This is a genomic window from Arthrobacter sp. TmtSoilC51 (assembly GCF_055388015.1).
Genome location: NZ_AP035877.1, coordinates 1716885 through 1773249, shown reverse-complemented (window position 1 = coordinate 1773249; position 56365 = coordinate 1716885). Strand labels below are relative to the sequence as shown.

55 protein-coding genes (2 of these 55 only partly in view) are annotated in these 56365 nt (G+C 61.9%); 27 read left to right on the top strand and 28 right to left on the bottom strand.

Annotation, left to right across the window (positions count from 1 at the left end):
- Positions 1 to 907, top strand: the 3' portion of a protein-coding gene (locus ACZ5G6_RS08070) for an aminoglycoside phosphotransferase family protein (protein ID WP_498691810.1). 92 nt of this gene lie to the left of the window's left edge; 907 of the gene's 999 nt are visible here — the last part of the coding sequence; the start codon falls outside the window, past its left edge; the stop codon is at positions 905 to 907.
- Here ACZ5G6_RS08070 and ACZ5G6_RS08065 read toward each other — a convergent pair.
- Both ACZ5G6_RS08065 and ACZ5G6_RS08060 read right to left on the bottom strand, forming a co-directional pair.
- A complete protein-coding gene (locus ACZ5G6_RS08065) occupies positions 900 to 1694 on the bottom strand; it encodes a sulfite exporter TauE/SafE family protein (RefSeq protein WP_498690645.1) in 795 nt (264 codons plus the stop codon). The genes ACZ5G6_RS08070 and ACZ5G6_RS08065 overlap by 8 nt on opposite strands.
- Complete coding sequence (locus tag ACZ5G6_RS08060; protein WP_223936539.1) at positions 1691 to 3502, bottom strand: proline--tRNA ligase; 1812 nt, start codon at positions 3500 to 3502, stop codon at positions 1691 to 1693. Before ACZ5G6_RS08060 ends, ACZ5G6_RS08065 begins: the two co-directional genes overlap by 4 nt.
- 471 nt (positions 3503 to 3973) lie before the next feature.
- On the opposite strand from ACZ5G6_RS08060, the gene ACZ5G6_RS08055 reads away from it, so the two are divergent.
- From ACZ5G6_RS08055 to ACZ5G6_RS08045, 3 genes are read left to right on the top strand one after another with little or no spacing between them, the layout of a single operon-like run.
- Positions 3974 to 4735, top strand: coding sequence for an ABC transporter ATP-binding protein (locus ACZ5G6_RS08055; protein ID WP_223936538.1), 762 nt, complete (start codon positions 3974 to 3976; stop codon positions 4733 to 4735).
- Between the two features lie 8 nt (positions 4736 to 4743).
- Positions 4744 to 5487, top strand: coding sequence for an ABC transporter permease (locus ACZ5G6_RS08050; protein ID WP_223936537.1), 744 nt, complete (start codon positions 4744 to 4746; stop codon positions 5485 to 5487).
- On the top strand, positions 5484 to 6101 hold the full coding sequence (locus ACZ5G6_RS08045) for a TetR/AcrR family transcriptional regulator (protein WP_498690642.1): 618 nt from the start codon (positions 5484 to 5486) through the stop codon (positions 6099 to 6101). The genes ACZ5G6_RS08050 and ACZ5G6_RS08045 overlap by 4 nt, the downstream gene beginning before the upstream one ends.
- A 10-nt stretch (positions 6102 to 6111) precedes the next feature.
- Here the strand turns inward: ACZ5G6_RS08045 and ACZ5G6_RS08040 are convergent, their stop codons facing one another.
- The 5 genes from ACZ5G6_RS08040 to dxr all read right to left on the bottom strand — a co-directional run bounded on the left by ACZ5G6_RS08040 (position 6112) and on the right by dxr (position 11112).
- Positions 6112 to 6990 (bottom strand): GNAT family N-acetyltransferase, encoded by an 879-nt coding sequence (locus ACZ5G6_RS08040; protein ID WP_498691808.1) that lies wholly within the window; start codon positions 6988 to 6990, stop codon positions 6112 to 6114.
- A complete protein-coding gene (ispG, locus tag ACZ5G6_RS08035) occupies positions 6953 to 8119 on the bottom strand; it encodes a flavodoxin-dependent (E)-4-hydroxy-3-methylbut-2-enyl-diphosphate synthase (RefSeq protein ID WP_216925300.1) in 1167 nt (388 codons plus the stop codon). Before ispG ends, ACZ5G6_RS08040 begins: the two co-directional genes overlap by 38 nt.
- 49 nt (positions 8120 to 8168) lie before the next feature.
- The gene (locus ACZ5G6_RS08030) at positions 8169 to 8462 is read right to left on the bottom strand and encodes a YciI family protein (protein ID WP_498690640.1); all 294 of its coding nucleotides are present in this window, start codon (positions 8460 to 8462) and stop codon (positions 8169 to 8171) included.
- 82 nt (positions 8463 to 8544) lie between these two features.
- On the bottom strand, positions 8545 to 9876 hold the full coding sequence (locus ACZ5G6_RS08025) for a M50 family metallopeptidase (protein ID WP_223936534.1): 1332 nt from the start codon (positions 9874 to 9876) through the stop codon (positions 8545 to 8547).
- A 51-nt stretch (positions 9877 to 9927) separates the two neighbouring features.
- Complete coding sequence (dxr, locus tag ACZ5G6_RS08020; protein ID WP_498690638.1) at positions 9928 to 11112, bottom strand: 1-deoxy-D-xylulose-5-phosphate reductoisomerase; 1185 nt, start codon at positions 11110 to 11112, stop codon at positions 9928 to 9930.
- A 92-nt stretch (positions 11113 to 11204) separates the two neighbouring features.
- Between dxr and ACZ5G6_RS08015 the strand changes: the two genes are divergently transcribed.
- Positions 11205 to 12692 carry a lipase maturation factor family protein gene (locus ACZ5G6_RS08015; protein ID WP_498690635.1) on the top strand — a complete coding sequence of 496 codons (1488 nt, stop codon included), beginning with the start codon at positions 11205 to 11207 and terminating at the stop codon, positions 12690 to 12692.
- Here the strand turns inward: ACZ5G6_RS08015 and ACZ5G6_RS08010 are convergent.
- The gene (locus ACZ5G6_RS08010; protein WP_498690633.1) at positions 12664 to 13821 is read right to left on the bottom strand and encodes a LacI family DNA-binding transcriptional regulator; all 1158 of its coding nucleotides are present in this window, start codon (positions 13819 to 13821) and stop codon (positions 12664 to 12666) included. The two genes, ACZ5G6_RS08015 and ACZ5G6_RS08010, sit on opposite strands and share 29 nt — an antisense overlap.
- A 252-nt stretch (positions 13822 to 14073) precedes the next feature.
- Here ACZ5G6_RS08010 and ACZ5G6_RS08005 point away from each other — a divergent pair, with 252 nt between their 5' ends.
- The 8 genes from ACZ5G6_RS08005 (at position 14074) to ACZ5G6_RS07970 (ending at position 22734) form a co-directional block, all read left to right on the top strand.
- On the top strand, positions 14074 to 15399 hold the full coding sequence (locus ACZ5G6_RS08005) for an extracellular solute-binding protein (RefSeq protein WP_223936530.1): 1326 nt from the start codon (positions 14074 to 14076) through the stop codon (positions 15397 to 15399).
- Complete coding sequence (locus ACZ5G6_RS08000) at positions 15396 to 16325, top strand: carbohydrate ABC transporter permease (RefSeq protein WP_498690631.1); 930 nt, start codon at positions 15396 to 15398, stop codon at positions 16323 to 16325. Before ACZ5G6_RS08005 ends, ACZ5G6_RS08000 begins: the two co-directional genes overlap by 4 nt.
- Before the next feature lies 1 nt (position 16326).
- A complete protein-coding gene (locus ACZ5G6_RS07995; protein ID WP_223936528.1) occupies positions 16327 to 17232 on the top strand; it encodes a carbohydrate ABC transporter permease in 906 nt (301 codons plus the stop codon).
- Between the two features lie 33 nt (positions 17233 to 17265).
- Positions 17266 to 18462 carry a Gfo/Idh/MocA family protein gene (locus ACZ5G6_RS07990; protein WP_223936527.1) on the top strand — a complete coding sequence of 399 codons (1197 nt, stop codon included), beginning with the start codon at positions 17266 to 17268 and terminating at the stop codon, positions 18460 to 18462.
- An 11-nt stretch (positions 18463 to 18473) separates the two neighbouring features.
- Complete coding sequence (locus tag ACZ5G6_RS07985) at positions 18474 to 19478, top strand: sugar phosphate isomerase/epimerase family protein (RefSeq protein WP_223936526.1); 1005 nt, start codon at positions 18474 to 18476, stop codon at positions 19476 to 19478.
- A gap of 57 nt (positions 19479 to 19535) precedes the next feature.
- On the top strand, positions 19536 to 20237 hold the full coding sequence (locus ACZ5G6_RS07980) for a ThuA domain-containing protein (protein WP_223936525.1): 702 nt from the start codon (positions 19536 to 19538) through the stop codon (positions 20235 to 20237).
- On the top strand, positions 20222 to 21358 hold the full coding sequence (locus ACZ5G6_RS07975; protein ID WP_498690628.1) for a Gfo/Idh/MocA family protein: 1137 nt from the start codon (positions 20222 to 20224) through the stop codon (positions 21356 to 21358). Before ACZ5G6_RS07980 ends, ACZ5G6_RS07975 begins: the two co-directional genes overlap by 16 nt.
- Before the next feature lie 155 nt (positions 21359 to 21513).
- Positions 21514 to 22734 carry an integrase core domain-containing protein gene (locus ACZ5G6_RS07970; protein WP_223933130.1) on the top strand — a complete coding sequence of 407 codons (1221 nt, stop codon included), beginning with the start codon at positions 21514 to 21516 and terminating at the stop codon, positions 22732 to 22734.
- Between the two features lie 84 nt (positions 22735 to 22818).
- On the opposite strand, the gene ACZ5G6_RS07965 is transcribed toward ACZ5G6_RS07970, so the two are convergent.
- The 7 genes from ACZ5G6_RS07965 to ACZ5G6_RS07935 are packed head-to-tail and all read right to left on the bottom strand — an operon-like array spanning position 22819 to position 30758.
- Positions 22819 to 23694, bottom strand: coding sequence for an HpcH/HpaI aldolase/citrate lyase family protein (locus tag ACZ5G6_RS07965; RefSeq protein ID WP_498690626.1), 876 nt, complete (start codon positions 23692 to 23694; stop codon positions 22819 to 22821).
- Positions 23695 to 23737: 43 nt separating this feature from the next.
- Positions 23738 to 24223, bottom strand: a complete 486-nt coding sequence (locus ACZ5G6_RS07960) for a MaoC family dehydratase (RefSeq protein ID WP_223936522.1) — start codon at positions 24221 to 24223, stop codon at positions 23738 to 23740.
- Positions 24220 to 24972, bottom strand: coding sequence for a CoA transferase subunit B (locus ACZ5G6_RS07955; RefSeq protein WP_498690624.1), 753 nt, complete (start codon positions 24970 to 24972; stop codon positions 24220 to 24222). The genes ACZ5G6_RS07960 and ACZ5G6_RS07955 overlap by 4 nt, the downstream gene beginning before the upstream one ends.
- Positions 24969 to 25757, bottom strand: coding sequence for a CoA transferase subunit A (locus tag ACZ5G6_RS07950; protein WP_498690621.1), 789 nt, complete (start codon positions 25755 to 25757; stop codon positions 24969 to 24971). The genes ACZ5G6_RS07955 and ACZ5G6_RS07950 overlap by 4 nt, the downstream gene beginning before the upstream one ends.
- Before the next feature lie 20 nt (positions 25758 to 25777).
- Positions 25778 to 26941 (bottom strand): acyl-CoA dehydrogenase family protein, encoded by a 1164-nt coding sequence (locus tag ACZ5G6_RS07945; protein ID WP_223936519.1) that lies wholly within the window; start codon positions 26939 to 26941, stop codon positions 25778 to 25780.
- Positions 26938 to 29145 (bottom strand): acetyl/propionyl/methylcrotonyl-CoA carboxylase subunit alpha, encoded by a 2208-nt coding sequence (locus tag ACZ5G6_RS07940; protein WP_498690619.1) that lies wholly within the window; start codon positions 29143 to 29145, stop codon positions 26938 to 26940. Before ACZ5G6_RS07940 ends, ACZ5G6_RS07945 begins: the two co-directional genes overlap by 4 nt.
- A gap of 2 nt (positions 29146 to 29147) precedes the next feature.
- A complete protein-coding gene (locus ACZ5G6_RS07935) occupies positions 29148 to 30758 on the bottom strand; it encodes a carboxyl transferase domain-containing protein (RefSeq protein ID WP_498690618.1) in 1611 nt (536 codons plus the stop codon).
- Between the two features lie 119 nt (positions 30759 to 30877).
- On the opposite strand from ACZ5G6_RS07935, the gene ACZ5G6_RS07930 reads away from it, so the two are divergent.
- Positions 30878 to 31510 carry an SACE_7040 family transcriptional regulator gene (locus ACZ5G6_RS07930; protein ID WP_498690617.1) on the top strand — a complete coding sequence of 211 codons (633 nt, stop codon included), beginning with the start codon at positions 30878 to 30880 and terminating at the stop codon, positions 31508 to 31510.
- A 70-nt stretch (positions 31511 to 31580) separates the two neighbouring features.
- On the opposite strand, the gene ACZ5G6_RS07925 is transcribed toward ACZ5G6_RS07930, so the two are convergent.
- On the bottom strand, positions 31581 to 32789 hold the full coding sequence (locus tag ACZ5G6_RS07925) for an IS110 family RNA-guided transposase (RefSeq protein ID WP_498685934.1): 1209 nt from the start codon (positions 32787 to 32789) through the stop codon (positions 31581 to 31583).
- Between the two features lie 265 nt (positions 32790 to 33054).
- Here ACZ5G6_RS07925 and ACZ5G6_RS07920 point away from each other — a divergent pair, with 265 nt between their 5' ends.
- Both ACZ5G6_RS07920 and ACZ5G6_RS07915 read left to right on the top strand, forming a co-directional pair.
- Positions 33055 to 34884: an HNH endonuclease signature motif containing protein gene (locus ACZ5G6_RS07920; RefSeq protein WP_498690615.1), complete on the top strand. Its 1830-nt coding sequence runs from the start codon at positions 33055 to 33057 to the stop codon at positions 34882 to 34884.
- A 274-nt stretch (positions 34885 to 35158) separates the two neighbouring features.
- Entirely contained in the window at positions 35159 to 36031 is an 873-nt protein-coding gene (locus ACZ5G6_RS07915; RefSeq protein WP_498690613.1) for an NAD-dependent epimerase/dehydratase family protein, read from the top strand.
- Positions 36032 to 36130: 99 nt separating this feature from the next.
- Here ACZ5G6_RS07915 and ACZ5G6_RS07910 read toward each other — a convergent pair whose 3' ends face one another.
- Genes ACZ5G6_RS07910 through pdhA form a run of 3 tightly spaced genes read right to left on the bottom strand, consistent with a single transcriptional unit; the run spans position 36131 to position 39716 of the window.
- Positions 36131 to 37540 carry a dihydrolipoamide acetyltransferase family protein gene (locus ACZ5G6_RS07910; protein WP_498690611.1) on the bottom strand — a complete coding sequence of 470 codons (1410 nt, stop codon included), beginning with the start codon at positions 37538 to 37540 and terminating at the stop codon, positions 36131 to 36133.
- Positions 37537 to 38547 carry an alpha-ketoacid dehydrogenase subunit beta gene (locus ACZ5G6_RS07905; protein ID WP_498690609.1) on the bottom strand — a complete coding sequence of 337 codons (1011 nt, stop codon included), beginning with the start codon at positions 38545 to 38547 and terminating at the stop codon, positions 37537 to 37539. The genes ACZ5G6_RS07910 and ACZ5G6_RS07905 overlap by 4 nt, the downstream gene beginning before the upstream one ends.
- Positions 38547 to 39716, bottom strand: a complete 1170-nt coding sequence (pdhA, locus tag ACZ5G6_RS07900; protein WP_223936511.1) for a pyruvate dehydrogenase (acetyl-transferring) E1 component subunit alpha — start codon at positions 39714 to 39716, stop codon at positions 38547 to 38549. Before pdhA ends, ACZ5G6_RS07905 begins: the two co-directional genes overlap by 1 nt.
- A gap of 194 nt (positions 39717 to 39910) precedes the next feature.
- Between pdhA and ACZ5G6_RS07895 the strand changes: the two genes are divergently transcribed.
- The 5 genes from ACZ5G6_RS07895 (at position 39911) to ACZ5G6_RS07875 (ending at position 43485) form a co-directional block, all read left to right on the top strand.
- Positions 39911 to 40381 (top strand): Lrp/AsnC family transcriptional regulator, encoded by a 471-nt coding sequence (locus ACZ5G6_RS07895; RefSeq protein WP_223937518.1) that lies wholly within the window; start codon positions 39911 to 39913, stop codon positions 40379 to 40381.
- A gap of 73 nt (positions 40382 to 40454) precedes the next feature.
- Positions 40455 to 41228 carry a hypothetical protein gene (locus ACZ5G6_RS07890; RefSeq protein WP_498690606.1) on the top strand — a complete coding sequence of 258 codons (774 nt, stop codon included), beginning with the start codon at positions 40455 to 40457 and terminating at the stop codon, positions 41226 to 41228.
- A gap of 131 nt (positions 41229 to 41359) precedes the next feature.
- Positions 41360 to 41767 (top strand): DUF4383 domain-containing protein, encoded by a 408-nt coding sequence (locus ACZ5G6_RS07885; protein ID WP_223936509.1) that lies wholly within the window; start codon positions 41360 to 41362, stop codon positions 41765 to 41767.
- A gap of 31 nt (positions 41768 to 41798) precedes the next feature.
- Positions 41799 to 42389: a hypothetical protein gene (locus tag ACZ5G6_RS07880; RefSeq protein WP_498690604.1), complete on the top strand. Its 591-nt coding sequence runs from the start codon at positions 41799 to 41801 to the stop codon at positions 42387 to 42389.
- Between the two features lie 76 nt (positions 42390 to 42465).
- Entirely contained in the window at positions 42466 to 43485 is a 1020-nt protein-coding gene (locus ACZ5G6_RS07875; RefSeq protein WP_498690602.1) for a PHP domain-containing protein, read from the top strand.
- A gap of 67 nt (positions 43486 to 43552) precedes the next feature.
- Here ACZ5G6_RS07875 and ACZ5G6_RS07870 read toward each other — a convergent pair whose 3' ends face one another.
- Entirely contained in the window at positions 43553 to 45184 is a 1632-nt protein-coding gene (locus ACZ5G6_RS07870; protein WP_498690600.1) for a monocarboxylic acid transporter, read from the bottom strand.
- On the bottom strand, positions 45181 to 45558 hold the full coding sequence (locus tag ACZ5G6_RS07865) for a DUF485 domain-containing protein (RefSeq protein WP_223936505.1): 378 nt from the start codon (positions 45556 to 45558) through the stop codon (positions 45181 to 45183). The genes ACZ5G6_RS07870 and ACZ5G6_RS07865 overlap by 4 nt, the downstream gene beginning before the upstream one ends.
- 211 nt (positions 45559 to 45769) lie before the next feature.
- Here ACZ5G6_RS07865 and ACZ5G6_RS07860 point away from each other — a divergent pair, with 211 nt between their 5' ends.
- The 5 genes from ACZ5G6_RS07860 to ACZ5G6_RS07840 all read left to right on the top strand — a co-directional run bounded on the left by ACZ5G6_RS07860 (position 45770) and on the right by ACZ5G6_RS07840 (position 50329).
- Entirely contained in the window at positions 45770 to 46972 is a 1203-nt protein-coding gene (locus ACZ5G6_RS07860) for a sensor histidine kinase (RefSeq protein ID WP_223936504.1), read from the top strand.
- Positions 46973 to 46994: 22 nt separating this feature from the next.
- Entirely contained in the window at positions 46995 to 47714 is a 720-nt protein-coding gene (locus tag ACZ5G6_RS07855) for a LytR/AlgR family response regulator transcription factor (protein ID WP_223936503.1), read from the top strand.
- Positions 47711 to 48073: a hypothetical protein gene (locus tag ACZ5G6_RS07850; protein WP_223936502.1), complete on the top strand. Its 363-nt coding sequence runs from the start codon at positions 47711 to 47713 to the stop codon at positions 48071 to 48073. Before ACZ5G6_RS07855 ends, ACZ5G6_RS07850 begins: the two co-directional genes overlap by 4 nt.
- Complete coding sequence (locus ACZ5G6_RS07845) at positions 48070 to 49536, top strand: sodium/solute symporter (protein WP_223936501.1); 1467 nt, start codon at positions 48070 to 48072, stop codon at positions 49534 to 49536. Before ACZ5G6_RS07850 ends, ACZ5G6_RS07845 begins: the two co-directional genes overlap by 4 nt.
- 85 nt (positions 49537 to 49621) lie before the next feature.
- Positions 49622 to 50329 (top strand): hypothetical protein, encoded by a 708-nt coding sequence (locus ACZ5G6_RS07840; protein ID WP_498691806.1) that lies wholly within the window; start codon positions 49622 to 49624, stop codon positions 50327 to 50329.
- A 12-nt stretch (positions 50330 to 50341) separates the two neighbouring features.
- On the opposite strand, the gene ACZ5G6_RS07835 is transcribed toward ACZ5G6_RS07840, so the two are convergent.
- From ACZ5G6_RS07835 to rpsB, 6 genes are all read right to left on the bottom strand, one after another.
- Complete coding sequence (locus ACZ5G6_RS07835; protein WP_223936499.1) at positions 50342 to 50926, bottom strand: DivIVA domain-containing protein; 585 nt, start codon at positions 50924 to 50926, stop codon at positions 50342 to 50344.
- 22 nt (positions 50927 to 50948) lie between these two features.
- Complete coding sequence (locus tag ACZ5G6_RS07830; RefSeq protein WP_223936498.1) at positions 50949 to 51884, bottom strand: phosphatidate cytidylyltransferase; 936 nt, start codon at positions 51882 to 51884, stop codon at positions 50949 to 50951.
- On the bottom strand, positions 51884 to 52441 hold the full coding sequence (gene frr / locus ACZ5G6_RS07825) for a ribosome recycling factor (protein ID WP_216925335.1): 558 nt from the start codon (positions 52439 to 52441) through the stop codon (positions 51884 to 51886). The genes ACZ5G6_RS07830 and frr overlap by 1 nt, the downstream gene beginning before the upstream one ends.
- 117 nt (positions 52442 to 52558) lie before the next feature.
- Positions 52559 to 53296: a UMP kinase gene (pyrH, locus tag ACZ5G6_RS07820; protein WP_223936497.1), complete on the bottom strand. Its 738-nt coding sequence runs from the start codon at positions 53294 to 53296 to the stop codon at positions 52559 to 52561.
- 139 nt (positions 53297 to 53435) lie between these two features.
- Positions 53436 to 54272 carry a translation elongation factor Ts gene (gene tsf, locus ACZ5G6_RS07815; protein WP_223936496.1) on the bottom strand — a complete coding sequence of 279 codons (837 nt, stop codon included), beginning with the start codon at positions 54270 to 54272 and terminating at the stop codon, positions 53436 to 53438.
- Between the two features lie 121 nt (positions 54273 to 54393).
- Positions 54394 to 55242: a 30S ribosomal protein S2 gene (gene rpsB / locus ACZ5G6_RS07810; RefSeq protein ID WP_223936495.1), complete on the bottom strand. Its 849-nt coding sequence runs from the start codon at positions 55240 to 55242 to the stop codon at positions 54394 to 54396.
- Positions 55243 to 55651: 409 nt separating this feature from the next.
- Between rpsB and ACZ5G6_RS07805 the strand changes: the two genes are divergently transcribed.
- Positions 55652 to 56146 (top strand): M23 family metallopeptidase, encoded by a 495-nt coding sequence (locus ACZ5G6_RS07805; protein WP_498690591.1) that lies wholly within the window; start codon positions 55652 to 55654, stop codon positions 56144 to 56146.
- 21 nt (positions 56147 to 56167) lie between these two features.
- Here ACZ5G6_RS07805 and ACZ5G6_RS07800 read toward each other — a convergent pair whose 3' ends face one another.
- Positions 56168 to 56365, bottom strand: the end of a protein-coding gene (locus ACZ5G6_RS07800) for an acyl-CoA dehydrogenase family protein (protein ID WP_498690589.1). 993 nt of this gene lie beyond the right edge of the window; the window shows 198 of its 1191 coding nt (coding positions 994–1191); the start codon falls outside the window, past its right edge; the stop codon is at positions 56168 to 56170.

Here is a 56365-nt window from a genome sequence, read left to right as displayed (position 1 = left end):
GTCCCTGGACCGCTGGCAGTTGTCCGTGGACCTCGCACCCGGCGAGGAGCCGTGGAACGGGCATGGAGCCTTGGTTGTACCCGTTCTCCAGTCCGGCAGGCAGGCTGCCCTGAAGATCGCCTATCCACATGAGGAAGCACTCCTGGAGCGCCACGCTCTGGCCCTGTGGGGTGGCCACGGAGCTGTCCGCCTCCTGGCAGCGGACGCCGCGAGCTGCTCCATGCTGCTGGAACGCCTGGACGCATCGCGTTGGCTGCAGGACGCCCCCATGGATGAAGCTACGGAGGCCTGGGGTGAGATCATGCGCGAACTTTCCATTGCCCCGGATGATCGTCCCGAATGGCGGGGATTCGATCACATCGCTGCAACGGCTGAGCGCTGGAGCGACGAACTGCCTGCGGAGTGGGAACGGCAGGACCACCCCTTCCCGCGATGGTTATTGGAGGCTGCGCTGGAAGTGTGCCAGACCCGGGGCGCCGTTGGCCGCCGATCCGGCAAGGACGTCCTGGTGCACACTGATCTCCACTTCATGAACATCCTCGCCGCATTGGGCGCGGACACCGCCAACTACCGGGCCATCGATCCCCAACCGCAGATCGGTGAGGCAGAATTTGCGGTGGCACCTGTTCTGTGGAACCGGATCAAGGATCTGCCGGGAAGCGATCCTGGCGCTGCCCTACGGGAGCGGTGCCGGGACTTCAGCCTCGCCGCCGGCCTTGATCCGGAGGTCGCACGACAGTGGAGTATTGCCCGCGAAGTGACCAATGCCCTGTGGTCCGCGGGAAAACCAGGGCACGAAGGCGACCTGGCCCGTTCCCTATGGGTGGCCAGCACATTGGCGGGCAGGACACTCGAAGGACTTCCAGCAGCACACGATCTACCAGAGCCCGGGGACGCCGTCAGCTGACGTTATCGTTCCATACGTCCATGCCGAGCTTGATGATCAGTGCCGCGACGACGATCAGGAACACAATCCGCACAAAGCCGCTCCCCCTGGCCACAGCTGTACGGGCACCAAGGTATCCGCCCGCCATGTTCGCCAGCCCGAGCACCAGGCCGACTCCCCACAACAAGGAACCGTGGGGAAGGAAGAAAATCAGGGCACCGGCATTGGTGGCCATGTTGACGATCTTGGCCTTTGCACTGGCTTCAAGGAACGCGTAGCCCATGGCCGAGACCAAGGCGATCACCAGGAAGGATCCCGTACCGGGCCCGATGAGGCCGTCGTAAAACCCGATCACAGCACCGATCAGGCAGGCCACGACGTAGTGCTTGTGTCCATCGTGCCGCAGCGCCGTCAGCTCACCGGCGCTGGGGCGGAGGGCCGTGAAAATCGCGACGGCGACCAGCGCCACGACGATGATCGGCTTGAAGACGCTGGCCGGCAGCGACGCAGCGAGGATGGCCCCGCCAAAGCTGCCCGCCAGGGCAATGACTGCCATGGGAATTGCTGTCTTGAGGTCCGGCCCCACCCGGCGGTAATAGGTGGTGGCACTGGTGGTGGTGCCGAAGATGGAACCCATTTTGTTCGTGGCCAGGGCCTGGACCGGGGTGATGCCAGGAACCAGCAGCAGAGCGGGGAGCTGGATCAGCCCCCCGCCTCCTACTACCGCGTCAACCCACCCTGCTGCGAATCCAGCAACCACAATCAGGATGACCGTGGTGAGCTGGATAGTCTCGAAGCCGGAAATCACCGGTTACGGACAGCGTTGACCACGTAATCCACGGCCTTATCCACCGAGATGTTCTCGGCTTCACCGCTGCGGCGGTCCTTGATCTCCACTACGCCGTCCACGAGTCCACGGCCGACCGCCAGGATCGTGGGCACACCGACGAGCTCGGCATCGCCAAACTTTACGCCGGGAGAAACCTTGGGCCGGTCATCGAAGATGACGTCGAGGCCGGCAGCCTCCAGTTCAGCGGACAGCTTCTCTGCAGCTTCGAAAATTTCGTCGCCGCGGCCCACAGCCACAATGTGAACATCGGCCGGGGCTACCGTGCGTGGCCACACGAGGCCGCGGTCATCGTGATTGGCTTCGGCGAGGGCTGCGACAGCACGGGTTACACCAACGCCGTAGGAGCCCATGGTGACCACAACCTGTTTGCCGTTCTGGTCCAACACCTTCAGGTCCAGTGCCTCGGCGTACTTGCGTCCGAGCTGGAAGATGTGGCCCATTTCGATGCCACGTGCAGTTTCAAGTGGTCCCGAGCCGTCAGGCGCAGGGTCCCCTGCCCGGACGTCGGTGCATTCGATGACGCCGTCCCACGTGAAGTCGCGGCCCGCCACGAGTCCGAAGACGTGCTTGCCGTCAACATTTGCGCCAGTCACCCAGGTTGTGCCGGAGACAACGCGGGGATCCACGAGGAAGAGCAGCTTGGAAGATCCTTCCAGGCCCAGCACCGCTTCATCCAGGGACAAACCAGGGCCGATGTAGCCCTTGACCAGCCACGGCAGCTTCTTGAGATCTTCATCGTTGGCAGCTTCGAGGCCGATCTCGCCCGCGATGGGAAGGAACGCACCAATGTTGGCTTCCACCCGCTTAAGATCCACGGCGCGGTCACCAGGAACGCCGAGGACGACGATCTGGCGTTCACCGGTGGGGAGCGTCACGGCGAGCACGACGTTCTTCAGCGTGTCAGCGGCAGTCCAGGCGCCGCCGTCGGCCTCGCTGCGGGGTGCCAGCTGGTTGGCTGCGTCAACCAGGGTTTCGATGGTGGGGGTGTTCGGGGTGTCCAAAACCTGGGCAGCCGGTGCGTCCGTGAAATCAATATCCTCAGGGACAACCGTGGTGACGGCCTCGACGTTGGCGTAGTAGCCCCCGGCCGAGCGCACAAAGGTATCCTCGCCGATCTCCGTGGGGAAGAGGAATTCCTCGCTCTTGGAGCCGCCCATGGCGCCTGCGGTGGCCGCAACCGGGATGACTTCCAGGCCCAGGCGTTCAAAGATCTTCAGGTAGGCAGCGCGGTGGGCGGCGTAACTTGCGTCCAGGCCGGCGTCGTCAACGTCGAACGAGTATGAGTCCTTCATGATGAATTCCCGGCCACGGAGGAGGCCTGCCCGGGGTCGCGCTTCATCGCGGTACTTGTTCTGGATCTGGTACAGGCTCAACGGCAGGTCCTTGTACGAGGAGTACAGGTCCTTGACCAGGAGGGTGAACATTTCCTCGTGCGTCGGGGCCAGGAGGTAGTCGGCGCCCTTGCGGTCCTGAAGCCTGAAGAGGCCCTCTCCATACTCGGTCCAGCGGTTGGTGGCCTCGTAGGGTTCGCGCGGCAGCAATGCCGGGAAGTGGACTTCCTGTGCGCCAATGGCGGACATTTCCTGCCGGATGATTTCCTCCACCTTGCGCAGGACACTGAGTCCCAGCGGCAGCCACGTGTAAATGCCCGGCGCGGCACGGCGGATGTAACCGGCCCGGACCAGGAGCTTGTGGCTGGCGACCTCGGCGTCGACGGGATCTTCACGCAGGGTGCGCAGGAACAACTGGGAAAGGCGAAGGACCACGGGTACGTATCCGTTTCTATGGCAGATGTGGCAAAAACAACTGTCTACTAATCTACCGGCTGGTGGCGGGCGGCTCCGCACAGAGAAGAGCCACGCCGTCGAGTCTGGAAGCCCCTGGCCAATATCGGCTGGTCATCCTTCGATGGCGTGGCTCTGCGGCCGGCCGGCCGCAGACTCTGTCCGGGGACTAGTCCCCCGTTCCCTCCAGCGGAACGGGATCGCCTGCGACTGGGAAGCATTGGTGACTGCCGAGCTCACGGATGGTGCGGCTGCCAAAGGCAACCTTGAAGGTCTTTGCCATGAATTCCCCTGTAACCACCCGTGCCCCATCGACACGGCTTGGGAAAAACTTATGTGATAGCGGACACGTTTTCAAGGATTTCGCTGGCAAATCACCCTTGACCGCGCGGTTGGGCAGATTTAGCGTTAATTCATCACTTGGTGAATTACCTGATGGTGCCGGAGGCCGCCATGTCACTCGCAGCAATAGAAGCCACGGGCCTGCAGATCACGCGAGGCCGAACAAGAATCCTGCGGGGCCTGGACTTCGCGGTGGGCAGCGGTCGCATCACAGGACTGCTCGGCCCCTCAGGAAGCGGCAAGACAACACTCATGCGCGGCATTGTGGGGGTACAACGGATCACGGGTGGATCCATCAGCGTTCTCGGCCGCCCAGCAGGCAGCGCGCCACTAAGGCACGACGTCGGTTACGTCACCCAAGGTGCCAGCGTCTATGCAGACCTCAGCGTTGAAGCCAACGTCAAGTACTTCGGCGCCATGCACAAGGCGACGGCGGCGGACGTTGCGGAGTCGATTGCCGCCGTCGGGCTCGAATCATTTGCAAAGCAGAAGGCGGGAGACCTGTCGGGCGGGGAATTCAGCCGCGTATCACTGGCGTGTGCGCTGGTGGCGCACCCCAAATTGTTGGTCCTTGACGAACCGACAGTGGGCCTGGACCCAGTGCTGCGGGCAGAGTTATGGGAGAGGTTCGCTGCCATGGCCGCCAGCGGAACAACGCTCTTGGTCTCCAGTCACGTCATGGAAGAAGCGTCGCATTGTTCCTCGTTGCTGCTTCTGCGGGACGGCCTGCTGCTTGCCCAACTAACCCCGGCCGAACTCGCCACGCGCGGACGCAGCAGTGACCTTGAACGGGCGTTCCTGAACATGATCAAGGACGCCCAACAGGGCCCCGATAGCGGTCAACCAGCAAAAGAAAGCCAGGTGGCATCATGAATCTCCGAATGACCTTGGCAACCACAGCCCGCGTCCTGGGCCAACTGCGGCACGATCACCGCAGCGTGGCACTCATTCTGGTGGTCCCGGCGCTGTTGCTCGCCGCCGTCTATTTCCTTTTCGAAAACGAAACACTTCCGCCGGGCTTTCCGCGCACGTTCGACCGCGTCGGCCTGATGATGCTGGCGATCTTCCCGTTCGTGGTCATGTTCCTGGTCACGTCCATCACCATGCTGCGCGAACGAACATCCGGGACCCTGGAGCGGCTCCTCACCACACCCATCCATAAGGCAGACCTTTTGTTCGGCTATGCTCTTGCCTTCTCCATCATGGCCGCGCTGCAATCGCTGGTGGCCACGGCGGTTGCGTACTGGATTTTCGATCTCGACATCAAGGGCACTCCCTGGTTCGTCGTAATGATCGCGGTCATCAACGCTGTCCTTGGGGTGGCCTTGGGGCTGCTGTGTTCCGCCTTTGCGCGCACTGAGTTCCAAGCCGTCCAGTTCATGCCCGTAGTGGTGGTGCCGCAGATCCTGCTCTGCGGCCTTTTCGTCGCCCGTGAGCAGATGAACGAGGTCCTCGAGGCAATCTCCGGCGTCCTTCCCCTGACGTTTTCTGTTGATGCCCTTCAGGAGATCGCCGGGAACGCCGATGCCACGGCCACCCTGTGGCAAGACACGATGGTGATGGGCGGAATAGTGGTGGGGGTCCTCATCCTCGCCTCACTGACACTGCGGCGGCAGACTTCATGAGCCTCCAGCCCCTGCGCCGCGGCCGGCGAAGCGGTAACGATCACTCGCGCGAAGCCATTCTGCTGGCTGCACGGAAGCTGTTCGCCGAGCAAGGGTTCGATGGCACCAGTCTTCGGCAAGTCGCGCGGGAAGCTTCCGTGGATCCGGCCATGGTGCACCACTTCTTCAAAGGCAAGGACGAACTGTTCGCATCCAGCGTGGAGTTGCCTGCGGACCCTGAAGACGTCTTGGCGGGCGTTGAAACGCTGGATCCGGGGGCGAGGGCAGAAGCACTGATCCGCGCGGTAGTTCGGTTGTGGGAGGGCCCGGCGCAGCCCGGTCTGGTGGCATTCGTTCGGGGAACCATTGGGTCCAAAGCCAAAACGGCGTTGCTGCGGGAGACTGTGAGCCGGACCATCCTCTCCAGGGTCATGGTGGGCGTGCAAGGTCCTGCCGAGGAAGTACGACTGCGTGGCAACCTGGTGGCGACACAAGTGGTGGGACTGATGCTGCTCCGCTATGTGATCCGGCTCGAGCCCCTGGCCAGTGCTGATCAGGCGGAAGTGGTGAGGATAGTGGCGCCGACCATCCAGCGGTATCTCACCGGGGACCTGGATACCCCCAATCCGGACTAGCCAAGAACTGCTAGAACAAGACCGTTGCGAACGTACCGACTTGCTCGAAGCCCACCCTTTCGTAGGTAGCGCGCGCTTTGGCGTTGTAGTCGTTGACGTACAGGCTCGTCACGGGCGCGAACGTACGTGAGAGATTTACGACGGCGGCCATGTAACCAGCGCTCTGGTGGTGTCCACGCATCTCAGGATTCATCCATACGCCTTGGACCTGTGTGACGTCCGGAGTGACCGCGCCCAACTCTGCCTTGAAAACCACAGTTCCCGTGGCGTCGATGTGGACCAGGGAGTGCCCTTGACGAATAAGCCCCGCAACCCGCCTGCTATAGAAGTCCTGGCCTCCCAGGAAGGGCGAGTAGCCAACTTCTTCTTCGAACATGGCGGCGCAGGCAGGCAGGATGCGTTCAAAGTCCGCCATGCTGCCGAAGGTCAGCAAAGGATTGGCTTCGATGGCCGGGCCACCGGAAATGGTCAAAAGGGGCTGTCTGGAGCGGACTTCGTGCGCGAAGTGGCCCAACTGCTCAAAGCGTGAGTAGAGCGCCAGCACTGTTTCCGCAGGCCCAAAGATGGAGGCATACCGCCTGCCGGATTGGTGTGCTGCCGTAGCCACGTATCCCGTAAGATCCGGATCGAGTTGCACGGGGACCAGATTTGCCCCGGCCCAGCAGGCTCCCAGAAGGGTGTCATCGTCGAACACGCCAAAAACGCTCGCGCCCCCACTGGTGGGGGCTGCCGTTCCTACGCTGTCCAGATGCGCCAGGATAAAGACGTTGGCAACGGGATCCTCACTCGCAAGCGCGCGAAGGGCCAGGGTGTCGGCACTGCCGAGCACCCTGACCCCCAGGCCTGTCTCGTTACGAGACGCTAACCACGGGGCTACCCTTGACAGCATCTTCGCCATCGGCCTCCCCCATCTCTTCAGCGATACGCATGGCCTCTTCGATCAGTGTCTCAACAATTTCGCTTTCAGGCACTGTCTTGATGACTTCGCCCTTCACGAAAATCTGGCCCTTGCCGTTTCCGGAGGCCACACCGAGGTCTGCTTCGCGGGCTTCGCCGGGGCCGTTGACGACACACCCCATCACTGCGACACGGAGGGGAATTTCCATCCCCTCAAGGCCAGCAGTTACCTGCTCAGCCAACGTGTACACGTCCACTTGGGCGCGGCCACACGAGGGGCAGGACACAATCTCAAGCTTGCGCGGACGCAGGTTCAATGACTGCAGGATCTGGTTGCCAACCTTGATTTCCTCCACGGGCGGTGCCGAGAGGGACACACGGATGGTGTCACCGATACCGCGGGACAGCAGTGCCCCGAAAGCAGTCGCGGACTTGATGGTTCCTTGGAAGGCCGGACCAGCTTCGGTCACGCCAAGGTGCAGGGGCCAGTCGCCCTTTTCCGCGAGCATCTCGTAGGCCGCGACCATGATCACGGGGTCGTTGTGCTTGACGGAGATCTTGAAGTCGTGGAAACCGTGCTCTTCGAAGAGCGAGGCTTCCCAGACGGCGGACTCCACCAGGGCTTCGGGGGTTGCCTTGCCGTACTTCTTCATGATGCCCGGCTCCAGGGAACCAGCGTTGACGCCAATGCGGATGGACGTCCCATGGTCCTTTGCGGCTGCGGCGATTTCCTTGACCTGGTCATCGAACTTCCGGATATTACCGGGGTTCACACGGACCGCAGCGCATCCTGCTTCAATGGCTGCGAAAACGTACTTCGGCTGGAAGTGGATATCGGCGATCACGGGAATCTGCGATTTCCGGGCAATGATCGGCAATGCCTCGGCATCATCGGCTGAGGGGCATGCAACGCGGACGATGTCGCAGCCGGAGGCCGTCAGTTCGGCGATCTGCTGAAGCGTGGCGTTGATATCCGTGGTGGGCGTTGTGGTCATGGACTGCACGCTGATGGGTGAATCAGAGCCAACGCCAACGGACCCAACCTTGATCTGACGCGTCTTACGGCGAGGGGCAAGGACGGGGGGTGGGGCTGCTGGCATTCCCAGGCTGACCGAGGTCACGTGGACTCCTTGGGTTTGGGGTGGATCGTTGTGGTGGAGGACGCCGGAGCTAGGACGCGTGGGCAGCCAGGACACCGATGATGGGATCCCATTCGGTGGTGCGGATGCCGGCAATGACTCCGGCTTCAGCGAACGGATCCTGCTTCAGGAGGTCGTTGAGTTCGGCTTCATTTGCCGCCTTGAAAATGAGCAGTGCGCCGGCACCGTCACCATAGGGGCCGCTCGCAAGCAGCGTGCCGTCCTCTGCGAGGTCGCCCAGCCAGGCACGGTGCGCGGGGCGGGCTTCGTCGCGGAGGGAGCCGGATTCGGCGACGTATACATACTCAACAGCGAAAACAGTCATGAAGCTAGCCTATCCCGCCGCGTCGCATGATCCGCCATCGATTCCGCCCTCGGAGGGCCCTGCCGTCCAGCGCATGGAGACATCAGCCAAAGATATTCACTGGCTTGACGATGTCTGCGTAGATCAGCAGCGCACCCATGGCCATCAGCAGCGCTGCCACCACATACGTGGCGGGAAGAAGCTTCGCGATATCAAAAGCACCGGGATCCGGCTTTCCCCTTAGCCTGGCCACTTGGCGCCGCGCACCCTCATACAGCGCACCCGCCACATGACCACCGTCGAGGGGCAGCAAGGGCACGAGGTTAAAGACGGCCAGCGCGAAGTTGAGCCCTGCAAGCAGCCCTACCAAGGTTCCAATACGTGATTGGAGGGGTACTTCTTCCATGGCGGCCACTTCGCCAGCCACCCGACCGACGCCAACCACACTGATGGGGCCGTTCGGATCACGGGGTTCCTCGCTGAAAGCGGCCTTCGCCACACCAACCACTCGGGCCGGCAGGTTAAGGATCACTCCGGAAATCTGCTTGATGTTCTCTCCCGCCATGGGAAGAACCGAGGACGCCGGCTGGGGAACCAACGCGCTTTGTGCGCCGATTCCCAGGAAGCCCACCTCCTGGTACTTCAGTACGCCGTTGGCGTCCTGCTCCTGCCGGCCATCGGCGCCCACAACCGGACGTGAAGACAAGACGGGGGTAACGGTCGTGGAAACTTCCGAGCCGTTGCGCTCTACGGTGATGGGCACCTCCCTGCCAGCGGAGGCCCGGATCCAGCTGGTGAGTTCATCCCAGCTGGTGACGGTTTTGCCGTCGAAAGTCTTCACGGTGTCGTTCGGCTGCAGGCCGGCAGCTGCCGCAGGTGTTGGCTTGCAGTCCGCCGAATCCGGGTCCACCGTTTTCCCCGCAGCAACCTGGCACTTTGAAACATCCGCGATGGTGGTGGTGGCGGTCGCGACGCCAAATCCCATGAGAAGGACGGCCAGGAGGACCAAACCGATCAACATGTTCATGGCCGGTCCACCGAGCATGATGATGATCTTCTTCCAGACCGGCAGCTTGTAAAAGACCCTGTGTTCGTCCCCGGGGCCCACTTCTTCATGTGCGACCGAGCGGGCTTCGCTGGCAAGAGTCTGGAACATGCCCGTGCTGGATGGACGTACACCGCCATCTTGTTTGTTGGGCGGGTACATGCCAATCATGGCCACGTAGCCGCCTAACGGAAGAGCTTTGAAGCCGTATTCCGTTTCGCCCTTCTTCTTGGACCACAGGGTAGGCCCGAAGCCGATCATGTACTTGGTCACGCGCACTTTGAAGAGCTTCGCGGGGACCAGGTGGCCAACCTCGTGCAAAGCAATGGACACTGCGACGCCAAGGGCGACGAAGACGACTCCGAGGATGAAGAGAAGGACGGGACTCATGCCGATGGGACTGCTTCCATAGGGGTTTCTGTGCTAATACGCGTTTCGCTGTTACACGGCGCTGTTGGCTAAACGATCATGCGTGCGGGTGCGTGCCCACTTCTCAGCATCCAGCACGGACTCCACCGTAAGCTCCGAGGAACCTGAATGTTCGCTGAGGACGGACTCCACCGTGTCCACGATGTCCGTGAAGCGGATACGACCGGCGTGGAAGGCCTCCACGGCTTCCTCATTGGCCGCGTTGAAGACGGCAGGGTAGGTGCTGCCCTGCTTCGCGGCCTCCTTGGCGAGCTCCACCGCTGGAAACGCAACCGAGTCCAATGGTTCGAACGTCCAACTTGTGGCCTGCGTCCAGTCACATGCCTGGGCGGCACGCGGAACCCGTCCGGGCCAACCCAGCCCCAGCGCTATGGGAAGCCGCATGTCAGGCGGCGACGCCTGGGCGATGATGGACCCATCCACAAACTGGACCATGGAATGGACTACCGACTGCGGATGGACCACGACGTCGATCCTGTCCAGGGGCACATCGAACAGCAGATGTGCCTCGATCACTTCAAGGCCCTTATTGACCAGGCTCGCGGAGTTGGTGGTGACCATGAGGCCCATGTCCCACGTTGGGTGCGCCAAAGCCTCAGCGGGTGTGACGTTGTGAAGCTGCTCGCGGGTTCGGCCTCGGAAAGGACCGCCGGAGGCGGTGAGAATCAACTTCTCCACTTCCTGTTCGGTGCCGGAACGCAGGCATTGGGCGATGGCTGAATGTTCGGAGTCAACAGGCACAATCTGGCCAGGGCTGGCAGCTGCTTTCACCAAGGCACCACCGACGATCAGCGACTCCTTGTTGGCGAGCGCCAGGGTGGCACCTGATGCGAGCGCGGCCAGGGTTGGCGCCAGGCCGATGGAGCCAGTGATGCCGTTGAGAACCACGTCACCGTCCACTTCCGCGATGCGTGTGGACGCGTCCGGCCCAACGAAAATTTCAGGGGCAAAGCTGCCCAATCCGCTCCGCGCGGCCGCGGCGTCAATCAGATCTTGAAGTGTTGCCGGATCGCCTTGGGCAATGCCTACCGCCTTCGCGCGCGTGTGGACAACCTGATGGGCAAGCAGTTCCAGGTTCCCGCCGCCAGCGCTCAGGGCCACCACTTCGAAAAGGTGCGGGGCGCCGTCGACGACGTCAATCGCCTGTGTGCCGATGGAACCGGTGGACCCGAGGATGACGATCTTGCGCGGCTGCATTGTTTAAGTATCCCAGCAGCTGCAGAAGGCTGCGAACGCAGCATGCGGCTAAGTGGAAAACCCTGCTTGACCACTTCCTCCCCGCGCGTAACGTGGAATTTGTGGAGTGGCTGGCCTGGTTTGACGCGCAGGACTGGTTTGACGCGCAAGACTACGAATTTGCGCGGCAAGTATTGCAACGCGGCACCGCTGTGCTTTATCTGGTTGCCTTTCTCTCCACCATGAACCAGTTTCCCGCCCTCCTTGGCGAGCACGGCCTGCTTCCCGTCCCCTCGTTCCTTGAGATGGCCCGCCGCTTGGCACGGCCCACCCTCTTCCAGTGGCGATACTCGGATGCCCTGCTGCGCGCAGTTTGTTGGGTAGGAATCGCTGTGTCCGCGATGCTGGTAGTCGGCCTACCGCAGCTGGGACCACCGTGGCTTCCGATGCTGGCGTTCCTGGCTCTCTGGTTCCTCTACATGTCGATCGTGAATGTGGGCCAGACGTTCTATGGCTTTGGCTGGGAGATCCTGCTCCTGGAGGCTGGCTTCACGGTAGCCTTCCTTGGATCGGACCAGGTTCCACCGCCCACCACCATCCTGATCCTGATTGTTTGGCTGGTGTTCCGGCTTGAGTTCGGCGCGGGAATGATCAAAATCAGGGGCGGCCGTGAGTGGCGGGACCTTACCGCCATGTTCTACCACCACGAGACGCAGCCGATGCCCGGACCGCTAAGCAGGCAGGCCCACCTCCTCCCCCGCCCGTTACACAAGGTGGAAGTGGTGGGAAACCACTTTGCCCAGTTGGTGGTTCCGTTCTTCCTGTTCGCGCCGCAGCCGCTGGCCAGTATCGCGGCAGGAATAATCATCGTGACGCAGCTTTGGTTGGTGGGCAGCGGCAATTTTGCGTGGCTGAATTGGATGGCAATCGTTCTCGCCTTCGCTGCCGTGAGTGATCCAGTGGCTCATGCGGTTCTTCCCGCTATCCCGCTTGAGTGGCACCCGGGAGCCCAAACGCCGGTGTGGTGGCTCGGCGTCGTACTTGCCGTGACGGTACTGCTGGTGGTCCTCAGCTACCGGCCGCTCCTGAACCTCTTCTCGCGCCAGCAGCTCATGAACGCGAGCTTCAACCGGTGGCGCCTGGTGAATGCCTATGGCGCGTTCGGCACGGTAACGAAGCAGCGGATCGAGATCGTCGTCGAAGGCACTATGACGGAAGAGCCGGACGCTCCCGACGAACACTGGCTGGAGTACGGATTCAAAGGCAAACCCGGGGATGTCCGTCGCCTCCCGCGGCAGTGGGCGCCGTACCACCTCAGGCTTGATTGGCTCATGTGGTTCCTGCCCCTGCGGACAGTCCATGAGGGTTGGTTCTACGCCTTCCTGGAGAGGCTGTTGGAGGCGGACAAGCCCACGCTTGGGCTGCTTCGCCATGACCCGTTCGACGGCGAACGCCCGCGTTGGGTGCGTGCGCGCAGCTATCTTTACCGTTTCGCCAGCCGTGCGGAGTTCCGCGAGACTGGTGAGCGTTGGGTGCGGGTGCTGCTGTATGACGCCATTCCGCCGGTCTCACTTACACCTCGACGGCGGCGGCTCCTCTAGCACTGCCTGACTTGGCCGCGGACGCGGGCTTGGCCGCGGACGAGGGCTTGGCCGCGGACGAGGGCTTGGCAGTGGACGCGGGCTTGGCAGTGGACGGGGGCCGTGGTGGCGCCGTGGACTCACGGACTACAAGATGCGTTGCCAGTTCCACCCTGCGGGAGTCGATGTCCTCGCCACGGACCTGGCGCAGGATGAACCGCAGGGCCGAGCGACCCATCTCCTGCAGTGGCTGCGAAACAGACGTCAGCGGCGGAACGGATTCCTCCGCCTGGTGCGTGCCGTCGAAACCGACGAGGCTCATGTCCTCCGGAATGCGGATGTTCTGCCGTCGGGCTTCTGCGAGAACTCCCAGCGCGATGCTGTCGCTTCCAGCGAATATTGCCGTGGGCGGATCCTCAAGGGCCAGCAGCGCCTTCATGGCCTTCACACCATTCTCGGGCCGGAAGGCGCCCGAGGACACATAGTCCTCGTCCACTGCGATGCCCTCCGCCATGAGTGCGGCCATATAGCCGTGCAAGCGTGCTTGGCTGCACTCGGCGGTGGCAGGGCCGCCGATGTAGGCAATCTTGCGGTGTCCCAACTCGAGCAGGTGGGTCGCAGCGGCCTTGCCCCCGGCCCAGTTGCTGGCCCCGACGCTGAAGACGTCTGCCGGTGGCGGATTAAGGGGGTCCACCACCACGATGGGGATCCGGCGGCGTTGGAAGGCTTCCAACTGTGCGGACCCAAAGGCGGAAGTGACCACGATCATTCCGCTGCGGCCTTCGTCGGTGATGCGTTGGGCCCGCTCTTCGGGGCCCAACGGTGACGCTGTTTGCCTGCTGGTCACAGAGAGGATGACTTCCATGTCCGAGACCGCCGCGTGCTCCATGACACCGTTGAGGACCTCCACGGAGTAGGCCGAGTTCAGGGAGTCGAAGACCACCTCAACCGCCTGCTGGGGTGGCGGACTTTTGCGCTGGAGGGGCGACTTGTATCCGGTCCGCTGCAGGGCAGCCAGTACCCGTGCACGCGTTTCCTCCGCCACGTCCTCCCTGCCGTTCACCACCTTGGAAACCGTAGGTGCCGAAACACCCACCTCTTTGGCCACCGCAGCCAGAGTGAGCTTGAGCGGACGTTGCTCGCGTTCCATGAATCCCCCTGCTTTCGAAAATATTTCGTTCCAATGCGAGTATGCGTGATGCCGGTTGAAAGCTCAAGAAGGCTGTAAGTCCGGCGCTGCCAAAGCCGGAAGAAGTCTTGACGTGTGATGAATTGCACTTTAGTTTAGACCGTGACCTAAACAGCATCTCCGAAATATTTCGATATTTTTCGGGAAATGGTCACTCCTTTGGGAGATGGGCACCGCAACGTGCCCAACGAGGCGACTACACATGGAGAAGCAATGAAGCAGTTCCAATCATCACGGCGTTCTTTTCTGGCTCTCGCGGCAGTTACGCCATTCGCAGTCATGGCAACCAGTGCATGCGGTACGTCCGGACCGGGCAGCGCGAGCGGAGGAGGCGCCAGCATGTGGTTCCTCTCCGGTGAGCCGAACCAGACCACCATCCAGAAGGCCGTCGATGCATTCGGTTCCTCGAATCCGGACAACAAGATCGCTGTGACGTACTTCCAGAACGATGCGTACAAGACGAAGATCAAGACCGCGATCGGCGCCGGCCAGGCACCCACCATTGTCTACGGCTGGGGTGGCGGTACGTTGAAGACCTACGCCGAGGCCAACCAGGTGGAGGACCTGACCAGCTGGTTCGAGGCCAACCCGGACCTGAAAAACAAGTTCTTCCCCGCTTCCTTCGGTGCAGCCACCGTCAACGGCAAGATCTACGCCCTCCCCAACCAGTACGTGGCCCCCGTTGTCCTGTTCTACAACAAAGAGCTCTTTGAGAAGGCAGGGGTGCAGCCGCCCAAGACCTGGGACGACGTCATGTCGCTGGTAAAGACCTTCAACGACATGGGCGTAGCGCCGTTCTCCTTGGGCGGTCAATCCCGCTGGACCTCGATGATGTGGCTCGAATACCTCCTGGACCGCATCGGAGGCGCCGAGGTGTTCAAGGCGATCTTCGAAGGCAAGCCCAATGCCTGGATGGATCCGGCTGTGATTGAAACGGGCACCAAGATCCAGGAACTGGTGTCGGCCGATGGCTTCATCAAGGGCTTCTCCTCCATCACGGCAGATTCGAAAGCGGATCAGGCGCTGTTGTTCACGGGGAAAGCAGCAATGTTGCTTCAAGGTTCCTGGACGTACGGACCCATGAAGAAGGAAGGCCAGAACTTCGTCCAGAACGGAAAACTGGGCTTCGTCACCTTCCCGACGGTCCCGGGAGGCAAGGGAGATCCGAAGAATGGCGTAGGCAACCCCGCCCAGTACATGTCCATTTCGGCCAAGGCCACGGACAAGGAAAAGGAAACGGCTAAGAAGTTCTTCAAGGACGGCATCATGACCGAAACGGTCATCGACGCCTACATCAACTCCGGTTCGGTCCCGATCGTCAACGGAATTGAAGACAAGCTCGCAACGTCCCCGGACAAGGACTTCCTGAACTTCGTCTACGACCTTGCCAAGAACGCCCCGAACTTCCAGCAGTCATGGGATCAAGCCCTGAGCCCCACCGCCGCCGAGGCCCTGCTCAACAACATCGACCAACTCTTCCTCAAGTCGATCACGCCACAGCAGTTCGCCCAGAACATGAACGCCACCCTGGGCAAATGAGCTCAACAACCGCTCATAGGGCTGCTACGGGATCGCGGAAAATCGAGCAAGCCGGGCAGCAAAAATCTGCACTTGCGTTGCTGACGCTGCCTGCTGTGATCTTTTTCGTGGTTTTCGCGCTTGCGCCGCTGGTAGGTGTACTGGTCCTGAGCTTCGCCAACTGGGACGGCATCGGCGCCATCGGGGCAGCTGGACTGGAGAACTGGTCCTCGGTACTCACCGACCCCGGACTGTACAACGCCCTGGGCCTGACCTTCCTGATCATGATTGTCTCCTGGCTGGTTCAGACCCCCATCAGCCTTCTCCTGGGAGTCTTCACTGCCGGCACGCAGCGCTACAGGGCTGCATTGGCCGTGTTGTACTTCTTGCCGCTTCTTCTCTCCTCGGCTGCAGTTGCCATCGCTTATAAAGCACTGCTGGACCCTAACTTTGGACTGGCCATGGGACTGGGCTTGCCCTTCCTGGCCCAGGACTGGCTGGGCGTCCCTCAGTTGGCATTGGGCCTGGTCATCTTTGTGATCGCTTGGCAGTTCGTGCCGTTCCACACACTCATCTACCAAGGTGGTGTCCGGCAGATCCCCAAATCCCTGTACGAGGCAGCACAGATCGATGGTGCGGGAATCCTTAAGCAGTTCTTCCACATCACGCTTCCGCAGTTGAAATACACCATCATCACCTCGTCCACCCTGATGGTTGTCGGATCGCTGACGTACTTCGACCTCATCTTCGTCCTCACCGGCGGCGGACCGGGCAACTCCACCCGCATCCTGGCGCTCGACATGTACTTGCGCGGCTTCCGGGCCAACCTGATGGGCCCTGCAAGTGTCATTGCCGTCATCCTCGTCGTCGTAGGCCTTGTCCTTGCCTTGTTCCTCCAGCGCCTTGGAGGCAAGGACAAGCAGGGCAGCCAATTGGAAGGTTTGTAAGGTGAGTACTGTCCTTCAAAGCGATTCGAAAACCGCTCCAGCCACTCCCCCGGCCCACTCCACCAAAGCCAAGCAAAGCCTCGGTTCACGGGTCCGGCGGCTGAACATACCCGGAGGCCTTGGCGGTTGGATGTGGCTGGCCATCATCATTGTGCCGATCTACTACATCGTCATCACCAGCCTGAAGACGTCTGAGGGGTACTTCGGGCAGAACCCGTTGGCTCTTCCGGCGACTCCCACCTTGGAGAACTACCAACTGGTTCTCGAGGCCAATTTCAGCACGTACTTCATGAACAGTGTCATCGTCACGCTCGGCTCCGTGATCCCCACGGTGCTGATCTCCTTCATGGCCGCCTTCGCGATCGTTCGTGGACGCGGCCGGTACCTGAAGTTTGTCAACGGTATGTTCCTGATGGGCTTGGCGATTCCGCTCCAGGCAACCATCATTCCGATCTACCTGATGATCATCCGGCTGAATCTGTATGACAGCCTGCTTGCCATCATGCTTCCATCCGTGGCGTTTGCCATTCCATTGACGGTGCTGATCCTGTCCAATTTCATCCGCGATGTGCCGAACGAATTGTTCGAGTCGATGCGGCTGGATGGCTGCAGTGACTGGCAAACGATGTGGCGGTTGGCGCTGCCTTTGACCCGCCCGGCGATAGTGACCGTGGCAATTTACAACGGCCTGCATGTCTGGAACGGATTCCTGCTGCCGCTGGTACTTACCCAAAGCCCCGGACTCCGTGTTCTCCCCTTGGGACTGTGGACTTTCCAAGGCGAGTTCAGCGTCAATATTCCTGCCGTGCTTGCCTCCGTCGTCCTGAGCACCCTGCCAATCCTGGTGATTTACGTCCTTGGACGCCGTCAGCTGGTTAGTGGCCTTACCGCAGGCTTCAGCAAGTAGCAGCTGCCAACCCAGGACAAGAAAGGACTTGTTGTGACTGAACCAAAACCCTTGCGTGTAGGCATGGTGGGCTACGCCTTCATGGGTGCCGCCCACTCCCACGCGTGGCGGACCGCTCCGCGGTTCTTCGATCTTCCGCTCGCCCCGGAACTGGCTGCCGTGGCCGGCCGCAACGAAGAAGGCGTCCGTGCTGCGGCCCGTAAGTACGGTTGGGATTCCGTGGAAACGGACTGGCGCCGCCTGATTGAGCGCGATGACATTGACCTCATCGATATCTGCACGCCCGGAAACACGCACGCCGAGATCGCCATCGCCGCCCTCGAAGCGGGCAAGCACGTCCTCTGCGAAAAGCCACTGGCCAACTCAGTGGAAGAGGCGGAGAAAATGACAGCGGTTGCCCGGGCGGCAGCCGGGCGCGGCGTGCTGTCCATGTGCGGCTTCAGCTACCGCCGCACTCCCGCTTTGGCCCTGGCAAAGCGGATGGTGGAGGAAGGGCGCCTGGGCGACATCCGTCACGTCAGGGCGCAATACCTGCAGGACTGGCTCAGTGACGCGGATGCGCCGCTCACGTGGCGCCTGGATAAGTCCAAGTCCGGTTCCGGTTCACTGGGCGATATCGGCGCCCACAGTATCGACGCCGCGCAGTGGATCACGGGCTCCACCATCACCGGAGTCTCGGCATTGATGGAAACGTTCGTGAAAGAACGGCCTGTGGGTGGAGATTACGTGGGCCTCGGCGGCCGCGGCGGTTCGGACGCTCCCAAGGGTCCGGTCACCGTGGACGACGCCGCGCTGTTCACCGCGCGATTTGGCGCAAGGCACGACGGCGGTGCTGCCGCCGGACCAATCGGCATTTTCGAAGCCACTCGTTTTGCCTTGGGCCGCAAGAATGCCATGCGGCTGGAGCTGAACGGGACCAAGGGCTCACTCGCTTTTGACTTCGAGGACATGAACTCGCTTCACGTCTACGATTCAGCCCTGGAACCAGACGCAGGATTCCGCAAGATCATTGTCACCGAACCGTCCCATCCGTACACAGGCAATTGGTGGCCCACAGGGCACGGCCTTGGTTACGAACATGGATTCACCCACCAGGTTGTGGACCTGGTGAATGCCATCGGCGCTGGGGAGCAGCCCTCGCCGTCGTTCGCTGATGCCTTGCAGGTTCAGAGGGTGCTGGCCGCCGTTGAGGCTAGCGCGGGCAACGCGAGCCGCTGGCAGAACGTCTGAGAGGACCCATCATGACCCGACCCATCACCCTTTTTACCGGCCAGTGGGCCGACCTGCCGTTTGAGGAAGTAGCGCGCCTTGCTGGCGAGTGGGGCTTCGACGGCCTGGAGATTGCCTGCTGGGGCGATCACCTGGACCCGCAGCTCATCGTCGAAGACGACTCATATCTTCAAGGCAGGCTGGACATCCTGGAGAAGCACCACCTCTCGGTCCACGCGATCGCCAACCACCTCACCGGGCAAGCAGTGTGCGATGACCCCATCGATGAGCGCCACCGGGACATCCTGGCGCCCGATGTGTGGGGCGACGGCGATCCCGAGGGCGTCCGTCAGCGGGCCGCCGACGCCATGAAGACCACAGCCCGTGCCGCGGCAAGGCTGGGGGTCAAGACCGTTACGGGTTTCACGGGCTCGTCCATCTGGAAATGCGTCGCTATGTTCCCGCCGGCTTCCGAAGCCATGATCGAGCGCGGCTACCAGGACTTCGCAGACCGTTGGAATCCCATTCTGGATGTCTTTGACGAGGTGGGTGTCCGTTTTGCATTGGAAGTCCATCCTTCCGAGATCGCCTACGACTACTGGACTGCCAAACGCACACTGGAAGCAATCGGGCACAGGGAGAGCTTTGGATTGAACTTTGACCCCTCCCACTTCATCTGGCAGGACCTTGACCCTGTGATGTTCCTCCAGGACTTCGCGGACAAGATCTTCCACGTGCATGTGAAGGAATCCGTACGTCACCTCGACGGACGCAACGGCCGCCTTGGATCCCACCTGCCGTGGGCGGATCCCCGCCGCGGCTGGGACTTCGTCACTGCAGGCCATGGCGACGTGAACTGGGAACCCATTTTCCGGATGCTCAATTCGATCGGGTATGAGGGACCCACCAGCATCGAATGGGAGGACGCCGGAATGGACCGGCTGATCGGCGCTCCACAAGCGCTGGCCATGGTCAGGGATCTTGCCACCATCCGCCCGCCCGCTTCCGCCTTTGACGCGGCTTTCGCCTCCCGCTGAACCGACTTTCGAACACCAACAGACTCACCCGGACGCTTACGTATTACGAAGGAAGACATGACAAGCAAGAACAAGACCGCACTGGTGGTTCGAGGTGGTTGGGACGGACACCAGCCGGTGGAAGCCACGGAACTCTTCATCCCCTATCTCAAGGACAACGGCTACGAGGTCCGGGTGGAGGAATCCCCCAAAATCTACGCTGACGCGGAGTACATGGCCGGAGTGGACCTGATCGTGCAGTGCATGACGATGTCCACCATCGAGAAGGACGAATTCGAGGGGCTCCGCACCGCCGTCGAAAATGGCACCGGACTTGCCGGTTGGCATGGCGGCATCGCCGATTCCTACCGCAACACCTCGGACTACCTTCACTTGATCGGGGGCCAGTTCGCCTGCCACCCCGGCAAGCACCAGGACGAACGGACCGGTGAACAGTCAGACAACTATGTGCCTTACACCGTGAACATGCTTCCGGCTGCAGCAGAGCATCCCATTACCCAGGGAATCGGCGATTTCGACCTCGTCACCGAGCAGTATTGGGTCCTGGCCGATGACTACATCGACGTCCTGGCCACCACCACCCAGAAGGTACGCGAATGGGACCCGTGGAACCGTGAGGTCACCTCGCCTGCTATATGGACCAGGCAGTGGGGCAAGGGAAGAATCTTCGTCTCCACTCCCGGCCACCGCGTGGAAATCCTCCAGGACTCCAACGTCCGCACCATCATCGAAAGGGGCATGCTGTGGGCATCCCGGTAGAACCAGCCAAACCGCTGAATGTAGGAATCATTGGCTGCGGCGCCATCATCGCCCAGTACCTTGCGAACTTCCGCCGACTGGACGCCATCAACCTGGTAGCCGTCGCGGACCTTGATCCCGCCCGTGCCGAAGCAGTTGCTGAATCCTACGACGGCGTCCGTGCGTTGTCCGTGGATGGGTTGCTGGCGGCGGACGACGTCGAACTTGTTCTCAACCTGACCATCCCGGCCGCGCATGCGGACATCGCGCTCAAGGCAATCGCGGCGGGCAAGGCCGTTTATGGCGAGAAGCCGTTGGCGGCAACCACGGCCGAGGCCCGGCAAGTACTCGAGGCAGCCAACGCGGCCGGAGTGATGGTCGGCTGTGCCCCGGATACTGTCCTCGGCACCGGTATCCAAACCGCCCGGAAAGCGATCGACGACGGCCTGATTGGCGCTCCTGTTTCGGCGACCGCAACCATGGCTACGCCCGGGCACGAGCGCTGGCATCCGAACCCCGACTTCTACTACCAGCCCGGCGGGGGTCCGCTGCTGGACATGGGCCCTTACTACGTGTCCGCTCTGGTCACGTTGCTCGGCCCCGTAGTGTCGGTGGTGGGCGCAGCCAGCCATACGCGCAGCGAACGAACCATCGGTTCCGGTCCCCGCAAGGGGCAAAAAGTGACGGTGGAAATCGATTCCCACGTCACAGGTGTGTTGGTGCACGCATCCGGCGCCTTGTCCACGCTGTTCATGAGCTTCGACGCCGTCAAGACCAAGAGCCCCAACATCGAAGTCCATGGGGAGAAGGGGTCGCTTGTTGTTCCGGATCCCAACCACTTCGACGGCGACGTGCAGTTGTTCGAGCTGGGAGCCGAGGAGTGGAAAACGCTGCCTGTATCCGCCGGTTACGTTGATGCCGGCCGCGGCTTCGGCATCGCTGACTTGTCGGCCACTCCGGCCGGACAAGAGCCCCGCGCGGGAGGCCAACTGGCTTTCCACGCCCTTGAGGTCATGGAGTCTGTGCTGGAATCCGCCAAGAACGGGAGCGCTGTAGTCATCAAGAGCACCGTCAAGCGCCCAGGGATGGTGGAGCTAACGGAACTCTCGACGCCGGTACGCGCCGCACCGGTACGCGCCTAGGGCTCCAGCCGCCCGTCGAATTGGCAGTTAATACCAATGTTCCCGAAGAACATTGGTTGTGGAGTCTCATGACTTAATGGACACTTCTGTCTCAGGACATCGTGGACAGTGTGTCTCGGGACATCGTGGGCACTTGTGCGGGTTTTGCTCGTTCCATGAGCGAACTCAAACCCGATATGAAGGTCCGGTATCTTGTCGCCTCGTGGCCTGAGGAGAGTCCTCGAGGTGCCGTGGCAGCCTTCTGCCGCGAGCACAACGTCTCACGGTCTTGGTTCTATAAGGTCAGGGCCGCTGCGGTGTCGGGTGGGCCGGCACAAGCGATGGCTATGCGTTCGACCAAGCCACGTACCAGCCCTAACGCTACTCCCGCAGGGGTCACCGCGTTGGCTTTGCATGTGAGGGAAGCGTTGGAGGCCCAAGGCCATGACCATGGGCCTTTGAGCGTTCAGGCAAGGATGCGCCGGGACGGTGTGGAACCGCCGTCCCGGGCAACGCTTGCCCGGCTCTTTACCAAGGCCGGCATGGTGGTTCCGGAGCCGCGGAAGAAGCCTCGAAGCGCTTACCGCCGGTTCGTATATCCCGCACCGAACTGTTGCTGGCAGATCGACGCCACGGAATGGCAGCTGGAAAACGGGCGGAAGGTTGTGATTTTCCAGCTCATTGATGATCATTCACGCTTGGCCTTGGCGTCACTGGTTGCGGCCGGAGAAACGAGCGAAGCGGCCCTGCGGGTGGTCAAACATGCCATCAGTAAACACGGGGTTCCCCGGAAGTTTCTCTCCGACAACGGCATGGCCCTGAACCCCACACGCAGGGGACGAAGCGGGGCATTGGTGGACTACCTGAGATCTCTCGGAGTCGAACCGATCACGGGCAAGCCCTACAAGCCCACCACCCAGGGCAAGAACGAACGATTCCACCGCACACTGCACCGGTTTCTGCACAAGCAAAAACCGGCTTCAACGATCAAGGATCTTCAAGCCCAGGTCGACACCTTCGACCACTACTACAACACCGAGCGTGAACATCAGGCACTGCCGGCCCGAATGACTCCCCAACAGGCTTGGGAAGCCACCGAGAAAGTGCCCGCCCCCTCGGTCCCCGTGATCTCTGAGATCAAAACCCAGATCCGGCGAACCGTACGAAGAACCGTCAGCCGCCTGGGCGTCGTCACGGTCGTGGGCACGCACTTCCAAGTAGGCAGAGACCGCGCCGGAGAAACAATCCACATCCTCTACGACGCACAACGCATCATGTTCTTCGACGGGCACGGAACCGAAATCATTTCCCATCCGCGCCCGCCAAGAGGAACCAAATACATAGGCAACAACAAACCCCGCGGCTTCATGGCGAACCAAGTGTCCACGACGTCATGAGACATACAGTGTCCACGAAGTCCTGAGACTCGAAGTGTCCTCAATGTCCTGAGACATGACACCGAAGAACATTGGTATTAACTGTCATCTCGCGTGCCGGGCCCGGCGCAGAGTTGCCTCGGCATGCTTGAGGATGGGGCCGTCGATCATCTTGCCCTTGAACTGGAAGACACCTGTCCCGGCTGCAGACGCTGCGTCGAGAAGCTCCGCGGCCTCAGTCACGGCTTCAGGCGATGGCGCGTAGGCCTCGCGTACTGTTGTCACCTGGCTCGGGTGGATGCAGGCCTTGGCACCGAAACCGCTGGCCACGGCGTCCAAGGACTCCGCCGCCAGGCCCTGGAGATCGGGGATGTTCACATAGACGGAGTCGATGGCTTCCTTGCCCGCGGCCTTGGCGGCAAGCAGCACAGCGGACCGCGAGTGCAGGGCCACAGCGCGGTAGCCGCCGTCGTCGTTCCTGCTGGAGAGACCGCCCAAGGAGGCCAACAGGTCCTCCGCGCCCCACATCAAGGCAACGACGTTGGGTTCCGCTGCGATGGCTGAAGCATTGACGACGCCGGCGGCTGTTTCGCAGAGCGCAATCACGCGGTAGCCCTCAAGCGCCCTGAGCTGCTCGGCACTCTCCGCTTTGGCGAGCATGACAGTGCGGTAGGGAGAGTGCGCCAGGCTGTGGAGATCCTTCTCGAATTCGGCCGAGCCCACAGGATTAACGCGGATAATCGTCCGGCTGGGGTCAAGCTCAGCGGCGTCCCCATCGGATCCGAGCTGCCCGAGGATCGCGCCCCGGGCACGCTGTTTGTCCCCCGGAGCAACGGCATCCTCGAGGTCAAGGATCACGGCGTCCGAGCGCTCCGCTGCCTTGCCGAAACGTTCCGGCCGGTCAGCTGGGCAAAACAGGAGTGCCGGCCCCATAGTGAACGGCGCAACCGCTCCGTGGAGGGGCGAGTCGGGAGAAGGCATAACGGTTCCTTGCTGCTGGAATACTGACAATGCGGGAAACGGCCTAGGACTGCGCGGTGTGCGCTTCCTCGGTCCACATCAGGCAGGTACGGGTGGCAAGTGCCACCACCACTCCGTCCTGGTTCCTGCCGGTATGTTGCATGGTCACCACGCCCTGGCCGGGACGCGAGGACGACAACCGTTTACCGGTGATCACCGTTTCCGTGTACAGGGTATCCCCGTGATAGAGCGGGTGCGGAAAGGTGACATCCGTCAGCCCCAGCTGGGCGATAATGGTGCCCTGCGTCAGCTGGGTCACCGACTGCCCCACCATCGTGGACAGTGTGAACATAGAGTTCATCAGCCGCTGCCCGAACGGCTGCGCCGAGCTCCAGGCTGCGTCCAGATGCAGCGCCTGGGAGTTCATGGTCAAGGTGGTGAACAGGACATTGTCCGTCTCCGTCACGGTTCGTCCGGGCCTGTGCGCGTAGATCACGCCCTCTTCAAGCTCATCGAAGTACAGTCCGCGCTGCTCAACAACCCGCGTCATACGGTGAGTTCCTGGTCCTCTTCGAAAAGTTCAGCACCGGTGGCTGCCACCACATCGTCCAAGGTGACGTTGGGGGCCAGCTCGCGAAGGACCAGCCGCGGCTCCCCTTCGTCCTTGACGACGTCGATCACGGCAAGGTCGGTGATGATCCGGTCCACGCAGCCCTTGCCCGTCAGGGGCAGGGTGCAGTCCTTGACGATCTTGGGCCTGCCGTTGCGGTCCACGTGCTCCATCATGACGATGACCTTCTTGGCACCGAACACAAGGTCCATGGCGCCGCCCATGCCCTTGACCATCTTCCCGGGAATCATCCAGTTGGCAAGATCGCCGTTGGCCGCCACTTCCATGGCCCCCAGGACCGCCACATCCACGTGGCCGCCACGGATCATGCCAAAGGACGAGGCCGAATCGAAGAATGCGGCCCCTGGTTTGGTAGTGACAGTTTCCTTGCCTGCGTTGATGAGGTCCGGGTCAACCTGGTCCTCGGCAGGGTACGGGCCTACACCCAGAATGCCGTTCTCGGAGTGGAGGATCACTTCCACCCCCGCGGGAATGTAGTTGGGGATCAGCGTGGGCATCCCGATCCCCAGGTTCACGTACTGGCCGTTGGTGAGTTCATGGGCTACCCGTGCGGCAAGTTCGTTGCGGCTCCAGCCTTTGGCCTCGTGATGTTCGACGTCGGCACGGCGATACTCGTGCCGCACGGCTTCGGGGCGGGGCGGGACGTCCTGATACGTGTTGTCGTTCACTGTGATGCTCCTGCCTGCCCGGTTGCTTGGCTGGTGGCCAGAGCCACCGTCCGTTTCTCAATCCGTTTCTCCGTGGAGGGGGCCACCACCACCCGCTGGACGAAAATGCCCGGAGTGTGGATGTGCTCGGGGTCGAGCTCGCCGGTTTCCACAAGCTCTTCGACTTCGGCGATGGTCGTCTTGGCGGCCATGGCACAGAGCGGGTTGAAGTTCATGGCTGCTGCATGGAAAACGAGGTTTCCGTGGCGGTCGCCCTTCCACGCATGGACCAAGCCGAAGTCCGGAGTCAGCGACTCTTCCAGCACGTAGTCGGCGTCATTGAAGGTGCGCACCTCCTTAGGCGCGGAGGCAATCGCAACGTTCCCTTCGGCGTCGTACTTTTGCGGCAAGCCGCCCTCGGACACTTGGGTTCCCACGCCTGCCTTGGTGTAAAAGGCGGGAATGCCTGCACCGCCGGCCCGCAGTTTCTCGGCCAGGGTGCCTTGCGGGGTCAGGACAACTTCCAACTCCCCCGCAAGATACTGCCGGGCGAATTCCTTGTTCTCTCCCACGTACGAGCTGATGGTACGGCGGATACGTCCGTCCCTGAGGAGGATGCCTAGGCCCCAGTCGTCCACCCCGCAGTTGTTGCTGACGGTTTCGAGGTCCGTGGTGCCTTGGCTGTGGAGTGCGTCGATGAGTGAGACGGGGATACCGCATAAGCCAAAACCGCCAACGGCGAGCGAGGCGCCGTCCGGGATGTCCTTCACCGCTTCCGCGGCGCTGGCAACAACCTTGTCAATCATCCTTGATCCTTCCCGTACGGTTACAGACCCAGCTCGCGGGCGATGAGCATCAACTGGACCTCGGTGGTGCCCTCCCCGACTTCAAGGATCTTGGAATCGCGGTAATGGCGCGCCACCGTGAACTCGTTGATGAAGCCATAGCCACCGAACACCTGGGTGGCGTCCCGCGCGTTGTCCATGGCTGCCTCGCCTGCGACCATCTTAGCGATGGCGGCTTCAGTCTTGAACGGCTTGCCGGCCAGCATCCTTGCCGCCGCGTCGTAGTAAGCCAAACGAGCCGTGTGGGCCCTGGCCTGCATCCTGGCGATCTTGAATTGGATGGCCTGGTACTTGCCAATGTTCTGCCCAAAGGCGCTGCGTTCCTTGGCGTATTTCACCGAAAGGTCCACGCAGCCCTGCGCCGCGCCGGTACCCAAGGCCGCAATGGCGATGCGGCCCTCATCCAGGATGGACAGGAAGTTGGCATATCCCCGGCCCCGCTGGCCCAGGAGGTTCGCCTCAGGAACGTGGACGTTGTCCAAAGTCAGTGGATGTGTATCCGAGGCGTTCCAGCCCACCTTGTTGTAGGCCTTCTCGGCCCTGAAGCCCGGCGTTTCGGTGGGCACCAGGATAGTTGAGATTTCTTTCTTGGTGCTGCCGTCCGCGTTTTCCGTCTTGCCGGTGACGGCGGTGACCGTGACCAACGTGGTGATGTCCGTGCCGGAGTTCGTAATGAACTCCTTGTTGCCGTTGATGACCCATTCGCCGTTCTCCACGTGGGCGTGGGTCTTGGTGCCGCCGGCATCGGAACCGGCTTCCCGCTCAGTCAAACCGAATCCTGCCAAGGATCGTCCGGATGCCAATTCCGGGAGCCAGCGCTCCTTCTGTTCCTGCGTGCCGAAACGGTACACGGGCATGGCGCCGAGGGACACGCCGGCCTCCAGCGTGATAGCTACGGACTGGTCCACCCGGCCCAGCTGTTCCAAAGCCAGCGCCAAGGCGAAATAATCCCCGCCCATTCCACCAAACTCCTCCGGAAACGGCAGACCGAACAGCCCCATCTCCCCCATTTGCTTGATCACTTCATAGGGGAAGCTGTGTTCTTCGTCGTGCTTGGCGGACACAGGAGCCACCACTTCGTCCGCGAATTCGCGGACGGAATCGCTGAGGTCCTGGTACTCCTCGTTGAGGTCAAAAGTGCTCATGGCTGGACTTCCTTGTTTGTGTTTGCGGGCTTGTTTGTGTCTGCGGCGGTTTCTGCGGATCCTTCAAGAGGATCGGCTACGTGAATAGTGGCGAGCACCTGGTCCGCTTTGACCAGGTCGCCGGGTTTGCTGGTGAGGTGGACGGTTCCGGAAACCGATGCCACCAATTGGTGCTCCATTTTCATGGCCTCGACGGCCAGGAGTGCCTGCCCCTCTTTGACCACGTCTCCGTTGGCCACTGCCACGGACACCACAGTCCCCGGCATCGGCGATCGCACTTCCGGGTCTGCGGCGCCTTCTTCACGCTGGATCCCGGCAAGCATCCGCCGGAGACGTTCGGCACGGTCCAGGACTTGCAGGCGGCAGGCCCAGCCATCGTTGCCAACGTAGATCTCGCGGGCCGCACTGACCCCCTCGGGCGCTGCGCCTACCGCATAGGTGACCGAACCGCCGTCGATCTCCAGGACGATGCCGTCCCCAGTGCGCTCCACGACTGTGACTTTGGCGGCGCGTCCCGCTTCGGGGCCGTGGTCGATGACTGCCGTGAAAATGCCCGAGTCCTCAGTCAACGCAACTGTGGCGGTGCCGCCCCCAGGCAGTCCGAAGCTGGCTGTCCAAGCGGCGCGCCGGCCGATGCGCCACGAGTCCGGCGAACTCCAGGCGCTACCGGCGAGGGTAGAAGCACCCAACGTCGCCTTCTTTTCGAGCCACAGCGTCAATGCGGCAGCAATCAATTCGTTGGCGCCCGCGTGCCTGAACTCCATGGACGGCAGCTTTCGTTCGATCAACCCCGTGTCCAAGTGACCGGCACGGACGTCGGGATCATTGATCAGCAGCCGCAAATACTCCACATTCGTGTCGACGCCAAGCAGGGTGTACCGGCCCAACGCAGCGTCCAGGGTGTCCAGGGCACCGGTTCGGTCTTCGCCCCAGGCAACGACCTTGGCCAGCATGGGATCGTAGTCGCCCGTGATCAGAAGGTTGTCGCGCATGGCCGAGTCGATCCGGACATTGGCGTGGGCGCGCTGCTCTCCGAGCACCTTGGGATCCGCCGTGCCATTCTCGGCAAGCCCCACCACGCGTCCCATGGAGGGCATGAAGTTCCGTTCGGGCACCTCGGCGTAGACCCTCGCCTCCACGGCGTGGCCCTTAAGTACGACGTCGGACTGCGCCACGGTGAGCACCTCACCGGCGGCGATCCTCACCTGCCATTCAACGAGGTCCACCCCGGTGACCATCTCTGTGACGGGATGCTCCACCTGGAGCCTGGTGTTCATTTCCATGAAGAAGAACTCGCCCGGGTTTTCATCGGACACCAGGAATTCCACGGTTCCGGCACCGCTGTATTTGACCGAGCGCGCGGCGTTGCAGGCAGCCTCGCCGATCCGCGCCCGTTCATCGGCGCCGTCCACCAGCGATCCGAAGAGTGCCGAGGGGGCTTCTTCGATGACTTTCTGGTGACGCCGTTGGAGGGAGCATTCGCGCTCGCCAAGGTGGATGACGTTTCCGTGGTTGTCCGCGAGGACTTGGACTTCGATGTGGCGGGGAGCCTTGATGAGCCGTTCCAGGAACAGGGTGTCATCCCCAAAGGCCGAGGCTGCTACGCGACGTGCAGTCTGCAGGGCGGCGGCCATATCTTCGGGCCGCTCCACGATGTGCATCCCCTTGCCGCCACCACCCGCTGAGGGCTTGATGAGCAAAGGAAACCCGATTCCGGGCGCAGCATCGATCAGTTCCTGGTCCGTGAGTCCGGGTAGCGCAATGCCGGGCACGCAGGGGACGTCGTAAGCCATGACGTGATTCTTGGAGCGGATCTTGTCGCCCATAACCTCGATCGCGTCAACAGCAGGACCGATGAACGTGATACCTGCGGCGTCCAGGGCTTTCGCGAACTCCACATTCTCGGAGAGGAAGCCGTAACCGGGGTGGACTGCCTGCGCACCGCTGCGGCGGCAGGCATCGATGATGGCATCGATTTTCAAGTAGCTCTCCGACGGCGCCGTCCCGCCGATAGCTACTGCAGTATCGGCGAGCGCGACGTGCTTGGCGTGCTTGTCTGCGTCCGAGTAGACGGCGACGGAGCGGATGCCCATGTCCTTCAGGGTTCGGATCACGCGGCAAGCGATCTCGCCTCGATTGGCGACGAGAACGGCGTTGAACGGTCGGGACGCCGGGTTGGCGTTAGGTGCTGTTGGCAGGGTCATGCTCACATCCTGAAGAGACCGAAGGAGGTCTCGGGCAGTTGTTGGCGGGACACGACATCCAGGGCCATTCCCAGGACGCGGCGAGTGTCTGCGGGATCGATGATGCCGTCATCCCACAGCCTTGCGGTGGAGTAGTACGGGCTGCCTTGGTCCTCATACTGCTGCTTGATGGGGGCTTTGAAGGCTTCCTCGTCCTCAGCGGACCATTCCTGGCCGGCGGACTCGTACTGATCCCTCTTGACCGTGGCGAGGACGCTGGAGGCCTGGTTTCCGCCCATCACCGAGATCCGCGCCGCCGGCCACATCCACAGGAAACGCGGCGAGTAGGCCCGCCCGCACATGGAGTAGTTTCCGGCGCCGAAGGAACCACCGATAACGACGGTCAGCTTGGGCACCCTGGCTGTTGCGACTGCGGTGACCATCTTGGCGCCGTTCTTGGCGATGCCGCCTTGCTCGTAGTCCTTGCCCACCATGAACCCGGAGAGGTTCTGCAGGAAGATCAGGGGGATCCCGCGCTGATCGCAGAGTTCGATGAAATGGGCGCCCTTGAGTGAGGACTCACTGAACAGGACGCCGTTGTTGGCCACGATACCAACGGGATGGCCGTGCAGGTGCGCGAACCCGGTCACCAGGGTGGTGCCGTAGTTCTTCTTGAACTCATGGAACTCGGAGCCGTCCACGAGCCGTGCGATCACTTCGCGGACATCGTATTGGGCGTTGACGTCCGTGGGAACCACGCCGTAGATCTCTGAAGGATCGACGACGGGCGGCAGGACGACGTCGGACACGTCCCAGGCCGGCTGGGCCGGCTTGGGTAACGTCGCCACGATGTCCCGGACGATCTCCAGCGCATGCTGGTCGTTTTCGGCCAGATGGTCAGTGACTCCGGAAATTCTTGAATGCACCTCACCGCCGCCCAACTCCTCAGCGGTCACAATCTCGCCAATGGCTGCCTTCACCAGGGGCGGCCCACCGAGGAAAATGGTGCCCTGGTTGCGGACGATCACAGTCTCGTCGCTCATGGCCGGCACATATGCCCCGCCGGCCGTGCAGGAGCCCATGACGGAGGCGATCTGCGGGATTTTGGCCGCGGACATTCTGGCCTGGTTATAGAAGATCCGGCCGAAGTGTTCCTTGTCCGGGAAGACCTCGTCCTGCTTGGGCAGGAATGCTCCCCCGGAATCCACCAGGTAGATACACGGAAGCTTGTTTTCCAGGGCGATTTCCTGGGCCCTGAGGTGCTTCTTGACGGTCATGGGGTAATACGTGCCGCCCTTGACCGTGGCGTCATTGGAAATCACCAGCACGTGGCGTCCATGGACCAGGCCGATCCCCGCGATGACCCCGGCGCCCGGCGAATCGTCGTCGTACATTCCGTTGGCGGCCAAAGGCGCAATCTCCAGGAAGGGACTGCCCTCATCCAGGAGGTAGTCGATTCGCTCCCGGGGCAACAACTTTCCACGGGCGACGTGCCGCTCCCTGGATTTCACGGGTCCCCCGAGAGCTGCTGTGGCTAGGCGTTCCTTCAATTCCCCTACGAGCGCCAACTGTGCTTCCTGGTTGGCTTCAAAGGTGCCGCTATCGGTTCCTGCCAAGCTGGCAATTGTCTCCATTGACCGCTGTTCCATTCCCGGCCCCAGGCCATTTCGGTTAGTGCCACGTAACTGAAATTTAGGTTAGTCTTTATTAACTGTGATGTCCAGCACAGTGGGACTGCATCAAGGAGGAGAACGTGACCGGAGGCCCGGAAACAGGCACTGTCCGCAGCCCAGCCGCAGCAACCCAACGCGGCCAAGCCAAGGAGCTCCGCAGGGTGGCATTGCTTTCAGCGGCAGCGGGACTCTTTGCAGAGAATGGCTTCAACCGGGTGTCGCTTGAGGACCTTGGGGCGGCGGCAGGGGTTAGCGGGCCCGCTGTGTACCGGCACTTCCCCGGCAAGCAAGCTGTTCTCGGCGAGCTCCTCCTCAGCGTCAGCCGCGATCTGCTCGACGGCGGCCTCCGGGTGGTCTCGGAAGCGGACAATCCCACGGACGCCCTGAAAGGCTTGATCCGGTTCCAAGTGGACTTTGCCCTGAGCAACCCGGACGTCATCCGCGTCCAGGACCGGGACTTCGGGAGCCTCACCAGTACCGACCAAGCGGAAGTCAGGTCCCTGCAGCGCGCCTACGTGGAAACGTGGGTGGACGTCCTCGGACGCATCCACTCCGGCGCGGATGTCGCCGGCCTCCGTGTCCGGGCACATGCTGCCTTCGGCCTCATCAACTCCACGCCCCACTCCGTTCGCCATCACGGACGGAAGATCGCGGCGAAGTCTGCCAGGCCCATTCTGGAACAGATGGCCTTGGCTGCCCTGACAGCAGCCTGATTGTTTACTCTTTTCGGGAGATTGAGGGGCCGCCTTCCAGGTGCCTCTTAAAATGATGCTCCTATTGCTGTCAATGGTCGTTGAGCCAGCTTTCGTAGCGTTTGTGGAAGTTGTCGTCGCGGGTGAGTCCGCGTTCGAGACGGGATAGTGCGGTAGGCCAGACGCGGAGGTCATCAGCGGCGGCCTGGAGGGTGATGTTCTTGGCTTTCCGCAGGGCCCGGAGCTGCCCGGCGAAGGGTGCTGGGTGGGGGTGCATGATCTGGTCATAGATTTCCCGTGCAACGTAGCGTTTGAGGCAGCGCATGATTTCCTTGGTGGTTTTGCCTTCTTGTCGGCGCCTGGCCACGTAGGTTTTGGTCCGGCTATCACTCATCATCCGTACGAGCACTACGCGATGGATGGCTTTATTGGCTTGCCGGTCTCCGCCACGGCTAAGTCGATGCCGGGTGGTTTTCCCTGAGGCGGCCGGGATGGGGGCAACGCCGACCAGGGCTGCGAACCTTGCCTCCGAGGTGACCCTTTCGGAGTTGTCGCCTACGGTTACCAGCAACTGACTTGCAACGTCAGTGCCAACACCCTGAATGTCCCTGAGCGTAGGGGCGTGCATGGTGAGGATTGCGTCGAGTTCAGTATCGATCAGGGCCACTTCCGTGTTCAGGTGCCGGTAGCGGACAGCCAAGCGCTTGAGAACGATGGCGGTGGCGTTTGGAGGCTCGGCAGGGTCACCGATCGGTCGGCTTTTCTCCAGTGCGCTCATCATTGCAACGCGGCTTAAGCCGCGGTACTTCGCCCGGATGGGCTCAGGAGCAGAGACCAGGATGCTCTTGATCTGAGCCATGACCGCGACCCTTGCCCGCATGGCAGAGTTTCGTTCAGCGCGCAGAACACGTAGTGATTCCACAGCCCCGTCCCTGGCTTTTGGCGTCGCAACCCTGCTGCCGGCAAGTGCAGCTTCCGCAGCCTGATAGGCATCCAACGGATCAGACTTGCCCCGTAGCCGGCGTTCTTGCCGGTTTGGACGCATCACTTCCAGGACCCAGAAGTGCTCCCGACTCAGGACGCGTGCGAGCTCCGCTCCGTAACTGCCTGTGCCCTCCACGCCGATGGACGAGACCGGGCCAAATCCGGTGATGAACTCCACGATCTGCCGGTAGCCGGAACCGACGGCAAGGAACTCCTTGTCCCCTAGATGCCGCCCTGTTTCACTGATGACGGCGACGTGGTGGGTATCGGCATGCGTGTCGATCCCAGCGATGACTTTCGGATGTTGTTTTGCCATGATGAAACTGCCCTGACCTTCTGTTGCGTGCAATGGAACATGAAGGGCACGCCGGCCGGGTGGTCAGACAAGACAGTAATGGGATTCTTTGAGCAGGCTCCTATGAGGTCATGTCCACCTGGCCGCCGCGCTTATTACAGCCTGCGTCACGGCGGACAGATCATTTTGAAGACAAACCACAAGGGCGTCAGTCGGAGGCAGAGTCACACCGCAACACAAGCCAATTCCATCATTACTGTCGGACCCCGATGAAATGATTTTGATCATGGAAGATATGGAGCAGCTGACAGCACTTCGGACGGAACCGTCCCCTGTTGTCGCTGCCCTGACCGCGGCCCGGTCACAGCGCTTTTTGAGCATGCCGGACCTGGTCAAGGCCGGGTTCAAGGATTCGACGGCGTCCATCACCGCGATCGGCCATTTCCAAGGCGGGCTGGGCAACAGAGCCGGGCTGGGCAACGACGCTGCGCTGCTCAACGGCAAGGCCAGTTTCGCCCCGGCTTCAGGGCCCGCGGGCGCCATAGCCACGGGTAGCGGGTCAACAGGCGCCAGAGCCACGGACACCGGACGGGACCTGGCAGCTCTTTTTGAGGACGGCGCGGCTCTTCTGGACCCGTTGCGGTTGTCCGCAGCGGCCGATGCGGCGCGGCTGTTTGGGTTTATTGAGGCCGCTGACTTTGCCGGCAGGATCGAGGAGATCTCCCGGTCGTTGGAGTACTTGCAGGTTGTCGCGGCGCAGGCAGTGGGAAGGACCCGGAAGGAAGCACAGCATGCGTCGCCGGGGGCGCCGGCTGGCCCGCCGGAGTGGCGGACCGGTTGGACTGAACCGGCCACGGGTGCGACGGTCGCGGGAACGGACAGCGTCCTGGATGACGGGTACCGGAATGCTGCTGAGTTCCTTCGGGCCAGGTTGCGGATCAGCATCGGGGAAGCCCGGCGCAGGCTCGCCCTCGCACCCGACGTCCTTCCGCAGGCCGGAATGGCCGGGCAGGAGATCCCGGCACGGCGCGAAGTGCTGGCCGAAGCCCTCTCCTCAGCCCTGGTGCCTTCCCGCTCCGCGACGATCATCAGCACCGCACTGGAAAAAGTCCGGCAGCTCACCGATGACGACACCATCACCCGGATGGAACACGCCCTCAGCGCCACGGCCATTGAATCCGATCCGGACTTCGTCACCAAAATGGCCAAACGCTGGGTCGATTCGATCGACCAAGACGGTCCCGAACCATCCGAAGAACTCCTCCGCCAACTCCAAGGCGCGTTCCTCCGCCGCCGACGCCGCCACGGGCTCCACCACATCGAAATCTTCGCCACCGCAGAACAATACGAAACCCTGGCCACCGCCATGAACACCGCCACCAACCCACGACTCTCCGGCCACTACGGCGAGCCCGGCACGGCACCTGACGGCAGCACCAGCCGAGACGATGGCACCGGAACGGCACTCCACCCCGGACCAGAACACGGCTCAGGCGGACCGGATCTGGACCGTCGCACCCGGGCCCAGAAACTCCTCAACGGCCTCATCGGAGCCTGTGCCCTCGCGATGACCACCGGGAAACTGCCCTCCAACGGCGGACTCCGACCCCAACTCACCGTCACCATCGACGAACGCGACCTCTTCGAACGACTCAACGACCACCAACGACTCAACAACCACCAACGACTCAGCACAGGCACAGCAACGTTCCTGGGTCCGGTGCACCCGAACACCATCCGCAAGATCGCCTGCGACGCCGACATCATCCCGGTCCTGCTCGGCAGCGAATCCCGGGTCCTGGACATCGGCCGCACCACCCGGATCTTCCCACCCCACATCCGCAAAGCCATCACCGCCCGGGACCAAGGCTGCGCCTTCCCCGACTGCACCATGCCAGCACCCTGGTGCGAAGCCCACCACATCACCTACTGGGCCCACGGCGGCACCACCTCCACCGACAACGGCACCCCGCTCTGCAGCCACCACCACCTCATCCACAAAGAAAACTGGCGCATCGACATCACAACAGGGGTTCCCTGGTTCATCCCCCCACCCCACATCGACCCCAAACAAACACCCCGCCGCAACCACCACCACACACCCCAGGGAACATAAGCCTGCCCGACAACGATGCCGGCTCCGGCCAAGGCGGTGCCCCGGTATGCGGAAGGGTGCCGGATGCGATGCCAGTTGCCTGATTTCCCCTGCCTGCGACCTGCCACCTTCACAGGCAACCCTTATGTTCTTGGGCCGTTCCAGTATTCCTAGGACTCACAGGGCCAGTTTCAGGGGCTGTGCGGGGCGGCAGTGAAGCCTAGGCTGAAGCTCGAACCCATGCTGAATCCATAAAGCAACAGGGTTGGTACCAGCCACTATCGAGGAGCGCACCATGAGGATTGCCGTAACCGGCGGAAGTGGAAAATTGGGCAGGAGCGTGGTCCGTCGACTGGCGCAGGACGGGCACCAGGTGCTCAACATTGACCGTGCGGGAAAAAGGGGCCGCGGCTACGTGAATGTGGACCTCCGCAATTACGGGCAGGTCCTGGACGTGGTCCTCGGTTTGGATGACCAACACAACGGCTTGGACGCAATCGTCCACTTGGCCGCCATCCCCGCACCGGGGCTGGCCCCCGACGCCGCCATTTTTGAAAACAACATGCTCTCCACCTACAACATCTTCCAAGCAGCACGGAGAGCGGGCATCAAGAAGGTGGTTTATGCCTCCAGCGAGACGGTCCTGGGGCTCCCCTTCGACATCGACCCTCCCTACATCCCCGTGGACGAGGAGTACGCGGCGCGACCCGAGAGCACCTACTCCCTGGTGAAGCACCTCGAGGAGCAGATGGCCATCCAGCTCACGCGCTGGGACCCTGCTTTGAGCATCACCGCGCTCAGGTTCTCCAACGTGATGGACCCCGAGGACTACGACGCCTTCCCGTCCTTCGACTCGGACGCTACCCTGCGTAAGTGGAATCTGTGGGGCTATATTGATGCCCGCGACGGCGCCCAAGCCGTTGTCCGCGCCCTGGAGAATGGCACATCCGGTTTTGAGGCCTTCATCATCGCCGCTTCCGACACCGTGATGAGCAGAAGCAGCGCCGAACTGGCCGCCGAAGTCTTTCCCGGCGTCGAGGTCGTCAAAGACCTGGGCCAGCACGAAACGATGCTGTCCGTCGACAAAGCCCGCCGCCTCCTTGGTTTCGAGCCGGAACACAGCTGGCGCGAGTACCACTCCAACCGGACCACGCCCACGGAGGACTGAACGCGTGGGCTTGAACGCGCGACGACCCACCCCTTAGCCGCAGTTTCCTGCAAGCACTCGTAAAGGGGTGGGCCGGCGCAGCTTCACATGTGGGCGGAGCTAAACCATGGTCACCACCATGGCGGGGTCGGCCAGGATAGCGCCAAGGTCCGCCAGGAAGCGCGAACCCTGCTCGCCGTCCACCAAGCGGTGGTCGAAGGACAAGCTCAGGGACATGACCTGCCGTACCGCGATCTCATCATCCACTACCCACGGCGCCTTCCGCACAGCGCCCAAGGCGACAATGGCAGCTTCGCCTGGGTTGAGGATAGGCGTCCCTGCGTCGATCCCAAACACGCCGATGTTGGTAATGGAGATGGTGCCGCCCGAGAGGTCGGACGGGGACGTCTTGCCGGCACGTGCGGTATCCGTGAGTTCCGACAGCGCTGTGGCAAGTTCCCGCAGGTTCAGGCGCTCGGCGTCTTTGATGTTTGGTACCGTAAGGCCACGCGGCGTGGCAGCCGCGATCCCAAGGTTGACGTAGTTGAACTGGATGATCTCCTGGCGCGCCTCATCCCAGCGCGAGTTCAGCGTTGGATTGTTCCGCAAAGCGACCAGGACCGCTTTGGCCGCAATGGTAAGCGGGGTGAGCTTGTAGCCTTCGAACGCCTTGCTGGCCTTCAGTCGCGCGAGCAATTCCATGGTCGCCGTGACATCTATCGTCAGGAATTCCGTCACGTGCGGGGCGGTGAAAGCACTCTGCACCACGGCTGCCGCAGTGAACTTCCGGACACCCTTAATGGGTGTACGCGTTTCACGATCGCCTGTTGCGGCTGGCTGCGCTGGTACTGCGCTTGCGGCTTCCGCTTCACCAGCGAAGTTTTGGACGTCTTCCCGCGTGATGAGTCCTCCCGGACCAGTGCCGGAAACCAGCTGCAGGTCGATTCCAAGATCGCGGGCCAGTTTCCGGACCGGGGGTGTGGAACGCGGACGCTCGGCAGGGACATCGTCGGGTTTGGGCTTTGCCTGCACTGTCGTTGCCGCAGCTTGTACCAGGCCGCGGGCGCGGCGGACCGGGCGCCCGGTGTCCTCGACGACGGCGCCATAACCTACCAGGTTCGGCTCCCTCTTGGCGGGCGTCACGTCAGCCCCAGCCTCAGCCGTTTCAGGTTGGGGCGTTTCAGGTTGGGGCGTTTCAGGTTGGGGCGCAGCAGCCTTAGCCTCGACGGCGGTCGAGTTACCGCCGCCGTTGGCGTTGCCTCCATTGGAGGCCCCGGCGTCGTCCACTTCGAAGGAGACGATCGGTTTACCGACCTCCACCACGGACCCCGGCTGCTCGTGCAGGGCCGCCACCACGCCTGCGAAAGGCGACGGCAGCTCAACGACTGCCTTGGCGGTCTCAACCTCGGCAATAACCTGATTGAGGGTGACGGTGTCCCCTACCGCGACCTTCCAGCTCAGGATTTCCGACTCGGTAAGGCCTTCGCCAAGGTCCGGCAGCCTGAATTCCTTGATCATGGTGGCGGTCATCCTTCCAGTCCACTCAGGGAGTTGGGGCGGCCCAAGGTGCGGTCTACGCCATCCAGAATCCTGTCCAGGTTGGGCAAATGATGCATTTCAAGCTTCGAGTAGGGATATGGAACATCGAAACCGGTAATCCGGACGGGGGCGGACTCCAGGTAGTTGAAGCAGCGCTCAGTGATGCTGGCGGCAATCTCCGCCCCGAGGCCACCGGATTGACCGGCCTCGTGCGTGATGACCAGGCGGCCCGTCTTTCGCACAGATGCTTCCACCACCGGGTAATCAACGGGAGCCAGTGAACGGAGATCAATCACTTCCACCGAGATTCCTTCATCGGCCGCAGCCTGTGCCGCATCCTTTGCGGTCTTGACGAGAGGACCGTACGCCACAAGCGTGACGTCCGATCCGGCATTGACCACAGCTGCTTTGTCCAAGGGCATGGCGTTGGAGAGATCGACCGACTCGTCGACGTCACCCTTGTCGTGGTAACGGCGCTTGGGTTCGAAGTAGAGCACAGGATCATCCGAAGCTATGGCCTGCTGGATCATCGTGTAGGCGTCCTGCGGGTTGGACACCGCAACTACCCGAAGGCCCGACGTGTGGGTGAAGTAGGCTTCCGGCGATTCCGAATGGTGCTCCGGCGAGCCAATGCCACCTCCGAACGGAACGCGGATGGTGATGGGCATCTTGACCCGCCCCTGCGTACGGTAGTGCATCTTGGCCACCTGGCTGACGATCTGGTCGAAAGCCGGATAGATGAAGCCGTCGAACTGGATCTCGCACACTGGGCGGTAGCCCCGATATGCCAAGCCCACTGCTGTTCCGATGATGCCGGACTCGGCCAGGGGCGAATCGATCACCCGGTGCTTCCCAAAGTCTTTTTGGAGTCCGTCGGTGACACGGAAGACGCCACCGAGCGAACCAATGTCCTCGCCGATGAGGACGACTTTGGGATCGTTTTCCAGTGACTTGCGGAGGCCTGCGTTGATGGCCCGGGCAAACGTGAGCTTGGACATCAGAGTGCACCTTCCTCGACAGGCTGGTTGAAGCTGTTCAGGTAACGCGAATAGTGATCCTTCTGGCGTTCAATCCAGGAATTCGGTGTGCTGTACACGTGGTTGAAGACGTCCAACGGCTGCGGATCGGGCATGTTGACGCAACTGTTCCGGAGTTCGGCCGCAACAGCGTCAGCCTTGGCTTTAACCCTGCCTTCCAGGTCTTCCGTGAGCAGGCCCTTGACGTCCAGGAGCCTCCGTAGCCGGAGAATAGGATCCTTGGCAGCCCAGTCCTCCAGCTCATTCGGGTCCCGGTAACGGGTGGGATCATCGGCAGTAGTGTGAGGGCCCATGCGATAGGTGACCGCTTCGATAAACGTTGGCCCGCCGCCGCTGCGGGCCCGGTCCAAAGCCCAACGCGTAGCGGCCATGACTGCGAGGACATCATTGCCGTCAACACGCAGGCTGGGGATACCGAACCCCGTTGGCCTGTCCGCCAATTGAACGTGGGACTGCACCCGCACGGGTTCAGAAATGGCCCAATGATTGTTCTGGCAGAAAAACACTACGGGTGCCTGGAAGCTGGCGGCGAACACCATGGCCTCGCTCACGTCGCCCTCGCTTGTGGCGCCGTCTCCGAAGTAGGCAAGCACTGCCGTGCTGGCACCGTCCAGTTGGACGCCCATGGCGTACCCCGTGGCATGGAGGCTCTGGGAACCGATAATGATTTGGGGTGTCGCCATGTTGATTCGCTGAGGATCCCAAGCGTAGAGGGCGTTTCCACGCCACACTTGGGCGATCTCCGAGACATGGGCGCCGCGGATGTAGGCCACGCCGCTCTCACGGTAGCTGGGGAAGACAAAGTCGTCGTCGCGCAAGGAGCGGCTTGAGCCAATCTGGGCTGCTTCCTGTCCCAGCAGCGGCGGCCACAAGGCCAGTTCACCCTGCCGCTGGAGGGCCGTGGCTTCTGTGTCGATGCGGCGGATGACAGTCATGTCCTCAAACAAGGAGCCCAACTGCTCATCGCCGATGTCCTTGATCCAGAGATCAAATTCCGGGTGGCTGATCCGCTCGCCTTCCGGCGACACCAACTGGAGGAGGTTGCCCCCCGTCCGCAAAGGATTTTGTGCACTTTGTCCGGGGCGCGGAGCGTCATTTTGCACTCCCTTGCCCGCCTTATCCGTCAACACAGGTGATCGCAACCTTCCGGCTCGGTTTTGCCGGCCCTGCTGGACTTGTGATCCAGCCGCAGACCGACCCCCTGGCTCCTTCGCCCGGGTTAATTGTGACCCTACTCACAAGACGCATCGGGTACAACTACCCTCCAAAATCTTGAGCATTCTGCCATATTGAGATGCGTCAGGCCGTGCTAATCTTGCGCATTATGCAACCTTTGGATGGCACCGACACCCGGCTTCTTTCAGCGATGGCAAAGGATCCCAGGGGGACAGTTGTGGCCCTCGCCCAGAAACTGGGCCTATCCCGCAATACGGTGCAGGCTCGCATGGCCCAACTTGAGAAGAAGCACGCTTTCCTCTCCTTTGAGCGGCGCATCAACCCGGTAGCCCTCGGCTACCCGCTCACGGCGTTCATCACCGTGCACGTCCAGCAACAGAAACTCGCCTCGCTCGCGAAGGATCTTGCGGACATCCCGGAGATACTTGAAGGTTTCGGTCTGACCGGATCAGCCGACTTGCTGTTGCGCGTGGTTGCGCTGGACGCAGAAGACCTCTACCGGATCAACGGCAAGATTCTTGCCTGCGACGGCGTTGACCGCACCGATACTGCCTTGGCCATGCGGGAAATGATTCCCTACCGGGTACAACCCCTGCTGGGGCGGCGCTCCGAAGCCTGAGCCATCTTTTTCTCCTTCGGTTATTACCCTTGGTGCTCTTGCCTGTGGAACCCTCTTGCCTGTGGAACCGCGGATGCGATTTGATGCAGGTGGACGCATCGGGGGCCGGCCAGCGGTTCCCGGCTACGTGGTGGCGCTGCCGCAGGCTGCCGAAAGGGGCACTACAGTGAGCAACCCGCAAGAACCCAATGGTCGAGACGGCAGCCAACACAGCGAAAATCAATACGGCCAGAACCCGCCACCCGTCCCACCCGGACCCGGGTACCCCCCACAGAATTCGACGCCCCCTCAGTGGCAACAGCCGCCGTCGTCCCCTGGTTCTCAAGGCCAATACCCGCCCGGCCAGTACCCGTCCGGCCAGTACCCACCTACGCAAAACCCTTATGCCCAAAGCCCTTACGGCCAACAGTTCCCGCCGCCGGCCAAGAGCAAGAAGGTGCTCTGGATCGTCCTTGGCATCGTGGCAGGAGTGATCGTCCTGGCTGTGGTTGGCATCCTGGTGCTGGTGAACGTGGTGGGCAGCGCGACATCAAAGGCGAGGTCCTTGGCTGACGAGTTCACCAGCCTGGTGGTCTCAGGGCAAACAGAACAGGCCTACGACAACTACCTGCACCCAGCCTTGAAGGACGAACTGGATAAGCAGTCCTTTATCGACGGTATTGCCAGCCTGGAACTTGATGATTCCTGCAAGCCCAATTACAACTCCGTCAGCGTCAACTCGGATAACGGCAATAACAAAGCGGACATCGCGGGAACCTTGCAATGCAGTGGCAAGAGCATCGATCTCAAGTACGTTTTCGAGGGCACAAACGACCTCAAAATGAGCAGCATCCGCCTGCGTCCGTAACGGCTCCAAAAAAATCTTCAGGTTCCACCCATCCACACCAGCGCATGGTCCGAATCACTGCTTGAGAGCCCCGCCCGGGGTTCCACAGGACGGCCGGGAAAGTCCCGGCCATCACCGGAAGGTTCGGACCAATGCGTACTTCGCCCAATCGCTTGATCGCCACCATCTTCGGAGCCGTATACCTCTTGGTAGGCGTGCTCGGATTCTTCGTTACCTCGGGAACCGGGTTCTTCGCCACTGAAGGTGCCAACCTGATCATCTTCGCGGTGAACCCCTTGCACAACGTCATTCACCTTGCCATCGGGGCGGCCCTGCTTTATGCGGGCATGAACAGCGTCACGCTGTCCAAATCCGTGAACACCGCGGTCGGCGGCGTCTACCTGCTGGTGGGTATCCTCGGGCTGTTCCTCGTGGGCACTTCGCTGAACATCATCGCCTTGAACGGCGCGGACAACGTGCTGCACCTTGCCAGCGCTGTTGTGCTGCTGGGAGTTGCCCTGTCCCAGGACAAGGCAGTGGTCGCCTCCGCCCGCGCCTGATCGCGGAACCAGCGAGTCCAAGGAGAGCCGCATGGAAGCCAAACACCACCCCACGCTGAACTCAGCCGTGCTGTTGTTCGTCTACTTCGCCGCCATGGCTGGCGGGTTGGTGGATCTGTCCCTTGCGGCAGGCTACCTTTCAGGAGCTGCTGCATCTGGATTGGTGGTTGCCGGAGTGGTGGCCCTCGCAGCTGGACTAGCCTTACTGGCTTGGTCGTTGTGGGGGCTCCACCGGAACTCCCTTGTCTTCACCCGGCTTGCGTTTCCCGGACTGGCGATGGCAGCCGCGGCACATATCGGCGTCCTCACATGGCGTTTGGCGTCCACTGAGGGCTCGCTTGATGTGAGCCATCTTGCCGCCTTGGGCCTGTCCCTCATGGCACTTGCCGGGGGCGGCTGGCTGGGTCGGCAGGCAAAGACCAACGACGGCGGCGCCCACGGCCTGCCAAGGACCGGGCGGCTTCTGGCAGCCGCGTTCGGGGCCGCCGTCGTTGTTGCTTCAGTGGCCACGCCGGGATTGGCCGCATCGATGGCAGGCCAGCACGCCGTACCCCACGGGGAACACGGCCAGGCCCCCTCTGAAGGAAAACACCCGGGACTGGTTCCAAGCGGCCACCACTAGGTGCAATGGCCCGGACCGGCGCATCATCGGCATTGCCCACTGTTGGTGGTGCGCCCGGTTCGTGGATCATGGAGCCATGGATCCCGTTGAGGCGCTCGAAGAAATCTCCTTTTGGTTGGAACGCGGCCAAGCCCCGTCTTTCAAGGTCCAGGCCTTCAGGAAAGCAGCCGACGCCGTTCGGAAGCTTCCGTCCGAAGAGCTGGCCAGGCTCATCCGAAATGGAAGAGTCACCAGCCTGAAAGGTGTTGGGGATCGAAGCGCGGAAGTCATTACCCAGGCAATGGAAGACAGGGTGCCCGATTATCTGGCCGACCTTCGCGAGCGCGGCACCGAATCCTTGGCATCCGGCGGCCATACGCTCAAGGCAGCGTTGCGCGGCGACCTCCACAGCCATAGCAACTGGTCCGACGGCGGCTCGCCCATTGAAACCATGGTGGCCGCTGCCAAGACCCTCGGCCGGGAATACCTTGCCCTCACGGACCACTCCCCCAACCTGACCATCGCCAACGGCCTCAGCGTAGAACGGCTTGAAAAACAACTCGGCGTCGTGGAAGGGATTAATGCCAACCAGGACGGCTTCCGGTTACTCAAAGGAATCGAAGTGGACATCCTGGAGGACGGGACCCTGGACCAGTCCCCGGAGATGCTGGACCGGCTGGACGTCGTGGTGGCCAGCGTCCATTCGAAGCTGCGCTCGGATAAGCAGACCATGACCAAGCGGATGTTGGGCGGTATCAGTGATCCGCACACCAACGTGCTGGGCCACTGCACTGGCCGCTTGGTCCAAGGATCGCGCGGCACCCGGCCCGAGTCCGAATTCGACGCCGCCAAGGTCTTCACCGAATGCGCCGAGTGGGGCGTCGCCGTCGAAATCAATTCGCGGCCGGAGCGGCAGGACCCTCCGGACACGCTGATCAAGATGGCGCTTGACGCCGGCTGCCTGTTCAGCATCGACAGCGATGCCCATGCCCCCGGCCAACTGGATTTCCTCCAATACGGCGCCGAGCGCGCCGAGGCACTTGGGGTGCCGAAGGAACGGATCGTCACCACCTGGCCCTTGGAACAGTTGAAGGAATGGCTCAGCCTCAAGAAGTAATTCGATGCGGCATGGCGGTGGCTCCCCCTGCCACTTGGCAGAAGGAGCCCCCGTTTTTGGTTGAAGCTTAGTGGTCCACCGCTTTCTCTGCGCCGATGCCTGTCAGCGAGCGCACTTCCATCTCAGCTTGCTTGGCGGGATCCTCACGGCGCTTGTCCAGGACGGTTCCCAGCCAGCCCAGGAAGAAGGCAAGCGGGATGGACACGATGCCCGGGTTGCTCAGCGGGAAGAACGCGAAGTTGGCTCCCTGGATCATGGACGTCTTTGCGCCTGAAACCACGGGTGAGAAGGTGATGAGCAGGATGGCCGAGGCCAGGCCACCGTACATGCTCCACACCGCGCCCTGCGTGGTGAATTTCCGCCAGAACAAGGAGTACACGATGGTTGGCAGGTTGGCCGATGCTGCGACCGCGAAGGCAAGTGCCACGAGGAAGGCGACGTTCTGTCCGTTGGCGAAGATGCCGCCCAGGATGGCCAGGATGCCGATCACCACCACGGTTCGCCGGGCTACCTTGACCTCTGTGGTGGCATCGGCTTTGCCCTTTGAGATGACGTTGGCGTAGATGTCATGGGCAAAGGATGCTGCAGCGGTGATGGTCAGTCCAGCCACCACGGCAAGGATGGTGGCGAATGCGACTGCCGAAATGAAGCCGAGCAATAGCGGCCCGCCAAGGTGGAAGGCCAGCAGGGGTGCGGCAGAGTTGACGCCGCCAGGGGCCGACTTAATGGTTTCTGCTCCGACCAAAGCTGCCGCACCGTAGCCCAGTACCAGGGTGAAGAGGTAGAACAAACCGATCAGCCAGATCGACCAGACCACGGACTTGCGTGCTTCCTTGGCCGTGGGGACCGTATAGAAACGCATCAGGACGTGCGGGAGGGCAGCGGTGCCGAGGACCAACGCCAGGCCGAGGGACATGAAATCAAGCTTGGACGTTTCCGTCTTGCCGTACTGGAGGCCCGGGTTGAGAACAGCTGGGTTGTTGGCGGCCTCGGCGGCGGAGCCGAGCAGGTTGGACAGGTTGAAACCGTAGATCGCCAGTACCCAGGCAGTCATGACTGCAGCTCCTGCGATCAGCAGGATGGCTTTGATGATCTGCACCCATGTGGTGCCCTTCATGCCTCCAATGAGTACGTACATGATCATCAAGGCGCCGACGACGATAATCACCAAAGCTTGTCCGCCCCAGTCGCTGATTCCCAATAGGAGCGAAATCAAGCTGCCCGCTCCCGCCATCTGCGCGAGGAGGTAAAAGAAGCACACTGCGAGGGTGGAGAGGGCGGCCGCGATGCGGACCGGGCGCTGGCGAAGCCGGAAAGACAGGACATCGGCCATAGTGAACTTGCCGGTGTTGCGCAGGAGTTCGGCCACCAGGAGCAATGCCACCAACCACGCGACCAGGAAGCCGATCGAGTAGAGGAAGCCGTCATATCCGTTGATGGCAATGGCGCCGGTGATGCCGAGGAACGACGCCGCGGAAAGGTAGTCACCCGCAATCGCTGTACCGTTCTGTGAACCAGTGAACGAGCGGCCGGCGGCATAGTAGTCTGCCGCGGTCTTGTTGTTCCTGCTGGCGCGGAAGACGATCACCATGGTGACAGCTACAAAGAGGGCGAAAATGCCCATATTTAGGAGCGTTGTATCTTTCAGTGCTCCGACGTTGACTGCGGGGACAACGGTGCCGATGTGGTTGATGTTCATTTGCCTGCCTCGATTACGTTGCCGTCCTTGTCAAACCGATGACCCTCGATCTCATTGCGGATGCCGGCCGCGATGGGGTCCAGCTTCCTGTTGGAGTAGCTCACGTACCAGGCCGTGATGCCGAAGGTGGTGACAAATTGGAGCAACCCGAGGATCAGGCCGACGTTGATGTTGCCCCAAACTTTGATGGACATGAAGCCGACGGCGTAGTCGGCCAAGAGAACGTAGGCGAAATACCAGAGCAGGAACGCCACTGCCATCGGGAAGACAAAACTGCGGTGCCGCTTGCGCAGCGTCTTGAACCGTTCCGTTTGCTGGACTTCCTGGAAGTCCACGGACGCAGTTGCGTCCTGGGGTTGGGCTTCATTACCCATGGTTCCTCCTGATTGTGATGTGTCCACATCAGCTCGACACGCGCTGCCAATGTGACTGCAATCACTATCGAACGAGCCACGCTGCGCGTACCAGAGAAGCACTGGCCAGCGTCGCCCAACGGTCAGGATGCTGCGCCGAACGGTGGGATGTGAGCGAGCATTCGGGAAAAGCCGGGAAGGATGTGAGCGGGCATCCGGTTACGCTGGCTCTATGCCGGACTCCCCGCTTTTCACCGCAGCCGCGATCGCCGTGATCGTGATGGCCATCGCCGTCGTCGTTGGTGTTGGACTGAAGGTGATCCGCTCCTTCCGGGACCTTGGCACGGATGCTGAGCGGGCCACCTACAACACACTGCATGCAGCATCACGTGCGGGGCAGCATCTGCGTGGCGGACTGCAGGCGGCTGGTGCTGCCAAGGCGAGCAAGCAACTTCGGATGCTTCTCGGCTGCGATGCGCTGGCTATCACAGACACCGATTCGGTCCTTGCGTGGGACGGGGTTGCCGAGGAGTTAAGGCCTTCCCTGATGCGCCTGGCCGCCGAAGTCTTGGCCACGGGGCGAACGGCAGTGGTACCCCACGCCGGGCACCCAAACCGGGCAAAGTCCGAGCATGGCAGCCATGACTTCAGTGCCGTCATCGCCCCCATCCGTGCCGGCTCCAGGGTGGTCGGATCAGTGGCGGCCCTTGCGCCTGCTGCCGGAGCCGGGCTGGTAAGGGCCACCAGCGAAGTGGCTGACTGGATTGCCGCCCAGCTTGACCTCGCCGAATTGGAAGCCTCGCGGACCCTCTTGATGGAGGCCGAAGTCCGGGCTCTCCGTGCTCAGATCAGCCCGCACTTCATTTACAACTCCTTGAACGCCATCGCTTCCTTCATCAATACGGACCCCGCGCGTGCCAGGGAACTCGTAGTGGAGTTCGCAGACTTCACCAGGTACTCGTTCCGGCGGCATGGCGACTTCACCACTGTGGCCGAGGAACTGCGCTGCATCGATCGCTACCTCCTTCTCGAACGGGCCAGGTTTGGCGAACGCGTGCAGGTGAGTCTTCGGATCGCGCCCGAAGTGCTGAGCACTGTCATTCCGTTCCTCAGCCTTCAACCGCTGGTGGAAAACGCGGTCCGGCACGGCCTTGAGGCGAAGGAAGGTCCGGGACACATCACCATTTGCGCCAACGATTCGGGCGCGTTCGCAGAGGTCACAATCGAGGACGACGGCGTGGGGATGGACCCGGAGCACCTGCGGTCCGTGCTTGCCGGACACACAGACGGCGAGCACGTGGGATTGCGCAACGTCGACGCCCGCTTGCGGCAGGTCTACGGGGACGAGCACGGCCTGGTTATCGAAACTGCCCCGGGAGAAGGAACCTTGATCACCATGCGGGTGCCCAAATCCCAGCCCGGACATGACGCCTGACACACAGGGCTAATCTTTAATCATGATCAACGTGCTCGTCGCTGACGACGAACTGCCTGCTGTGGAGGAGCTTGCCTTCCTGCTCGGGCAGGATGCGCGCATCGGCGCGATCTACCGGGCGTCGTCCGGCACCGAGGCTTTGCAGATGTTGGAACGGGAGTCCGTTGACGCCGTGTTCCTCGACATCCACATGCCCGCCCTTTCTGGCCTGGACATCGCCCGCGCCATCTCGCACAGCACCAGCCCGCCCGCCGTCGTGTTTGTCACCGCTGACGAAGACTGCGCGTTGGAGGCCTTCGACCTGGCCGCCATTGACTATCTCCTCAAGCCGCTCCGGGCCGAGCGGCTGGCACGTTCCGTGGACCGGATCAGTGAGCTGATCAAGGATGGGACACCTGCTCCCGAAATGATCACGGTGGACCTTGGCAGCACAACCCGCATGATCCGTCGCGATGATGTGAGCTATGTGCAGGCGCAGGGCGACTACGCCAGGCTGCACACGGCCGAAGCCAGTTACCTGATCCGCGTCCCCCTCAGCGATCTGGAACAGAAGTGGGCGGAAGCCGGGTTCATCCGGATCCACCGTAGCTACCTGATTGCGCTCAACCATGTGGGCCATCTAAAGCTCTCGGCGACGGCCCCGAGCGTCAGAGTGGCTGGCGCCGAACTTCCCATTAGCCGGCGCCACTTGCCATCGGTGCGGGACAAGCTGCAATCCACCCGCATCCGGCCACAAGGATGACGCGCGTTCGGGTCACGGCACCACGCCAATCAGCGAAACCTGCTCCCACCCGGCTCCCTTACGGTGGTGAAGTCGGCGAGGATTCGGACGTAGGACGCGTCTTTGTTCGTTCCCTGATTCGCTCCCAGTTGCGCCTCGCACTGGTGGTGGCCTGCGGCTTCCTGCTGATTCTCGCTGCCTTCGCCCTCTTGCTGGTCTTCGGACCCGGGGTAGCTGAGACCAGGATCCTTGGCATTCCGCTCGACTGGCTGCTTCTGGGATTGGGAATCTACCCCGTGATAGGCCTCAGCGCGTGGCTCTACAACCGCGCGGCCGCCCGCAATGAAGCCCGCTATCAGGATCTTGTGGAGGACAAGTGAACCCTGCTGTTGGCCTGGTTGCTTTCCTGGCAGTTTCGATCACCACGGCCGTCATCGGCTTCTATGGCCTTCGCATCTCGCGCACCACCGGGGACTTCTACGTCGCCTCACGCACAGTACCGCCGTGGTGGAATGCCTCCGCGATCGGCGGCGAGTACCTCTCGGCCGCGAGCTTCCTGGGAGTCGCAGGACTGATCCTGCTATCCGGGACCGACGCCCTATGGTTCCCCGTTGGTTACACCGCAGGCTACCTGATGCTGTTGCTGTTCGTGGCCGCTCCCCTTCGGCGCTCCGGCGCGTACACCATCCCCGATTTCACCGAAGCGCGCCTGGATTCCAGAATCGTTCGACGCGTCACGAGCCTGGTGGTGGTGGCGGTCGGCTGGTTGTACATCGTGCCCCAGCTTCATGGCGCTGCGCTCACCATCCGCATCACCACTGGCCTGCCGTCGTGGGTAGGTTCGACGGCGGTTGTGCTGGTGGTGTGCCTCACGGTGGTGGCAGGAGGGATGCGATCCATTACGTTCGTCCAGGCTTTCCAGTATTGGCTCAAACTGACTGCGTTGGCCGTGCCTGTGATATTCGTACTCCTGGTACTGGCCGGAAGCGACACCCAGTACCAGGCCCAGCTTCCGGTCAATCCCACCGGCCAGCCAGCCGCCAGCGCCTACCAGAACATTTCACTCATGGTGGCGTTGCTCTTCGGGACGCTGGGCTTGCCGCATGTCCTGGTGCGCTTCTACACGAATCCCGATGGACAATCCGCACGACGCACCACACTGATCGTCCTAGGGCTCCTCTCGGTCTTCTACCTCTTCCCAACGCTTTCGGGCGCTGTGGGCAGGATGTTTGCCCCGGAACTCGCGCAGTCGGGCCAAGCCGATGCCTTGGTCCTGCTGTTGCCCGGCAGGCTGGTTGGCGGGACAGCCGGTGAACTCCTCTCAGCACTCGTGGTCGCCGGCGCTTTCGCCGCGTTCCTTTCCACCACGTCGGGGCTGGTGGTGTCACTTTCCGGCGTCATCAGCCAGGACCTTTTCGGTGGAAGTGTCCGGGGATTCCGCCTCGCAGCGCTGCTGGCCGCCGTCGTGCCTTTGGGCTTTGCTTTCATGACCGACACCCTGGCCTTGGCTGGGAGTGTTGGACTCGTCTTTGCGTTTACGGCTTCCACCATTTGCCCCGTGCTGCTGTTGGGAATCTGGTGGCGTGGCCTGACCGATGCAGGGGCGGTTGCAGGGATGGTGACCGGTGCACTGCTGTGCGGCGGGGCCATGGTGGTTAGCACGGTCATGGGCCAGGGCAATGCACCTGCCTGGCTGGCCCAACCGGCTGCATGGACGGTCCCGGCGGCTTTCGCAACGACAGTGGCAGTCTCACTCTGGACCAAAAACCGCGTGCCCGCTTCCGTGAACCGCGTAATGTCCCGCCTGCACGTTCCGGAACGGCCCGTAGCCACCGAACGCTAAGCGCAGGCAGCTGTTGTCCGCGCAGCGCCTGTTGTCCGTGCAGCGCCTGTTGTCCGTGTATTGCGGCAGGGTGGACAATGGCGCCATGTCCGAAGAACCGGGTGCAGCCAACGCCGAACTTCCGGTGAGCCAGCCGGCAGCTGCCCAAGCTTCGGCTTCCCCGAGCATACGGGCGCAATTGCTGGCCACCGAACACTGGAGCCTGCTTGCCTCAAGGAGCACTACGCAAGGCGAGGTCCTCACGCGCATCAGCATGTTCCTGACCTTCACGTCGGCCAGCCTGCTGAGTGTGGCCCTCGTGGGTCAGGCTACGCAGTTCTCCGAGTCCTTCAGGGCATTCGCGCTGACTATCCTCACCATCGACCTCCTGGTAGGGCTCTTAACCCACATACGCGTCATGAGCGTGGGGATGGAGGACCTGATGTATGTCATTGCCATGAACCGGTTGCGTGCCGCTTACGTCGATCTTGACCCGGGCCTGGCGCGATACCTCATGGCTGCGTCCAACGACGACGAGGAAGGCGCCAAACGGACGTATTACTTCTTCGGCGGTAGGAAGGACTTCAGCCAAGTGGCTGGCAGCAGCATGGTGTTCATGGCAACCGTGAACGCTGCCCTGATCGCTTTGTTGGTTGGCTCGGCACTGTTGGTCGCCGGGCTACCGGCCGGTGCAGCCGTCAGCGTAGCCGTCGTGGCAGCATTGGCTTTTTTCGTTACTGCAATGGCCCGCGGCAGGCGCCGCTACCTCGATGTGTGGAAGAACAATCCCACCATCTCTCCAACCCCGCGTTAGTTTCGGGCCTTCTTAGTCGATGGCCGCCATCAGTTCAACCACCCGGTCAAGGAATGCATCCACCTGGGCTTCTTCGTAGCCCTGGTCACCCTTGGCCGCGCGGAAGACGGCGCGGCGGACGGTGTCCACGCTGAGGGGCTGATCGTGCTCAAGGTAGCCAATGAGTTCGGCGCAGAGTGCATCCACATCCTGGACGTTGTAGCTGCGAGCCTTCTTCTTGGCCGGGCGGCGGAAACGTTCGCCGTCGGGCCGGTGCAGCCGGCCGCGAAGGATGCCGGACAACTTACCGATCTGCCGCAGCCAGGCTTCCTCGCCCTGCTGGCTGATGAGCTCGTCCCGTTCCCGGCGTGCGAATGCGTCTTCGAGGCGGTCCAAGGCGGCGTCAACGCTGTTGGCGTCGTACCCACCCTTGACGGGGTCAAAAGCTACGTCGCGAACGTCCGTGCTGGTCACTTGGTCAGGGGCGCCCACCGGGTTCTCGAAAGAGGTCCTGGCACGGCTGAGGAACGCATCCACTTGCTTGGCGTTGTAGCCGTACTTGCTGCGCTCCACGCGTTCGAACGTTGCGGGAATCTGGCGACGAATATCCAAAGCCACTAATTTTCCTTCATCGGGGTTGTCAGACGCCGCTCAGCAGCGCGAACAGAACATAGGCTACAGGAGCCGCGAAGACAATCGAGTCCAAGCGGTCCATGACGCCGCCGTGGCCAGGAAGAATGCTGCTCATATCCTTGACGCCAAGTTCGCGCTTGACCATGGACTCGGCGAGGTCTCCCGCCGTCGACGCAGCAACCATGCCGGTAGCCAGCACCAGGCCCACCCACCACGGTTTGTCCAAAAAGAGGACACATGCGAGAACGCCAATGATCATGGCGCCCCCGACAGAACCCGCAAATCCTTCCCAGGACTTCTTGGGACTGATTTTCGGCGCCATGGGGTGCTTCCCGAAAGATGCGCCCACGATGTAGCCGAACGTGTCATTCGATACGACCAGGAGCAGCATGGTGGCAATCTCCCAGGCTCCCCCTGGAATGCCGTCCGGCCATAGGCCCACCGGAGTCGCGCCGCCGCTTGCATGGAGCGGAAGTGCGGCGAAGCTGATCAGGAACGGTATCCAGGCGAGAGTGAACACCCCCGCGAAGACGCTGCGGGGGGCACCTGCGGCACTCTCAATGGACCGCCACAGGAGCACAGCGACGCAGCTTGCCGTCATGGTGAACAGCAAACCTTCCAAACCGCCAAAGTAGGCGGAAACCGGCATCACCAGGGTTCCGATCATCACAGGGATGATCGGCATTCTGGTTCCCTGGGCTTCCAGGGCCCTGAAGACTTCCCAAGCTCCCAACACCGCAAAAGATGTGGTGAGAAGGACGAACCCGAGCGGAAGGAACAGCAGCCCCCCAAGAACCGCGAAAAGCATGGCAAGCCCGACGCCGATGGCAGCCGGAAGATTCCGGCCAGCCTTCGGCGTCGGGTTCCCCCGCAGACGCCTGACGCGTTTGCTCGTGTCGCGTGTCGGGACCCGCCCGGCGGGTGCCGGCTCTGCCTGGTTCATTAGACCTCGAGCAGCTCGGCTTCCTTGCGCTTGAGCAGTTCGTCAATGCTGTCGACGTGCTGCTTGGTGATGGCGTCGAGTTCCTTCTCACCGCGTGAACCTTCGTCCTCGCCGGCGTCACCGTCCTTGACGAACTTGTCGATTGCGTCCTTGGCCTTGCGGCGGATGCTTCGGATGGAGACCTTGGCGTCCTCACCCTTGCCCTTGACGATCTTGACGTATTCCTTACGGCGCTCCTTGGTGAGCTCCGGGATAGTGACGCGGATGATGTTGCCGTCGTTGGAGGGGTTGGCGCCAACCTCAGAGTCGCTCAAGGCTTTCTCGATGTCGCGCAGGGCCGTCTTGTCGTACGGCGTGATGAGGATGGTCCGTGCGTCCGGCACTGCAAAGGATGCAAGCTGCTGCAGCGGAGTGGGGGTGCCGTAGTACTCCACGATCACCTTGTTGTAGAGCCCGGGGTTGGCCCGGCCCGTACGGATCGAGGCGAAATCTTCCTTGGCTACCTCAACCGCCTTGTCCATCTTCTCGCCGGCTTCGAGCAAGGTCTCTTCGATCACGGGTTTCTCCTCAGAAAATAGTCGCTGCCCAACTGCGGGCGGCAATGCACGTTACAGGAATGCACAGTAAAGATCCGCCCCAGGGGGCGGAAGGTCCTAGAAATATCCTAGCCGCTGCTAGGGAGTAACCAGGGTTCCCAGCGTTTCACCCAGGATGGCGCGGGTAACGTTGCCCTCGCCTTCCATGCCAAAGACCACCATGGAGAGATTGTTGTCCTTGCACATGGTCATGGCTGTCTGGTCCATGACACGGATGTCCCGGCGCAGCGCGTCGTCATAGCTGAGGACATCTAGCTTTTCGGCGGAGGGATCCTTTTTGGGATCTGCGGTGTAGACGCCGTCCACTCCGCTCTTGGCCATCAGCACGACGTCGGCGTGTACTTCGAGCGCACGCTGGGCAGCCACTGTGTCCGTGGAGAAGTAAGGCAGTCCGGCACCAGCACCGAAGATGACCACGCGGCCCTTTTCCATGTGGCGAATGGCCCGGCGCGGAATATACGCCTCAGCCACCTGACCCATGGTGATGGCACTCTGGACGCGGGTTTCGACTCCCGCTTGCTCCAGGAAGTCCTGCAGCGCGAGGCAGTTCATGACCGTACCAAGCATGCCCATGTAGTCCGCACGGGACCGGTCCATGCCGCTCTGGGATAGTTCGGCTCCGCGGAAGAAGTTTCCACCGCCAACCACAATGGCTACTTCAACGTCTGGGACGGCAGCAGCGATCTGCTTGGCGATAGCGCGGACGGTCTCAGGATCGACGCCGAGCTTGCCTCCGCCGATGACCTCGCCGGAAAGTTTCAGAAGTACACGGCGGCGGGTCTTCTCGGGCTGGATTGCAGTATTGACGGTTTCCATGGTGCCTTCCCGTTGGTGGACTCTGGCTAGATTATCGTGCTGTGGGTCATTATCGTGCTGTGGGTCCGCGCAGATACTATCCGGACGGGTGCATGAAAAAGGGGCGGCCACCGAAGTGACCACCCCTTTTCATGACTTACTAGTTTCCGACGCGGAAACGGGTTACTGCGGTTGCCTTGACTCCGGCTTCCTCGAGGACCTGTGCAACAGTCTTCTTGGAATCCTTGGCGAATGCCTGGTCAACCAGAACTTCGCCCTTGTAGAAGCCCGTCACGCGGCCTTCAACAATCTTGGAGAGAGCGGCTTCGGGCTTGCCTTCAGCCTTGGCAGTCTCTTCAGCGATGCGGCGCTCGGACTCGACGAGTTCGGCCGGGACGTCTTCGCGGGTCAGGTAGTTCGGAGCCATGGCTGCAACGTGGACGGCGATGTCGTGTGCGGCGGTGGCAGCGGCTTCGCCTTCACCGTCAACAGCGAACAGAACGCCGACCTGTGCCGGAAGGTCCTTGGAGGTCTTGTGCAGGTAGGCGTCAACCGTGGTGCCCTCGACGCGGGAAATACGGCGGACAACAACCTTTTCGCCGAGGACAGCGCCCTCTTCGATGACGATCTCGGACAGCGGCTTGCCGTCGACCTCGGTGGCGAGCAGGGTTTCGAGATCGGCAGCGCCGGACTCGACAGCAACGTTGAGGACCTTGTCAGCCAACTGGATGAACTTGTCAGCCTTGGCGACGAAGTCGGTCTCGCAGTTGACCTCGATCATTACGCCCACGCCGCCGGTGACCTTGGCAGCAACCAGGCCCTCTGCGGTGGAGCGGCCTTCGCGCTTGGTAGCGCCCTTGAGGCCCTTGATGCGGATGATCTCGATGGCCTTCTCGGCGTCACCGTTGGCCTCGTCAAGAGCCTTCTTGACGTCCATCATGCCGGCGCCGGTGCGCTCGCGCAGGGCCTTGATGTCAGCAGCAGTGTAGTTCGCCATGTGAACCCCTCTGTCTAGAAAGTTGTGTGTTTACGGACTGACAGGACGGCAGCCCACCGCGTGAGCCGCCATCCTGTCAGTTACCCCCGATGCCGTTTCCGGCCTCAGGGAAGGTCCAGATTTACTTGGCTGCTTCGGCTTCGCCGGATGCAGCTTCAGTAGCGGGAGCTTCAGCAGCCTCGGCGGCCGGAGCTTCTTCAGCCTTGCTGCCCTCAAGGAGTTCGCGCTCCCACTCGGCCAGCGGCTCTTCCGGAGCCTCGGTGGTGCCGGTGGCGCGCTGGTTGCGGGCGATGAGGCCCTCAGCTACGGCGTCAGCAACAACGCGGGTGAGCAGGTTGACGGAGCGGATGGCGTCGTCGTTGCCCGGGATCGGGAAGTCGACTTCGTCGGGGTCGCAGTTGGTGTCCAGGATGGCAACAACCGGGATGTTCAGCTTCTTGGCTTCGTCGACAGCAAGGTGTTCCTTCTTGGTGTCAACAACCCACAGAACAGACGGGGCCTTGGTCAGGTTGCGGATACCACCGAGGTTGGACTCAAGCTTGGTGAGTTCGCGCTTGAGGAGCAGGAGCTCCTTCTTGGTGTAACCGGAGCCGGCGACGTCCTCGAAGTTGATCTCTTCGAGTTCCTTCATGCGCTGGATACGCTTGGCGACGGTCTGGAAGTTGGTGAGCATACCGCCCAACCAACGCTGGTTGACGTACGGCTGGCCAACGCGGGTAGCCTGCTCGGCAATTGCTTCCTGAGCCTGCTTCTTGGTGCCGACGAACAGGACGGTGCCGCCGTGGGCGACAGTAGCCTTGACGAACTCGTAGGCGCGGTCGATGTAGGACAGCGACTGCTGGAGGTCGATGATGTAGATGCCGTTGCGCTCCGTGAAGATGAAGCGCTTCATCTTCGGGTTCCAACGACGGGTCTGGTGTCCAAAGTGGACGCCGCTGTCAAGCAGCTGGCGCATAGTTACGACGGGCATGCCGACGCTCCTTCCGGCAGGTCATTCATGAGAGAGCCCATGGGGCTGCTCTTACCCTGCCAATAGTTGACGGTTGTTTAGCCTTTGCCCGGACGGGCGCGGCTCCTGGCATCCATTGCACTTCTCATCCGGAGTGGGGCCAAAAGGCTCAACCGGACCGCAAGAGGCACAATCCTCCGCAGCCTAAAGCCAAGAGGCTTCGCTGGTGAAGGGCTGGATACGCGTAGTCAGCTCGGGACCCTCACATATCTGAATGAGACATGCTCCTGAATTAGCTTGAGGGCACAGCAAACTGCTCCACCAAGTGTACTACAGCAGCACCAGTCGTTTGACCGGCCGAACGGGGACGTTATCCACATAGGACAGCCCGGGGATGGCCCTGCAGAGATGCAACGGAAAGCCTTGGCACATGGCCATTTTGAAGCTTTCCATTTCCCTGCTCGTCCTCGCCGCGACTGTGGCTGGAATCCCCGGCGCAGCCGCTCCTACAGGGGCGCGGTGGAGCTGGCCCCTCTCCCCCAAGCCCGGCGTCCTTCGGACGTTCGATCCGCCGGACAAGCCGTGGCTCAGCGGGCACCGCGGCGTAGACCTGGGGCCAGCGTTCGACGGCGTTTTGGTCGCCTCGCCTGCCGACGGCGTGGTGACCTTTGCCGGCGTCGTTGTTGACCGTCCGGTTCTCACGATCGATCATGGCGACGGCCTCCGGAGCAGCTTTGAACCCGTGACGAGTGAGCTGAAGCCCGGGGATTCCGTACATAAGGGCCAGCCCATTGGCTCCCTGGCGCCGGGGCACTGCGGCGGAACACCCTGCCTTCATTGGGGCGTCCGCCACGGCGAGGACTACGTCAACCCCTTGGGATTCGTGGAAGACCTGAGACCATCCATCCTGCTGCCTTCGGACTAGTCCCCACCGCCAAAGGACCAGCTAGACGATCGCGGACACGCCGGTGATGGCGCGCCCGGTCACCAGGGTGTTGATCTCGTGGGTGCCTTCATAGGAGTAGATGGCCTCGGCGTCGGAGAAGATCTTGGCCATTTCATAATCCGTGACAATGCCGTTGCCGCCCAGGATGCCGCGGCCAAGGGCAACACTTTCACGCATGCGTGCGGTAGTGAATGCCTT

Coding starts and splice junctions, on each gene's coding strand:
- tsf (WP_223936496.1), bottom strand. CDS start 54,272: ATGGCGAACTACACTGCTGCTGACATCAAGGCCCTGCGCGAGCGCACC.
- ACZ5G6_RS07960 (WP_223936522.1), bottom strand. CDS start 24,223: ATGACGCGGGTTGTTGAGCAGCGCGGACTGTACTTCGATGAGCTTGAA.
- ACZ5G6_RS07935 (WP_498690618.1), bottom strand. CDS start 30,758: ATGGAGACAATTGCCAGCTTGGCAGGAACCGATAGCGGCACCTTTGAA.
- ACZ5G6_RS07905 (WP_498690609.1), bottom strand. CDS start 38,547: ATGTCCAAGCTCACGTTTGCCCGGGCCATCAACGCAGGCCTCCGCAAG.
- ACZ5G6_RS07965 (WP_498690626.1), bottom strand. CDS start 23,694: ATGCCTTCTCCCGACTCGCCCCTCCACGGAGCGGTTGCGCCGTTCACT.
- ACZ5G6_RS07855 (WP_223936503.1), top strand. CDS start 46,995: ATGATCAACGTGCTCGTCGCTGACGACGAACTGCCTGCTGTGGAGGAG.
- ACZ5G6_RS07940 (WP_498690619.1), bottom strand. CDS start 29,145: ATGACCCTGCCAACAGCACCTAACGCCAACCCGGCGTCCCGACCGTTC.
- dxr (WP_498690638.1), bottom strand. CDS start 11,112: ATGCAGCCGCGCAAGATCGTCATCCTCGGGTCCACCGGTTCCATCGGC.
- ACZ5G6_RS08030 (WP_498690640.1), bottom strand. CDS start 8,462: ATGACTGTTTTCGCTGTTGAGTATGTATACGTCGCCGAATCCGGCTCC.
- ACZ5G6_RS07985 (WP_223936526.1), top strand. CDS start 18,474: ATGACCCGACCCATCACCCTTTTTACCGGCCAGTGGGCCGACCTGCCG.
- ACZ5G6_RS07890 (WP_498690606.1), top strand. CDS start 40,455: ATGCGATTTGATGCAGGTGGACGCATCGGGGGCCGGCCAGCGGTTCCC.
- ACZ5G6_RS08005 (WP_223936530.1), top strand. CDS start 14,074: ATGAAGCAGTTCCAATCATCACGGCGTTCTTTTCTGGCTCTCGCGGCA.
- ACZ5G6_RS08050 (WP_223936537.1), top strand. CDS start 4,744: ATGACCTTGGCAACCACAGCCCGCGTCCTGGGCCAACTGCGGCACGAT.
- ACZ5G6_RS07830 (WP_223936498.1), bottom strand. CDS start 51,884: ATGAACCAGGCAGAGCCGGCACCCGCCGGGCGGGTCCCGACACGCGAC.
- ACZ5G6_RS08025 (WP_223936534.1), bottom strand. CDS start 9,876: ATGAGTCCCGTCCTTCTCTTCATCCTCGGAGTCGTCTTCGTCGCCCTT.
- ACZ5G6_RS07850 (WP_223936502.1), top strand. CDS start 47,711: ATGACGCGCGTTCGGGTCACGGCACCACGCCAATCAGCGAAACCTGCT.
- ACZ5G6_RS07915 (WP_498690613.1), top strand. CDS start 35,159: ATGAGGATTGCCGTAACCGGCGGAAGTGGAAAATTGGGCAGGAGCGTG.
- ACZ5G6_RS08040 (WP_498691808.1), bottom strand. CDS start 6,990: ATGCTGTCAAGGGTAGCCCCGTGGTTAGCGTCTCGTAACGAGACAGGC.
- ACZ5G6_RS08045 (WP_498690642.1), top strand. CDS start 5,484: ATGAGCCTCCAGCCCCTGCGCCGCGGCCGGCGAAGCGGTAACGATCAC.
- ACZ5G6_RS07910 (WP_498690611.1), bottom strand. CDS start 37,540: ATGACCGCCACCATGATCAAGGAATTCAGGCTGCCGGACCTTGGCGAA.
- ACZ5G6_RS07885 (WP_223936509.1), top strand. CDS start 41,360: ATGCGTACTTCGCCCAATCGCTTGATCGCCACCATCTTCGGAGCCGTA.
- ACZ5G6_RS07980 (WP_223936525.1), top strand. CDS start 19,536: ATGACAAGCAAGAACAAGACCGCACTGGTGGTTCGAGGTGGTTGGGAC.
- ACZ5G6_RS07865 (WP_223936505.1), bottom strand. CDS start 45,558: ATGGGTAATGAAGCCCAACCCCAGGACGCAACTGCGTCCGTGGACTTC.
- ACZ5G6_RS08010 (WP_498690633.1), bottom strand. CDS start 13,821: ATGGAACGCGAGCAACGTCCGCTCAAGCTCACTCTGGCTGCGGTGGCC.
- ACZ5G6_RS08000 (WP_498690631.1), top strand. CDS start 15,396: ATGAGCTCAACAACCGCTCATAGGGCTGCTACGGGATCGCGGAAAATC.
- ACZ5G6_RS07880 (WP_498690604.1), top strand. CDS start 41,799: ATGGAAGCCAAACACCACCCCACGCTGAACTCAGCCGTGCTGTTGTTC.
- ACZ5G6_RS07840 (WP_498691806.1), top strand. CDS start 49,622: ATGTCCGAAGAACCGGGTGCAGCCAACGCCGAACTTCCGGTGAGCCAG.
- ACZ5G6_RS07895 (WP_223937518.1), top strand. CDS start 39,911: ATGCAACCTTTGGATGGCACCGACACCCGGCTTCTTTCAGCGATGGCA.
- ACZ5G6_RS07945 (WP_223936519.1), bottom strand. CDS start 26,941: ATGAGCACTTTTGACCTCAACGAGGAGTACCAGGACCTCAGCGATTCC.
- ACZ5G6_RS07860 (WP_223936504.1), top strand. CDS start 45,770: ATGCCGGACTCCCCGCTTTTCACCGCAGCCGCGATCGCCGTGATCGTG.
- ACZ5G6_RS07925 (WP_498685934.1), bottom strand. CDS start 32,789: ATGGCAAAACAACATCCGAAAGTCATCGCTGGGATCGACACGCATGCC.
- ACZ5G6_RS08055 (WP_223936538.1), top strand. CDS start 3,974: ATGTCACTCGCAGCAATAGAAGCCACGGGCCTGCAGATCACGCGAGGC.
- pyrH (WP_223936497.1), bottom strand. CDS start 53,296: ATGGAAACCGTCAATACTGCAATCCAGCCCGAGAAGACCCGCCGCCGT.
- ACZ5G6_RS07920 (WP_498690615.1), top strand. CDS start 33,055: ATGGAAGATATGGAGCAGCTGACAGCACTTCGGACGGAACCGTCCCCT.
- ACZ5G6_RS07805 (WP_498690591.1), top strand. CDS start 55,652: ATGGCCATTTTGAAGCTTTCCATTTCCCTGCTCGTCCTCGCCGCGACT.
- rpsB (WP_223936495.1), bottom strand. CDS start 55,242: ATGCCCGTCGTAACTATGCGCCAGCTGCTTGACAGCGGCGTCCACTTT.
- ACZ5G6_RS07870 (WP_498690600.1), bottom strand. CDS start 45,184: ATGAACATCAACCACATCGGCACCGTTGTCCCCGCAGTCAACGTCGGA.
- ACZ5G6_RS07875 (WP_498690602.1), top strand. CDS start 42,466: ATGGATCCCGTTGAGGCGCTCGAAGAAATCTCCTTTTGGTTGGAACGC.
- ACZ5G6_RS07950 (WP_498690621.1), bottom strand. CDS start 25,757: ATGATTGACAAGGTTGTTGCCAGCGCCGCGGAAGCGGTGAAGGACATC.
- ACZ5G6_RS07970 (WP_223933130.1), top strand. CDS start 21,514: ATGAGCGAACTCAAACCCGATATGAAGGTCCGGTATCTTGTCGCCTCG.